This is a genomic window from Paenibacillus sp. UASWS1643, from assembly GCF_008693195.1.
Classification (GTDB): Bacteria; Bacillota; Bacilli; order Paenibacillales; family Paenibacillaceae; genus Paenibacillus; species Paenibacillus amylolyticus_B.
This window is the reverse complement of the sequence record NZ_VXKZ01000115.1, coordinates 922,742-980,412: the sequence shown is the minus strand read 5'-3', so window position 1 is coordinate 980,412 and position 57,671 is coordinate 922,742. Positions and strand designations below refer to the sequence as shown.

Genomic DNA, 57,671 nt, shown 5'->3' with positions numbered 1-57,671 from the left:
GAAACCGAATGGCATACTCATGGTTCTCCGCAAATTATTCTCGATAATCTGTACAACGATAACTTGCTTGAGCCTATGGTTATTGTTTTCCCCAACGGTCGCGCAATGTCGAATGACCGAGCTGAAGGAGACCTGTTTGAACCTGAGAAAATCAAAGCATTTAAACGGTTTGAATCCGATCTGCTCAACGATTTCATACCTTACATGGAATTGAACTACCCTTTGCATAAAAGCCGGGATAAAAGGGCGATTGCTGGTTTATCCATGGGTGGAGGTCAATCCTTAAATATCGGATTAAGTAATCTAGACCATTTTGCATGGATCGGTGCTTTCTCCGCAGCCCCAAACACCAGAAGTCCGGAGCTACTTGTCCCTGATCTTTCGAAAGCGCCTTCATTACTCTCGCTGTTATGGATCTCTTGCGGTGAACAGGACAATCTTATAGAGATTAGTCTTGGGGTTCACCAATATTTGGCGCAACACGGAGTACCTCACATTTGGCATGAGGAAAGTGGAGGACATGATTGGCCCGTATGGAAGAACGATCTGTATCTGTTTTCGCAACGACTTTTCAAGTGAATATGCTGAAGATCATTCATATCGGATTGTAGTATCAACCAAATCTATTAAAATATCGGGAGGTATCATTCTATGTTCAAATTCGGTAAAAAATTAATGACTGTTGTTCTTGCAGCTTCCATGAGTTTTGGTGTATTCGCAGCAACATCCAGTGCTGCAACAGATTATTGGCAAAATTGGACAGATGGTGGAGGAACGGTCAACGCCGTGAATGGATCGGGCGGGAATTACAGCGTGAATTGGCAAAATACCGGGAACTTTGTTGTCGGGAAAGGGTGGACATACGGTACACCTAATCGAGTAGTCAATTACAATGCCGGTGTGTTCGCTCCTTCAGGTAACGGCTATCTCACCTTCTATGGTTGGACAAGAAACGCTTTAATTGAATATTACGTGGTGGATAGCTGGGGAACATATCGTCCGACCGGAACGTATAAGGGCACGGTGACTAGTGATGGTGGCACATATGACATCTATACAACGATGAGATACAATGCACCTTCCATTGATGGTACGCAGACTTTCCCTCAGTATTGGAGTGTTAGACAGTCCAAGAGACCGACTGGTGTCAATTCTACCATTACGTTCAGCAATCATGTGAATGCGTGGGCGAGCAAAGGGATGTACCTTGGAAATAGTTGGTCCTATCAGGTGATGGCTACGGAGGGTTATCAAAGCAGCGGAAGCGCGAACGTGACGGTTTGGTAATAGTGATGTAATGCAATTCAACGTCTGCACTTGCATTTGAATTCAATTTTCCGGAAGCGTTGAGGAACCGTTATTCAGCAGATTAACGGACCTCGACGTTGCCGGATTCAAGCTTAGCAAAGGAGAATAATTGAATGAGAAAGCTGGTATGGTTAACCTTAATTGTCATGGTTGTTAGTCTGAGTGCTTGTTCAGCCGGTAATTCACAATTAAACGATGACTTGGTTTTCGTCGAAGGAGGGGCTTTCAAGAGCGGTAAGCCGAGTCAGATTAATAAAAATGAAACGCTGGCCTCCTTCTATATTGGCAAATATGAAGTGACTCAAAAAGAATGGATGGAAATTATGGGGGAAAACCCGTCTGGCTTCAAGGGAGATGACCTGCCCGTTGAAATGGTCAGCTGGTATGACGCAGTAGAATACTGTAATCAAAAAAGTATAAAAGAAAACCTGAAACCTTATTACAATATAGACAAGGATAACCTGGACACGAATAATCACAATGAGAACGACAATATCAAATGGAATGTAACGATCAACGAGGATGCCAACGGTTACCGTTTACCCACAGAGGCAGAATGGGAATACGCTGCAAGCGGGGGCCAAGAGAGCTTAAATTACACATACAGCGGAAGTAATAATCCTGATGAAGTTGCTTGGTACTGGGTAAATGCCGGCGACAACATTCTGACGGGTGACTGGAGCTGGCCCGCTATTGAGAGCAACCGTAATCAAACCAAAAAAGTCGGAACTCAGAAGGCGAATGAGTTAGGAATCTATGATATGTCTGGGAATGTGAGAGAATGGTGCTGGGACTGGTACAGCGATCCGGAGAGTCCACAACAATCCTGGCGAGTGGTGAAAGGCGGAGGCTGGATTGGTGGTGTAAATAACAATGAAATAGCATTCCGAGGCAAATTTGATGCAAATGGTTTTGGGCCTGATCAAGGATTCCGTATTGTGCGTGGAGAATAAAATCTCTTGCCTGTTAGTGGATTACTTCTGAGCTCGACCTATAATTTGTCGGGTGAAAACCTATAGTTTATCAGGTTGTTGCGCAAAAATGTAAGCGTTACACTTGTATTGTCATTCCCGGCGCTTCGTTATAATCGGAGCGTTCTTATAATACGTCTGATAGATACAATTCTAAGTTATCGATTAATGACGATTAGACTGGTGAGAATGTTATTTCTTATACAATTGCATATATCTTCAGATTCTGAAATTCTCCAAGTTGTGCGAGCAGACAACAATCCTGCTGTTGTTCTGCTGTTTAGCGTTTTCGGAACAAATGAAATCTACCCATAGATATAGATAAAATACATGCAGCTGATCACGGACAAAAGAGAGGTGAGCTAATGTACAAGGTCATTGTCGCAGATGATGAGCCGTTTATGCTAGAAGGATGGAGAACGATGATCGACTGGCGAGCTTGTGGATATGAACTCTGTGGAACGGCAACGGATGGGGAGGAAGCACTTGCTTTATTCAACTCGGTTGAACCCGATCTTGTCGTCACCGATATTCAAATGCCTGTTATGGATGGTCTCGGTTTGATTCACACCTTGCGAGAAGATCTCGCTTATACCTCCAAAATCGTTATCGTTACAGGATACTCCGATTTTAATTATGCCAAGCAAGCCATACGGTATCAGGTCGATCAGTATGTGCTTAAACCTCTTGTTCCAGAGGAAATTCATCAAATCCTTATGGAAATGATTGAACCTCTGGACAAACGTAGAAATGAGCAAAAACAGCAGCATGGAATCATGGTTACAGATGAAGCCCATGAAAATCATCTTAATGAATATCGAACAAGCGAAGAATATGATTTAGAGCAAATGATGAACATCTCCAAAGATATCTTGGCGTCGATTGAAGCCGGAGACACTTTTTTCATCGATAATGCAGTGAGTGCATTGCTAGAGAAGAGTGAGACAGCAGAAGTTTCATTGGAATGGATACATCATGTCATCCGATATATCCATGGGGAGTTGCTACGGAAATATGGAAAAAGAGAGGTTTGCAGAGAAATACTATGTAAGAAAGAATGGCATGAGGCTGCGAGTTGGACTTCTGGCACATTACAAGACCTGTGTGTTCGATTGTCCGAGCAACTTTCCCAGTCTGAATTGAAGCAAAAGTCGCGTACAGGAGGGCTTGTTGCAGAAGCAGTGAATGAATTGAAGCAACACTATCGAAGCAAAATTAAATTACAGGATGTAGCTAATCGTATTCACGTGAATTCTGCCTACCTGGGTCAACAGTTCAAGCGGGAGATGGGAGTCAGTTTCATTGACTATGTGCACCAGCTTCGAGTTGAGGAAGCCCGTAAACTCCTGCGACGCACCAATATGAAGATCACTGAAATTGCATTCAGTCTGGGATATCATGATGCTGAATATTTCACCCAAAAATTCAGAGCACATACAGGGGAGCTTCCATCCGTCTATAAAAACAAAAACCAAGGGTGATCATATGCGTCATAAATTCTGGATGTTCCGTAAGGTTAATGATATTCCTCTCCGATCCAAATTTCTGCTTATTTATGTACTTAGTATTCTCCTTCCTGTAATAACGATTAATATCTTCTTCTATCAACGAACCTCTGCGGACATCAAGATTAGAGAACAGGAAAATCTGCGCAAATCTATCGACAGGGCAGCGGGGGAACTGCTTGGCATGATTGATGAGAGCGTTGCTCTGAGCCGAATTATTGCAGCAGACGATTCGCTCTACGAGGCTTTGGACCGGACCTATCCTTCCCCCGTCGATTATTACAACGTGTACCATGCATTTCTGCGAGATAAATTAACAAGGTATATGTCAGCGAATATTCTGGAGGTGCGTATCTATACGGATAACGATACCATTCAGACGGGCAGTCACTATATCGTGATGAAAGACAAGAATGTACTTCCTGGATTGAAACAGCTGAAATCCACCAGTGGAGGCATTCTTGTCGTTGATTATGTTGAGCCGTCTGGATTTAACGCGGGAAGAAGGATCAGTGTGATTGGCAAAATGGATACCTATACTTCCTTTGCCAATTACAACAAGTATTCCAAGATTGATCTCGAACTTAGCCGGGTGTATAGCATTTTAAATCGTGAATCAGACAGTCTTCAGCTGCGTCTGGTCGATAGCAACAATCGAACTGTCGTTTCAAGTGGGGAATTCAGCGAAACCGACTTATCCAACCCGGATAACAATTCAACAGCCAAGGAATCTGGAAATTCTGCTTATACGCTCGAGAAATCATTGGGGAATCTAGCGTACCTTAAGGGTTGGAAATTGATTGGAGTTGCCGATACGCGTCACCTTGACCACCTGTTGCAAGAAGCCTTCAAATCAATTTTGGGGTTACTGGCAATAAGTATTGTAGTCCCCTCTGTGTTGATCTACATTATTTTGCGTTCCTATCACTATCGGATTCGCAAGCTATCCAGACATATGGAGAAGGTTCGCAATGAACGATTCGATCTGATTGAAATTCAGGAAGGCCGCGACGAAATCGGCGGGCTTATTCGTACATTTAACATCATGATTGGTAAAATTCATACGCTGATTAATGACGTATATAAACTGGAAATCCGTCAAAAAGATCTGGAGCTGGATCAAGTGAGGACTGAATTGTCCATGCTCCAGAGTCAGATGAATCCCCATTTTTTATTTAACACATTGAATGCCTTGCTGGTCGTCAGTACAAAGAATGGATATACGGAAGTAATTGAGATTATTAAAAGTCTGTCCAAACTGATGAGACAGTTGCTCAGTCATTCTGACAATCTGATTCCTTTGAAAGAAGAGCTGCAATTTACGAATCTTTATCTCCAGATTGAGAAGTTTCGCTTTGGAGAGCTGTTTGATTACACCTTCGAGGTCGATCCTGATGCAGCTTCGTTGCTCATTCCTCGCATGAGCATTCAACCGCTCGTCGAAAATGCCTGCAAACACGGCTTGCAGGCGCGAAAAAATGGAAGAGAGATCAAGATAACGGCGAGACGAAACGCTTCTGAACTGGTTATTCAGGTCATCGATAATGGAATCGGTATGGATGCAGGTAGACTAACCGAGCTCCTGCGAGATATTCGTTCTGAAAGACCCAGGAACGGCGAGCATGTAGGACTCCGCAATGTCTACCGCAGGTTGGAACTCTTTTACGAAGGAAATTCGATATTTGATCTAAGCAGTGTACCTGGAAAGGAAACCATTGCAGGGTACCGTATACCGATCTCTAAGCTGGAACAGAGGAAATAGGAGGTAAACTCTCATGTATAAAGTACTGTTAGTCGATGATGAACCGTATGCCATTGAAGGGTTACAGCTTCTGATCAATTGGGAAAAGTATGGTTTCGAAATCAGAGGTGTGTGCGCCAACGGTGAGGAAGCCATTCGGATGATGGAACAAGATCGACCTGATCTCGTGGTGACAGACATTCGTATGCCTGTGATGAATGGGCTGGAACTTGTAGAAGAAGCACGACGATTGGAACATGAGTCTGTGCTGTTTGTCATCACGAGTGGATACAGTGACTTTAATTATGCCAGACAAGCTATTCGATTAGGTGTCTCCAACTATCTAACCAAACCGGTTGACAGTACAGAAGCAGAGGATATGTTGGTCCGTCTCCGTACGCAATTGCAGGAGCGTGAAAACCAGGAGCGTATAAGGGAACATGCAAACGAGCAAAGGATCAAAGCGTTTTTGTCTGCACTGATTAAGGATAAGCAAAATATATCGGAGGAGGAGTTGTCAGAGATCCTTCCTCGTTTAAACAAGTCCCATTGGGCATACCTGCGGATAGCCTTTCAGGGAGATATTCAGGAAGTCTGTTCAGTAGTCGAACAAACGGCTGAAGAAACAACTCGCTGTTATGTGATAGACAGAACAAGAGACTCATTGGGACTTGTATGGGGGGAGGAAACGAATGATAGAAATGAGACATTTGAAGCAATTAAAGCTTTTACCCAGCGTTTGATGAACAATATGCTACATAACGGCTGCGAAGAAATTCATATCGCGGTTGGATTAACGGTCAACAAACTGGAGCATTTATCTGAATCCTTCCGCTCCGCTCAGGAAGTTGGGCGTTATTTGTTTTTTAACCAAGAGCGTCTTTTGTTTGCCGAAGATATTCAGCTGGAGAATTGGCAGTTTGATCCGGAAACGCTGTCAGAGGTGGACCATATTTGCGATTTGCTTGAAAACGGTTCTGTAGAGGAACTCTCGTCTGCGATTCGGAGTGCTTTTGAACTGTTTGTACAGATGAAGGCTGCGCCAGAGATTGTACATATTTTCTCTACCCATATTATATTCCGCGGATTGTCCCTGTGTAGAGAATTAGGAGGAGAACCTAATGCTCTAATGAACGAATTGGCGAGCGGAATTCTGGAGAAGGGTCATCGAAATATAGAAGAGGTTGCTAACAATCTGGAACATTTCTGTTTGCAATGCAAGTCAGAACTGGCAATTTTCCGGGAGAGGCAAATGGGTGGCATCCAGGCGACGGTTGCTGAATATGTTCAGATGCATTACAGAGAGACATTTACGATCCAGGAGCTCGCAGAACGTTTCTACGTGAATCCTGTCCATTTAGGGCAATCCTTTTTGCGAAAGTATGGTAAGGGTGTAATCGAGGTAGTACATGATCTAAGAATGGAAGAAGCGAAGCGTCTGCTCCAGCAGACGAATCAAACATCAAGTGCGATTGCAGAGCAGGTAGGGTACCGCAGTTACCAGCATTTTTTGAGACACTTCGAAAAACGAACCGCCATGAAACCTGTAGAATACAGGCAAAAGTATGCGAATTGATCCTATGAAAAAGAAGAACCCCTCCTGAATAAGACCTACAATTACAGGGGGGTAGACCTTAAATGTATATATTTTGTAACCGCATACATTTCTTCATACTAAAAACAGTAAGACATACCACTTCCAAGGAGGGCAAGTACATGGGGGGACTTAAGAAAAAGAAGCTTTGGGGTTCCGTATCACTCGTTCTGGCTTTGAGTTTGGCACTGGCAGGATGCAGCGGTGACAATGAGAAAGCGACTACAAAGGATGGAAAAGAGGTACTGAACATCACGGCCTTTATCGGAACGCCAAATCAGGCGCCAGCTAAAGATAACCGAATCTACAAGAAGATCCAGGATGAACTCGGCGTCAATCTTGAGATGGAGTTTCTTGTGGGTGATCTTCAACAGAAGCTCGGCGTTATGATTGCCGGTGGCGATTTCCCTGACTTGATCACAGCAGATACCAAATTGGTATCAGCCGGTGCGGTTATTCCGCTCGAAGATCTCATTGAAGAACATGCACCTAATCTGAAGAAACATTTCGGTAAAGACTGGAACCGGATGAAAGACTCTAGTGATGGACATATTTACTGGTTGCCTAACTATGGAGTGTATACAGGGGAGTTCATTAGTAACTATTATTCTGGTCCTGCATTCTGGATCCAAAAGTCCATACTGAAGGATGCCGGGTACCCGACTCCTAAAACGTTGGATGATTTCACAAAGTTGATCCGTGATTATGCAGCCAAGAATCCAACTATTGATGGTCAACCGACGATTGGTTTCACTACATTGGCTTCAGACTGGCGGACGTTCCCTTTGCTTAACCCACCTGAACATCTTACGGGTCACCCCAATGACGGGGGCGTAGTCGTAGATGATAGTGGAGTCGCAACCGTGTTTGCCGACAAAGATATCTCCAAACGGTATTATAAAGAACTAAACAATCTGTATAATGAGGGATTGCTGGATAAAGAAGCCTTTGTTCAGAACTATGATCAATATTTGGCCAAAATTTCTTCGGGACGTGTGCTTAGTATGTTTGACCAGCACTGGAATTTCCAAGCCGGCGAAGACCCACTCGTAGCACAGGGGAAAATTGGCCAGACATACGTAGGCTTCCCGCTTGTCTATGATACAAGTATCACAGATCATTATCTGGATCGTCCGGTCATTAACTTGAACAATGGTTTTGGTATCAGTAAAGATGCTGAAGACCCTGTCGCACTCATCAAATTCCTCGATAAACTTATGGACGAGAAGTATCAGAAACTCTTGTCATGGGGTGAAGAGGGTGTAGACTATCAAGTGAACGAAGAGGGAAGATTCTATCGTACACCAGAGCAACGGACAGAGCAGGATGATCCGGCATGGAGATTGGTTAACAAAGCAGAAGGTTTTTATGCTGCTGCACCAAAGCTCGAAGGAACATTTGAAGATGGCAATGCAATTGGAGCGATCAACCAACCTGAGGAATTCTATGACAACCTCAAACCGGAAGATAAAGAACTTTTGGATGCATATGGCTTCAAAACGTGGAGTGACTTCTTCTCTCCTGCACCAGAAAACCCAGTGTACTATCCAGCATGGCAGGTCGATCTGAAAGAAGGCTCTGATGCTGCGGTAGCGAACAAACAAATGACAGACACTTCATTGAAATTCTTGCCTAAAGCAATCATGTCAAAACCGAATGAGTTCGATAACATTTGGACTGAATATGTAGACGCTTACAAGAAGATCGATGTTAAATCCTATGAAGATCGAATTAATGACCAACTGAAATGGAGAATCGAGAACTGGTCTGTTAAATAAAAAAATGCGGCAATGATTCTCTCGGAAGGTATCAACCAAAGGATTACTCAGGCGAGTGCCTTCCGAGAATATCATGCTTAAAGTCGCTGCAAGCCAATAGGAGGAGTGAAAGATGGCGAACACGCCTGGAGCCATACCAGAGCAAACCACCCGTACAGTCGTTCCCAAAGCACCACTGTTAAAACGATTGCGCGGACAAAGACAACTCATGTTCATGTCATTGCCCATCGTTGCGTACATTCTCGTATTCTCGTATTATCCCATTTGGGGCTGGGTTATGGCCTTTCAGAATTACAGTCCTGCGAAGAGTTTCACTCAGCAGGAATGGGTCGGGCTCAAACACTTTAAGTTTTTGCTAACAGACGATGCATTTCTTAACGTGCTTCGTAATACCATTGCGATGAGCGTAATCAATATGGTGCTCGGATTTGCGACAGCAATTATATTTGCCATTTTACTTAATGAGATCAAACATAAGTTATATAAACGAACCATTCAAACAATATCGTATTTACCTCACTTTCTCTCATGGATTATTGTGACAGGAATCGTAGCAAGTTCACTATCTGTAGATGGTGGGATTGTGAATGTGGTGCTCATGAAGCTGCATATCATTCAAGAACCTATCATGTGGCTTAGCGTTCCGGAATACTTCTGGGGCATTGTAGGCGCATCCCATGTATGGAAAGAAGTTGGCTGGAATGCCATTATTTATTTGGCGGCCATCACGTCTATCGATCCTTCCCTCTATGAAGCGGCAGAGATTGATGGTGCGAACCGATATAAGAAAATGCTGTATGTGACCTTACCCGGAATCAAATCCATTGTTATCATTTTGCTGATCATGAATATGGGCTGGATTTTGGAAGCTGGATTCGAGGTTCAGTATCTGTTAGGTAATGGTGTGGTTGTCGACTGGTCACAGACGATAGATATATTTGTCCTGAAATATGGACTACAGATCGGGAATTATTCTTTGGCTACTGCGGCAGGTATCTTCAAAACAGTAGTTAGTATCACGCTGATCTTTGCGGCGAATTCAATTTCCAAACGGCTCGGGGAAGACCGATTAATATAAGGGGGACTAGAGATGGGAATCAATAAATCTCGGCTTGAACCGATTGTCTTCCATACGTTAAATGGTATACTGATGATCGCAATCGCGATTGTTACCCTGTATCCGTTTGTGAATACACTCGCCGTATCATTCAATGCCGGTAATGACACCATCCGGGGTGGGATTTATCTGTGGCCTCGGGTATGGACAGATCAAAACTACAGAGCAGTATTTGCAGGAGGGACCATCTTCAGCGCCTTTGGTATATCTGTGGCGAGAACGGTTTTGGGGACAGTTTTAAGTCTATTCTTAACCTCCATGCTGGCTTACACACTAAGCCGAAAAGATTATATATTACGAAAGCCTATTACCATTACAGTTGTTCTTACGATGTATTTTAGTGCAGGTCTTATACCAACTTACTTCCTAATGAAAGATTTGCATTTGTTAAACAACTTCCTGGTGTACATTATTCCTGGGCTGATCAGTGCCTTTAATATGATTGTTATTCGAACCTATATCCAGACACTACCCGAGGGATTGATCGAATCCGCCAAAATTGATGGTGCTGGAGATTTCAGAACATTCATTTCCATTATTCTACCGCTGTGCCAACCGGTTCTCGCTACTGTTGCACTGTTCATTGCAGTCGGTCAATGGAACTCTTGGTTTGATACGTTTCTGTATGCATCTTCCAAACAAAACTTGAGCACGCTGCAATATGAGTTGATGAAACTATTATCATCTTCTATGAATTCCAACAGCAGTGCAGCCGTTGCCAATGGCGCAGATCTTGGCGCTGCACGCAACATGGTCACACCTGTATCAATTCGGGCAGCGATTACGATTGTTGCCGCTTTACCCATCTTAGTCGTATATCCATTTTTGCAGAAGTATTTCGTTCATGGCTTGCAGCTTGGAGGGGTAAAAGAGTAAACTATAGAATTAATGTTGGCTCTATAACTTTGAAAAGTACCAAAATATGCCCAATGAAGAGCCGCTGATACAGCGGCTTTTTTTATTGCCAATCGCTATACTTCCTAGTCCAGAATAAAAAATCGTCAGTTTCGGAATTTACGATTACACCTCTAATGCTGGGATAAGATTGTGATAATTCAAGTTAATTTTGTTCATTTAGATGCTTATGAGATTACAGTACACTGAAAGAACATACAAATGGAACACACTAAACATAAAAAATGTGAGGAATTATAATTCGTTGGAGGTTTTAATGTGAAGACCAAAAATATCTGGTTTAATCAACCTGCTGGAACATGGGAAGAGGCATTGCCTATCGGAAATGGAACTCTTGGAGGCATGATTTTTGGGAAAACACAGATCGAGAGAATTCAGCTTAATGAAGATAGTCTGTGGTATGGTGGACCGATGCAGCGGAATAATCCTCAAGCATTTGAATCTTTATCTCAGATCAGAAGCCTGATTTTTGACGGTAAGATTAGGGAAGCAGAAGAACTCGCAGCAGATACTCTGGTAGGTGTTCCTGACGGGCAAAGGCATTATGAGCCATTAGGGGACTTCTATATCGCTATGGATCACAGTGAACATGAACCAAATGGATATCAAAGACATCTCGATCTGGAACAAGGCAAGGTAAACGTGAATTACACCGTAGATCAATCCATTTACAGCCGAGATTATTTTGCTAGCTACCCGGATCAAGTGCTCGTTGTTCATCTCAAATCTAGCGTGCCTGGAAAGTTATCTTTCTCCACTGTTTTTGGCAGGGGAACCGTTCTGGAATCAACATCCTATTCAGATATTCTTAAGCATCCTGTTGGTTTCCAATCCTATCTGGACCGGATCGAAAGGCGTGGAACGAATAACTTGATCATCCGGGGAAGAAGTGGGGGAGAAGAAGGAATCCGATTTTGTTGTGCGATTCGCCTTATATCTGAAGGAGGGCAGGTTCATTATTCAAGCGGTCAGCTTTCTCTGAAGGATGGTAATTCAGCGACTATTCTAATCACGGCGTGCACGGATTTCCGAGTACCCAAGGAACAACTCGAAGTGGAGTGCCTCCGAAGAATTGAGGCCGCTTCAGCAAAACCATATAGCGAACTGCTCGTTGATCATGTCTCGGACTATCAATCCTTATTCGAAAAGATGGATATACATCTAGAAGATGAAAATAAAGATGTTGTTTATTCCGATCTTTCAATCGATCAGCGCCTTGAGCGGCTTAGAGCTGGTAAGAATGATCCGGAACTCATGAGTCTATACTTTCAATTTGGTCGCTATCTGCTTATCTCAAGCAGTCGTCCAGGTTCTTTACCGGCAAACCTTCAAGGGATATGGAATAAAGACATGCTTCCTGTATGGGATAGCAAATATACGATTAATATTAATACACAGATGAACTACTGGCCTGCAGAAAGCTGCAATCTGTCTGAATGTCACATTCCATTGTTTGATTTTATAGATCGACTGCAAGTCCGGGGAAAGGAAACTGCTAGAACCATGTACGGATGCAAGGGATTCGTTGCTCATCACAATTCGGATATCTGGGCAGATGCTGCACCGCAGGATGTATGCATGACATCGACGTTTTGGACCATGGGAGGAGCATGGCTTTCATTACATCTATGGGACCACTACGAATACAATAAGGATGTTCAATTTCTCAAAAAGGTTTACTCCACGATGAAAGATGCGGCTATGTTTATTCTGGATTATCTAATAGAGGATCCTTCCGGCAATTGGGTGATATGTCCTTCGTCCTCACCGGAAAATCGCTATATATTAGATAATGGAGAGTCGGGGGCTTTATGTTTTGGTGCTTCAATGGACAATCAGATTATTAGAGAACTCTTTACGCGTTGCATTGAAAGTACCCGGATATTGCAAGAAGATCAGGAATTCGGAGAAGTACTCCGTAGTGCTTTAACCAAAATACCGGAGACCTCCATTGGCAAACATGGCCAGATCCAAGAGTGGAGTAAGGAATATGATGAAATGGAGCCTGGCCACAGACATATTTCCCATTTATTCGCTTTACATCCTGGAACGCAAATTACGTTGCAATCAACGCCTGATCTCGCCAAGGCAGCTCGCGTAACACTCGACAGAAGATTGGAACACGGTGGTGGACACACAGGATGGAGCAGGGCGTGGATTCTCAATATGTGGGCACGATTAGAGGAGTCGGAACTTGCACACGATAACATCGTAGAACTTCTACGTTCCTCCACGTTACCCAATCTGTTTTGTGACCATCCTCCATTTCAAATTGATGGGAACTTTGGAGGTACTGCAGGTATAGCAGAGATGCTTCTTCAGAGCCATAACAAAGTAATCAGATTGTTACCTGCCTTGCCGGCAGCGTGGCCAAAAGGATATATTCGTGGTATTCGGGCTCGTGGCGGATTTGAATTAGATCTGGAATGGGAAAATGGTCGTCTGTTGAATACCAGAATTCGTTCTATTGAAGAAACAAGAGTAACCTTGTCCTATCTGGACCAAAAGATAGAATTAACCTTTCCTGGCCCCAATGCAATAATTGAATTAAAAGGATATCATTGGAATTAATAGAATAATCATTAATAAGTTACTGATTTGCATGAGCGAATATCATCCGACAAAATTGCCGGATGAATTCGTTCTTTTTCTTTTGTGAGCTAAGATAAAGCCATTGATTCAAGCTGAATCAATGGCTTTTTGGTGTGAAATCGATATCTTTAATAGTCCTTTCGCGCAATAAATATAACGATCTATGCAATGAAATTACAGATCACAGCCTATAAAATGTAAGCATATTACATATTTGAGTATAAATAATGAAATCGCTTCCAGATAGGAGATGACTAGTTTCCGGCGGTACACTTCTTAACAAGAGCCTGCAGTAGAAAACATTTTAGATACCGCCGATAGGGAGACATGCTACCGGCGGTTTATTTTCGTTGGAGGAAAGGGGACACACGGATGTTAAAAGTATTACTGGTAGATGACGAGATGTATGTACGAAAGGGGCTGTATGAACTCATAAATTGGATGGATCTTAACATGGAAATTATCGGAGAGGCAGAGAACGGTGCAGAGGCATTAAATCTGATAGAATGCCTGCAACCAGAAGTGATTATAACAGATATCCGTATGCCAATCCTTGATGGACTGGAACTGATACGTGCTGTGGAGAAAATGCCACATCTGGAACCTGTGTTCATTATCATCAGTGGTTATCATGACTTCAAATATGCACAGCAGGCAATCAGGTACGGCGTTCATGACTATATCCTGAAGCCTATTGATGATGAAGAACTGACAGCGACGTTGCAGAAGTCGGCGAATCTGATTTGCAATAAAAGAAAACATATTCTTTTGGCTGAGGGGCAGGCGAGTAACATCATGCTGGAGGATGTGATCAAAGGCCATGTACAGAAGGAAGATGAACATCGATATGCCGAGATGCTTGGGATCAATCGTAACTCCAGTCTGCTCATGACTTTGATTGAACTTCAGACCGGATTAGATGAAATTAAAATTACCATTGAACAGCTGCGTGAAGCAGTACATTCTCTGGAGAGTAATTTATGCAAAATGTTCATCAGTGAGCAACAACGCGGCACGTTTGCTTTATTACTGTTGTGGCCTGATCATCATCAAGGGGGCTCGGCGTTACAGGATAAACTGCATAATATTCATATAACACTGAGCAAAGGGTTTAACCTGGATATGGGTCTTTACGCAGGAACACTCGTCAAAGAAATTGGTGATGTCCCACAATCCCTTATGGCGGCTGAAGAAGCAGCCAAGCATAAATATGCTGAAACTGGTGGTGTCGTACGTTATACGGAGATCAAGGACAAATCGCTGTTTGTTTTCAATGTATACCAGGACGAGGTGGATCACTTAATTTTGAGCCTGGAAGAGGGAAATAGGCCTGCTTACCACAAGATTGTAGAAGAGAAATTCAAATTGTTTCATATGAATCGGTTTTCTCCTCAGGCTGTAGCTGGTTCTCTTTTGCATTATATAACGGGTATTCTCGCTGTGGTCCACGAAATGGGTGGTAATGATGAAGGGTTGCAGCAGCTGAAGGAGCTGGCACAACAAAGTCATGAAGGTTGGAATTTACGACTATTGAAGAATGCTTTTCTCACTGCGCTGGAGGAAGCCGAGGATTATGTCTCTCAACTGCGGATGGAGCGATCCAAAGGGGATATCAGCAAGATCAAACGATATATTGATGCAAATTATACCGAGAACATCAATCTCAAAAGCATTGCTGCGCTCTTCTACATGAATCCCGTTTATCTCGGGCGGTTATTCCGCAAAAGTTACAATCAATATTTCAATGACTATCTGCTGAACCTGCGGATTCATGAGGCGAAGAAATTATTGCGCCAGACGGATCTGAGAATGTACGAGGTTGCTGCACGCGTAGGATTTCAGAATGCGGACTATTTTGTAACCCAGTTTGAGAAACTTGTTAAGTTATCGCCTACAGAGTATCGCAATCTCCTTATGGGAAATGAGCAGCGAGGTGCACAATGCCAAGATGGAACCTGAACTACATGAAGCTTAGAGATAAGCTACTGCTTATGTATGTCTTATCTGTGTTTATTCCCATCGTTGTCACCAATGTGGTGTTCTACAATGTCACATCCGCCAATATTCGTAGTCAGAAAACTCGTGATGCCGGCATGGCCTTGAACAATCTGAAGAACGACCTGCGGGTAACCATTGATCAGGGCGTCGGTCTCTCTTATTCGTTATATACGGACCCTGTATTCAACGACACCATCTCCCGTTCATTTCAAAGTCATTTTGAGTACATTGACGCTTATAATTCCTATCTAAAAGGGCAATTCTCCGGTCAAATGAATCAGGGAATTCGCTGGTATCAAGTGTATACCGATAATTCTACCATTTTATCTTCCGGTTATATTGATCGTTTAACTGACGATGTCCGCAACTCGGACTGGTACGTTCAATTTCAGGAATACTCCGCCCCTTATCCGGCGCTGATCTCATCGGATCAGATGTTAAGTCTGGTTCAACGACTCGACAATCTGGACACTGGGGGGAGAGAGCAGTTACTTAAAATTGACCTGAATATGGATATGATCAAGCAGTATTTCCACAACAGCGGATTTGATGGAAAAGTGTATCTTCTTGATCCGGGGGGACACATTCAATTTTCAAATGATCCTACAGCAGAAGAAGCTCAGATAGGGCAACGTTACAGCGAGATCCAGTTTCCGAACAAAATGATTCCCTTTGAACTTACGTATACAGGCATTAACTATCTGGAAGGGTGGTCCCTGCAAGGGGTGATGGATGAAGAAATTGTGTTGAAGGAGGTGCGGAAGTCTCGTTCCTTCGTCGTTTGGCTGGCTTGCATTAATTTTGTCCTGCCTTCTATTATCATCGCGGCTATGTCCAGAACCATCCATGTCAGGCTGGTGCGCATTCTGAAACATATGAAAAAAGTAAAAACACAGAATTTCCAGACGATTCCGCCTGAAGATGCAAGAGATGAAATAGGTCAACTTACGATGGAATTTAATCGAATGACCGAGACGATCCATAACCTGATTCATGAGGTATATCTCGCTGACATCCAAAAGAAAGACCTGGAGTTAAAGCAGCAGCAAGCACAGCTACATGCGCTCCATAGTCAGATCAACCCGCATTTTTTGTTTAATACGCTGGAGTCGGTACGTATGCGGAGCCTCATCAAAGGCGAGAGAGAGACTGCCAAAATCGTGCATAACATGGCCAAGATGTTTCGCAAGTCGATTAGTTGGAATCAGAATGATGTGACAGTGAAGGAAGAACTCGAACTCATCGGGAGTTTTTTGCAAATCCAGAAATATCGCTTTGGCGACAAACTCCAATACAGCATTGAAGCTGATCCTGCGGTACTGATGTACCGAATCCCCAAGATGGTAATTCTCCCCTTTGTGGAAAATGCAAGTATTCATGGTATTGAATCATCTCCGGGCGTAGGCATCATTCAACTCTTCGTTTCAACAGAAAATGACCAGCTCCTTATCCGACTAACGGATAACGGAATAGGGATGTCACAAGCTAGATTGGAAGAATTGCTGAGCTATCTGAATCAGAACACGGATATGGGAGAGCATGTTGGCATGAAAAATGCGTATAGTCGCTTAAAACTTTGTTATAAAAATCACTTTACATTCGACATCCAGACAGGGGAAGGAGAAGGAACACGTATCCAAATTAAGCTTCCACTTGATCCATCAGCCATGCCAGGGAACTAAATATGAGGGATATACTTTTCAAAGTAGGAGGTACACTTTCATGGGTAACTTTGAAAGCGCTATCTTGATATATTGAGAAGGCTTAAAGACACAAACAATACTTTAAGGGGGCATTTGCTACATGTTTAGAAAAAGAAACATTATAACAGGTCTGGCAATTTTACTGGCTGTAACGCTGGGAGGTTGCAATAAAGCCAGTCCGGAAGCCTCTTATCCTGACAGTAATGTCAACACCCCGGTCACCTTTAAATATTTCACGTTTGGCGGTGGCAAGAAGGATATTCTGGCAAGCAGCACGACCATTGGCAAGAAGTTACAGGAACAAACAGGTGTTGACTGGAAGATGGAATATCTGGTCGGCGACGGTGCAACCAAGGCAGGTGTAATGATTGCGAGTGGGGATTACCCCGACATCATCGACTCCAGTGGTGAAATGGCCAAATTGATGGATGCAGGATCTTTTATCCCGCTGGATGAACTGATCGATCAATACGGGCCTAACATCAAGCGGGTATACGGGCCTTATATGGACAAATTCAAACAGGAGGATGGAAAGATATATTTCTTGCCATACACTGCCAACATCGGTTATGTGTCAGAGCCTAATTTTCAGACCGGCTTTTATATTCAGCGTGCTGTGCTTAAAGAGTTTAACTACCCCAAGATCAAAACACTGGACGAATATTTTGACTTGATTGAGCAATACAAGCAAAAGCATCCGCAGATCGATGGAAAAGAAACCATCGGCTTCGCCACACTTGCGGGTGAATCGGGCAGCTTCTTCACCCTGCTAAATCCGGCGATGCATCTGGCAGGTTATCCGAACGATGGCAGTGTGATGGTGGATATGCAGAGCCATGAAGCCAAACTGGTAGCCGGATCTGATTATCAGAAACAATGGATTCAGAAGCTGAGCGAGGTTAACGCACAGGGGATGTTTGATCCCGAATCCTTCACAATGAACCAGGATCAGTATCTCGCCAAGTTGACGTCCGGTCGGGTGCTGGGATATTTCAGTTACTCCTGGCAGGTTGGAGACGCAACGAACAATCTCAAGAAGGCTGGTATTGACGATAAACGTTACGTATCACTACCGATCGTATTTGATGACAGTGTCAAAGACCAGTATGTGGACCCGCCAGGTTTTGTGAACAACTATGGTGTCGGAATTACCGTAAATGCCAAAGATCCTGTGCGAATTATTAAATATTTTGATAATTTGCTCAAGGAAGAAAACCAGATTCTGGTTCAATGGGGTATTGAGGACGAGACGTATAGTGTGAATGATGAGGGTCGCTTTTACTTTGAAAATGATGACCAACGCAAGGCACATGAAGATCCGGAATTAAGTCGTAAATTCGGCTTTGACTATTTTAATTACAGCTGGCCTCGTTACGGCAATAACTCCGTGCTGGAGGATGGCAACGCCTATGGACCAGGCAATCAACCAGAAGTGGCTACCTTTAGCTACACGGATGGAGACAAGCTGTTGTTAGAGAAATATGGTGTGGAGACATTCACAGAACTATTCAGCACACCGGATGAGCGTCCTTGGTCTCCTGCTTGGTCCATTGCATTGGAGCAGGGCTCTCCTGAACAGATTTTCATCACCAAGGCAGAAGATCTCCAGAAGAAATATTTACCCAAAATGATTATGGATTCACCTTCCACTTTCGAGAACACATGGAATGAATATATGAGTCAATTGAATCAACTCGACAAGAAAACATACGAAGCTACGATAACACAGGCAGTTAAGGATCGTGTAGCTGGCAAATGGTGAGTGTAATCCATAAGAGAACACACGGAACGGGGGAATATTCACATGTTAAAACCAAAATTTAGAACAGCAGGTTTAGCTGTATTACTGACAGTTTTGCTGGCTGGGTGCAGTCAGAACAACTCGTCATCATCACCTTCAGCCACAGGTGATGATGAGAACAGTCCAGTCACCTTCTCGTATTACATGTTCTCTCCAGGCAAGAAGGATGCTTTGGCAAGCGAAACAACAATCGGTAAAGCGTTGCAAGAGCAGACAGGTGTGGACTGGAAGATGGAATATCTGGTAGGTGATAGTGCTACAAAAGCCGGTGTCATGATTGCGAGTGGAGACTATCCTGATGTCATTAGCTCCAGTGGTGAGATGTCCAAGTTACTGGATGCCGGTGCCTATATTCCGCTGGATGATCTGATTGAGGAATACGGACCTAATATCAAAAGGGTGTATGGACCATATTTCGATAAAATGAAAAATGCTGAAGACGGAAAAATCTATGCTCTGCCTTATACGGCTAATCAGGGTGAGTATTCAGGTAGTCCAAATGTGGGCGGAGGAGCTTTCTGGATTCAACGATCTGTGCTCAAAGAGTTTGATTATCCCAAGATCACTACACTGGATGAATATTTTGATCTGATTCAGGATTACAAGGAAAAACATCCAACGGTTGATGGTGCAGAGACAATCGGATTTGTGTCACTTGCGGGTGTGGCTAATAACTTCTTCACACTGCAAAATCCAGCGATGCATCTTGCCGGTTATCCGAACGATGGCAGTGTCATGGTAGACATGACTACCCATGAGGCAAAAGTCGTCGCGGGAACAGATGCTCAGAAAAAATGGATTCAAAAGTTAAATGAAATCAATGCTCAAGGCATGCTTGATCCGGAATCCTTTACGATGAACAAAGACCAGTATTTGGCCAAGCTGACTTCGGGTCGTGTGTTAGGATACTTCAATTATGGCTGGCAGGTTGGAGACGCATCGAAAAACCTGCTCTCGGCAGGCATTGATGAGAAGCGCTATGCACCACTTCCGATTGTGTTTGATGAAGGAATTAAGGATCAGTATGTTGATCCTCCCGGCTTTGTCAACAACTATGCAACAGGTATCTCGGTGAATGCCAAAGACCCTGTTCGTATCATCAAATATTTCGATAATTTGCTGAAGGAAGAGAATCAGGTTCTGGTGCAATGGGGAATCAAGGACGAGACGTACAGTGTGGATGATAAGGGCAGATTTTATTTTGCAAATGAGGATCAACGCAAAGCCCATGATGATCTGGAGCTGAGCCGTAAATTCGGGTTCACCTACTTCGGATCAGACTGGCCGCGATATGGCGGTGAATCTACACTTACCGATGGTAACGCTTATAGCCCTGGCAACCAGCCAGAAGTAGCCGCTGCATCTTACACCGAGGGAGACAAGAAGTTCCTTGAAGCCTACGGTATCCAAACTTTCAGTGAATTATTTAATAAACCGGAAGAGCGGCCATGGTTTCCCGCATGGTCCATCGCCCTTGAGCAAGGATCACCTGAACAGATCTTCACCACCAAATCGGATGATCTGCAACGTAAATACTTACCGGAAATGATTTTGGGAGCACCATCGAATTTTGATAAGTTATGGGATGCCTACATTGCTGAATTGAACAAATTGGACAAAGCTGGTTATGAAGCGACGATTACCAAAGTTGTGAAGGATCGTGTCGCAGGAAAATGGTGATACAAACACTTTAAAACAAACTGTTACATGCGCAGGAGAAGACGAAAGAGCATAAACTCCGGTTTCTCCTTGCATGAATAACAGCACAGGAAAGGAGCAGGCTCACTGTGGAGAAACCTAATGTCTCCCTTAACTCGATGCCTCCAGCCTCGAGTCCGAAGGGAACCAGAGCACACTCGTTCTTTAAGCGACTTGTGCAGCAACGAACACTTGCCTGGATGTGTATTCCTTTTGTCATCTGGGCTTTTATCTTCAAGTACCTGCCGTTATGGGGATGGACCATGGCTTTTCAGAATTTCAAACCGGCGAGGTCCTTCTCGGATCAGCAGTGGGTAGGCTGGCAGCATTTTAGTACGTTATTTGAAGACAATACCTTCTACCGGGTGCTGCGCAATACGCTTGTCATGAGTTCCATTAAACTGGTGTTGGGATTTGTGACAGCAATTACACTGGCCCTTTTGTTGAATGAGCTGAAGAATGTCATATTTAAACGTTTTGTGCAAACCGTCAGTTATCTGCCTCACTTTATCTCGTGGGTTGTTGCTTCCAGCATTGTATTAACAGTCCTGTCACCAGACGGAATTATCAATCTGCTGCTGATGAAGCTTCACCTGATTGACAGTCCGGTACTCTGGATGGGGAAAGGAGAATACTTCTGGGGTATTCTGGGGGCAACTGAGGTCTGGAAAGATGTCGGTTGGAACACCATTATCTATCTGGCAGCGATTACGGCAATTGATCCGGCGCAATATGAGGCTGCCGAGATTGATGGAGCCAGTCGCTTCAAACGGATGTTATATATCACCCTGCCTGGCTTGAAACCGGTTATTGTGATTTTGTTGATCATGAACATGGGGAGTATTTTAGAATCCGGATTCGAACCACAATATCTGCTGGGTAACGGGATGAATATGGACTATTCAGAGAATCTGGACATCTTTGTACTGAAATATGGATTAGGGATGGGGAACTTTTCCTTAGGTACAGCAGCCGGCATATTCAAAACGGTGGTCAGCTTCATCTTCCTTTTCTCAGCGAACTATATAGCGAAAAAAATGGGAGAGAGCAGACTATTCTAAAAGGAGGCCTATGCCATGCGAAAAGGAAACACATCCCGCTTGCGGAATAACAGCACCGGGGATCGAGCGTTTGACACCATTAACATCATCTTCATGGTATGTCTGATGATTGTGACGATCTATCCCTTTGTTAATATGATTGCCGTATCTTTCAATAATGCAAATGATGCCATTCGGGGTGGAATATATCTATGGCCTCGTGTATGGACACTGGACAACTACAAATACATTTTTGGCGAATCCGATATTTATCACGCAACTCTGATCTCTGCGCTGCGTACGGTCATTGGAACCGTGGTGTCCGTCTTCTGTACAGCCATGCTCGCATATACGGTTAGTCGTCAGGAATTTGTGCTTCGCAAGTTTGTTACGATGTTTTTTGTATTCACCATGTACTTTAGCGGGGGGTTGATCCCCGGTTATCTGCTGATTCGAGATCTTGGATTGATCGGTTCCTTCTGGGTATATATCATTCCGGGTGTAATCGGTGTCTTTAATATGATTGTCATCCGTTCATTTATTGAAGGTCTTCCTGAAGGCATTCTGGAATCAGCCCGTATTGACGGGGCTGGGGAGTTCACGACATTTATCCGCGTTGTCCTGCCGCTAACGATTCCCGCAATGGCAACCGTATCACTCTTTGTAGCTGTGGGACAATGGAATTCCTGGTTCGATGTATTCCTTTACAACTCTTCCAATAAAGAATTAAGCACATTGCAATATGAGTTGATGAAGATTCTGCAAACTTCGACGACCTCAGCGACTTCATCAGCAAGTGATGCTTATCAGTCGGCTGAGAGCAATGCAACGGCGGTCACACCAACCTCGATTCGAGCGACCATGACCATTATTGCAAGTGTTCCTATTCTGATGGTGTATCCGTTCTTACAGAAATACTTTGTACAGGGCATGACAATTGGTGGAGTGAAGGGGTAGTCATGACCTGCATATAACTTCATTTAATTTATGAAAACGCAACAAACTATACCGTATTAGCGTCTATTCATCCATAGAATAACAACAGGAGTGAAACAAATGCATGTAAAATGGATGACGATGATTGGTGCTGTTGTCGGCTCTATGCTTATAGGGGTGGGAACGGCAGCTGCGGAAGAAACGTTTGTTGATCTAAAGTATTCAAAGTGGGCAGAGGATGGCATCACGTATATGGCGAAACGGGGAACAGTGGCCGGATATGGCAATGGGATCTTTAAGCCAGAGGCACTTGTGACAAGGGCACAAGCTGTCACTTTTATGGTGCGGGAGCTGTATCCAGATCAGCTTCAAAGAGCAGTGGAAGGCACAACTTATTCCGATGTTCCAACTACACACCCTTTCCATCGGGAAATCATGATAGCTGCTAAAAATGGACTTGCGAGTGGTTTTCCTAACGGAACCTTCCGTCCGGACGCACCGCTTAGCCGCGCAGAGACTGCTGCCTTCCTTACACGGGCATATTCACTCGCGGAAGGTAAGAGCCCCGCAGAATGGACAGATACGGACAGTCATTGGGCGGCAGCACCCATTCTTATTATGAGTTCAAACGGCTTGGTCGGCGGTTATTCAGATGCCACCTTCCGTCCGAATCAAGCTGTCACGCGCGCTGAATATGCCGTATTTATGGCGAGAGTGATTCGCTTCGAACGCGAAGCAGCCATTCTGGCGCAAGATTGGGATAAGCTGATATCCTATATGACGGTAAGCGAGCAAGTTGGTCAGATGCTTATGCCCGACATTAGGCAATGGAATGGTAAAGCGACAACGACCGTTAATGAGGGGCTGAAACGCACTATCCATGATCTGGACTTGGGCGGACTTATTCTTTTTGACAAAAATATTGTAGACGTGGCGCAGCTTACAACGTTCACACATGATATACAAAGAGAAGCAGGTGACATTCCTCTATTTCTTAGCATCGACCAAGAAGGAGGCGTTATTAAGCGAATACCAGGAGGCACGAACCTTCCCGGTCAGATGGCGCTTGGCGCAACTGGAGATGCAACGCTAGCCGAAGCAGCCGGACAGCTGACAGGGGAGGAGCTGAAGGCACTGGGATTGCAGATCAATTTTGCGCCAGTGCTGGACATCAACAGCAATCCAGATAACCCCATCATCGGTATAAGGTCGTTTGGCTCGGATGCGGATTTGGTGACACGGCTTGGTCTGGCAACGATAAAAGGGCTACAGCAATCAGGGGTGATGGCGGCAGTTAAGCATTTTCCAGGACATGGAGATACAACGGTAGATTCCCATCTTGGTATGCCTGTGCTTGCCCATAACCGAGAACGGCTTGATGCGGTAGAATTAAAACCGTTTCGGGCTGCAATTAAAAATGGTGTAGAGATGATTATGACCGCGCATATTGCTTTTCCTGCTATAGACAACGAACATGTCACTTCGCTCAAAGACGGTGAACGTGTGCCGATTCCTGCCACCTTATCGAAAAAGGTACTGACAGGACTTCTTCGCGGAGAGCTTGGATATGAAGGTCTCATCGTGTCGGATGCCTTTACCATGAATGCAATTGCGGAGCATTTTGGGGAGAATCAATCGGTAGAACGTGCCGTTTCCGCAGGTGTTGATATCATCCTTATGCCAAAAGATTCAGCAGCGGCCCAACAAACGCTGGTGAACGCGGTGAACAATGGAACGATCAAGGATGAAACCATACATGCATCTGTGAAACGAATCTTGGAGATGAAAGCGAAATATGGTTTATTTGAACGCAGTCAAACTCTTGCGCAAAAGCTAACTCAGCTTAACGGTATCATCGGATCGAAGGCGCACCGAGTAGTGGAGCAGACAATCGCAGAGCGAGCGGTCACTGTACTCAGCAGTCGCGAAGGTGTGCTTCCTGATCCAATTAAGCAAGGCGACCGGGTTGTTATTGTCGCAGCCGAGCTGGAACAGGCGAAACAGCTTGAGAAACAATTGTTGCAAGCCGCTAATAACCTGTCGTTAAAAACTGAAATATCACTTGTTGGTCAAGGCAAAATGAATGAAACGCTCCAGGCGATTGGCAAAGCCAATTATGTCATTCTTGCTTCTTACCAATTCCGTAATGTGGCCAGCCAGTTCGGTTGGAGTGAGTATCAAACCTTGATTAATGCGATGAACAAGAGTAATCAGCGATACACGCTGTTTTCACTCGGTAACCCTTACGAAACGATCTATTTGCAAAACGTGCGCTCAGGAGTTGCTGTGTATGGAAAGCAGGAGCCAAATACATCTGCCGGGATCAAAGTATTGCTTGGTCAACTAAAAGCTGGAGGACAGTTGCCCGTGCTAACGGATTAACGCTTTATTAATGAAGAAAAAAACGGTTTCCAATATACGGAAACCGTTTTTTATTTCAAACTTTTGTTTTATCGATCCATCTACCATGCCATCATTCGGATATTTCCTCGCTACAAACAAAATGAAGCAGCATCTTCACAAATTGCTCCGTCATTCGCATATCCAATGAATGATCATGAGCAGCACGAATAGTTACCATGCGCTGGAGCATGCCCATCATCGTTGTGAAGATAAACTGAGCCAGATCGAGCGGAGGGGACGGATTCTTAATACTACCGTCAACAACGCCTTGGGATAAAGCACCCATCAGGAAATGTTTTTCTTTTCCGTTCTGGTTGAACTTATCATACTCTTCTCTTAATTCAGCTATAAAGTCATACATCTCATAGTTGATATCAAACAATTGAATAAACCTGATGTAGTCTGGATGAACCTGGGCATAAACAACCCATGCATTCAACATGACCTTGAGTTGTTCTCGTCCATTCAAGTCCTTCGTTGATGCACGGCTAACCTCATCCGTTAAATGTTCGATCAGTTGCATCTGAATGGCTAGAAGAAGCTCATCCATAGACTGAAAATGTTTATAAAAGGTCACTCTACTCAGTTCAGCTTTTGTACAAACATCCTTAATTTTCACCTGGAGCAATCCATATTTCAAAAAAAGCTCCTTACCTGCTGTAATCAAATCATCACGATGTTTATTTCCCAATTGTTGATGCCAGTTTTCATTCACTTGTATACAATTGTCCTTTCTTCGAACGAAATGCGTTCAAGGTCAGTCCGAGTGAAGCGAGCAGCATAATTGCACCAAAAATATACGGGAAGTTTATGTTTTTGTCAAACAACAGTCCTGCGATCAGCGGCCCAATCACCGTTCCGAGACTGGAAAATGTCGTATTCAGACCGGATGCATAACCTTGCCGATCTCCTGCATTCTTGGATATTAACGTGCTGACCGAAGGTCGCAAAAACGAATTGAATGCAAAGAATAACGCAGAAGCGAACAACAGAAACACAAGGTTGACCTTAATTAACATTAACAATAAAGCTATGGGTGTGATTATTAAAGATAGACGGATCAACTTAACTTCACCGATTCTCTGTACGAACCAATCCAAAAGCCAGATCTGCACAACAATACCGATAATCGCGCCCAAGGTAATAATGATGGAGATTGTTGCAGCGTCGAATCCGTATTTTTGCTCTGCAAAAAGAGCGAATACGGTCTCATAACTCATGAGACCAAAGGTCATGACAAGCAGCACAATCAAGTATTTGAAATAGGGGACTTTAAATGAACTCCAGATTTTCTTGCCCAAGTGATCTCCGTTTTGAAGACGGATGGAGACCGTTCTTTTCTCGGGGGGAAGTGTCTCAGGCAATAGCAGCGTCATTAGGGCAGCAATCATTCCCAGACCCGCTGCGAAGAAATAGGGCATGCGAATGCCCATCTCGGCGATGATACCGCCCAGACCAGGTCCCAGAACCATCCCCAAGTTCATAGCTGCGCCGAAATAGCCCATGCCTTTTGCACGTGTCTCTGGTGTTGTAATATCAGCGACATATGCGAGGTTGGCAGGAACCATTAAACCAAGACTGATTCCACCGATAAACCGTGCGACATAGAGGAACGGCAATGACGTTGACAGCGCAAATATGATATCTGAAACAACAGACAGAAACATACCTGCAATGATCAACTTTTTGCGTCCAAATCGATCAGACAGTTGTCCCCCAAGAGGTGAAAAGAAGAATTGAGCAGCACCGAAGGCCGCAACTAAAAATCCTGCTACTGTGCCTCCCGCATGAAAAAGCTTCAAATACTCCGGCAATATGGGGATGAGCATCCCTTGCCCCAATAAAGCGATAAACAGATTTAACATCAGAATGAACAGTGGAAAGCGAACTGCTTTTGGTAATGTACTCATGTACGTCATTAACTCCTTAGTTTACAACTTGTTAACCTTTACATTGTGTAAACCATTTTAAATGATTTGAAGGAAATATGTAAATCTTTTTTTGTCACCAGATTGTCCATGACATTCAGCGGATGTTGAATGGCCGTACAGAGAAGTCTTCTATATCATATTTAAAAAAAGCATGAGAAAGAGAGGAATCAGAATGAGTGCTAGAACAGTAGTTTCATTGGAAGAATCATGGTTGTTTCAGGCAGATACCGAGAATCAGGGCATGGAACTACAATGGTATGAACAAGGTCCTCCCTCGGGCGAAATGGTTAAGATTCCCCACACGTGGAACGTGCAAAACGGGTTGGAGGATTTCCGTGGAACGGGATGGTACAGTCATGATTTTTATACTCCTTTGGAATGGAAAGGGAAATTACTGCGTTTACAGTTTGATGCAGTTTATCGAGATGCAGTGGTTTGGGTAAACGGAAAACGTGTAGGAGAACATACTCAATCAGGTTACACTCCATTTATTATAGAGATCTCCGACACAGTCACCTTTGATGCAATCAACCGAATTGTGGTATCAGTGAATAATGAAAATAGCCAGACGGCTCTTCCCATGGGCAATTGCTTTGATTGGGCAGACGACGGCGGAATCATTCGCGGCGTATCGCTGCTGGTTAGCGGTCGCACGGCAATTGACTATTCCAAACTTCAAGCTGTCCCTTATTTCACAGACGATATGGTTGGAACTCGAGCTCCATACGGCATATTATCTGGTGAGATTTGTTTGTGGGAGCAAGCACGAGAGTCTGAGTGTAAATCTATAAAACTGAAAGTGATGATTTCGTCTGAAAAAGATTTTTTGACTTCGAATGAATGGGAAATGTCTGGCGACGAAGGTGTTCTAAGCTTTCAAGACATCAAGGTGGAACACCTTAAGTTGTGGCATTTTGATCATCCCCATCTATATAATGTAACCATTGCTTTATACTCGGATGGTGTCCTTACAGATGAGGTATGCACAGCAGTAGGATTTAGAGAGATTCGCACAGAAGGTAATACATTGTTACTTAACCGTGAGCCGGTACGTCTTATGGGGGTTGAATGGATGCCCGGATCGAATCCTATGAGCGGTATGGCAGAATCGGTAGCACAGTTGAAAGAGATGCTTCATCATATGAAACACGCGAATTGTGTTATTACCCGCTTTCATTGGCAGCAGGATAGCAAGCTGCTGGAGTGGTGTGATCGTAACGGTTTACTGGTACAGGAGGAGATTCCACATTGGCAGACCCCACAAGATCCTGATGATGAATGGTTGAACATTTCAATGCAGCATGCCCAAGAAATGATCCACCGTCACTACAATCATCCTTGTATCTATGCATGGGGTATTGGCAACGAGGTGAACGGACAATCCACTGTTACGGTTCGGTATTTTGAGGAACTCAAATCTCTGGTACACGGACTGGATGACACGAGATTCATTAACTATGTGTCTAACACAGTGCATGAGAATCCCGCCCAAGATGCCACGGGTGTAGGTGACATGGTCATGTGGAACGATTATATTGGGACATGGCACGGGGAGTTGGACAGGCCGCAGGTTATTCAAAATATGACTAGGGGTTTACCAAATAAACCTCTCGTGGTAGCTGAATATGGACTATGTGAGCCTGCTTTTGAGGGCGGGGATGAACGTCGTACACAAATCTTGGTGGAAAACACAAGGGAATACCGGAAGCATCCTGCCATTGCAGCGCTCATATACTTCAGCCTAAACGATTATCGAACGCAAATGGGGGAAGAAGGCGAGGGAAGGCTTCGCCAACGGGTTCATGGTTCCATTAGTTTAGATGGCACGCCAAAGCCTTCTTACGAAGCTTTACGCCAACTAGCTTCACCAATTAACCTTAATGTGGAGTTGGAAAAGGAGAAGGCCCAAGTCGTAGTTATCGTGGAGAACCGGAATGACATTCCATGTTATCGGATATCTGGGTATATACTTAAACTGGTTGATCAACTCGGTGATTGTATTACTGAACACATCCCGGATTTATCACCTGGGGAGAAGCATGTATTTTACTTTACCGACATTCCTGAGAATCGATGGAACGAACTTGTTTTAGATATCATCAGACCCACCGGATTTTCGGTGAGTAGCGATTCGCTGATGTCATACACGTAAATAACTGGAGGTGGGAACACGTGAATGTAGAAGAATTATTTACGGTGCATGTGAACATTGAGAAATCATTTGATTTGCAGAATAGTGAAGATGATTCGGTTGTTATGATTACTTTTACAGGCAGCGTAACCGGAAAGTACTTTGAGGGAATTGTGCTAGGTGGAGGAGTGGATACGCAGATCATCGGGAAGAATGGTGACCCGCATACGCTATCGGCAAGATACATGCTCCAAGGGACCGATAACACAGGTCATTCCTGCAAAATTTATATCGAAAATAACGGAAATATTGATAAAACGCTGAAAACTGCTTTATTTCGTACTTCCCCCAAAATGATTACAGACAGCAAAGCCTTATCCTTCTTGAACCGTGAGACACTTGTTGGAGAAGGTCATCCGACGGAGTCAGGGATAGACATAAAAATATACAGGGCGCCATGATAATGCGAGACATGTGATAACTATTTTGTTCATGTGTCTCGGAGCAAGATAGCCTGTTATGCTGATTCAGAGTCGCTAAATAAGCGGCTCTTTTTGTCGTATGAGATTTTACGTCAATATTTATATGTATTCTTTTACAATTAATTAACATAGGATGGATACGGCGCAGACACTTCTCCCCTATAGTATGATGAGCGAAAATAAACCAATATCAGGCGGAATAAGGAGAAAACTATTCATTATGATGATCAAAAAAATCGGGATTTCAGTAGCATCACTCGCCATCTTAACGTCTGTAAGTGTGTTTGACGTATATGGCGCAGGCTCCAAACGCATGATCGAAGTGTCCGAACAATCAGCTAATGTGGTTGTGAACGGACAAAGGGTGGAAGGCGAATCATTTCTCTACAATGGGGTCACTTATGTACCTGCAAGAGCGATTGGTGAAGCCTTGGGGCAAGAGGTAGACTGGGATAAAAACACCCAATCGGTGTTTTTTGGACAAAAAATGAACGATGAGCAGGGATACCGCGGTACCAAAACACCATATCCCTTTAAGGAAACAAGTTATACAAAAGCTCCTATTGGATATGAACCCATATTTATTAACTACATAGGGAGACATGGTTCCAGGCATCTATCCAGTTCCAAGTACGACAAGACGTTATTTGAACTGCTCGACATCGCTGAAAAGGACGGGCAGATCACTAATCTGGGCAAAGAGCTGAAGAAGGAAATTGGCAATCTGATGAAGGTTGAAAAAGATCATTATGGATTGTTATCCACTACGGGTGGAGAAGAACTGAAAGGAATAGGGGCCAGAGTTGGGCAGAATTTCAAAGAACTATTTACATCGGATAAAAAAGTGATTGCACAAGCAACCTTCAAAGATCGAACGCCGCAGAGCAGAGATCAGTTTATTGACGGATTAGAGGAAAGCTTGGGAGATAACAAGGTGGACATTCTGGCTTCAGCCTTTGAAGAAGGGAAAGATCCCTATCTACGGCCCTACGACCTAGCGACAAAGTATAATGAGTACGTTGAAGATGGAGAATGGGTTAAGTTATACGAGGATTATGTCACTCAGAGCACTGGAACGCGTTATGCAAAAGAGGTCCTTTTGCAATTTTTCTCTAAAGACTTTTATCAGAGATTGAATTCTGGAGAGTTTGAATTGAAGGATGAGAAAGGAAAAGTGAAGCTCAGCAACCCAACCGAGGCTGCTTCTAATTTATACGAACTGTACATCATTTCTTCGAATATTAAAGGAGAAGGTGACTTCGAATTCGGGCGGTATTTCACGGCTAATCAGTTGAAATGGTACGAGAGTATTGACAATATCAATGATTTCTATGAAAAAGGTCCATCTTTAACGTCAACGGATCTGCCGCAGAATATCATTGCACCTCTGGTCAAAGAGTTGATCGTGTCTACCGAACAGTCCATTCAGCAGAAAGACACGGCTGGTATATTTCGTTTTGCTCACGCAGAAACCATCATTCCACTATCTTCATTCCTGGATATCGCTGGAGCTAATGTGAGTATCGACCGACCGCAAGATGTGACCCAAAACTGGAATGGCTCGGTTATCTCACCGATGGGAGCAAATATCCAATGGATTCTGTATTCCAATGGTAAGGATGTTCTCGTGAAAATGCTTAGAAATGAAGAAGAGATCGCGTTCCCGATTGAAACAAAGACCTATCCGTACTATAAATGGGAAGATGTGAAAACATATTACCAAAACAAACTGCAGAAGGTAGGCGTAGAGCTGGATAGCAGTTTGGAAGATAATATCGAGATTTTGCAGAAGAAATTCTAATCGATTGAACGATATGCATTTTATATGAAATAAAGACGAAGATGAAGAAAGCAACTCCTTTTCATGGGGCTACTTTCTTTTTTTGCATTTTGAATGAAATGGACCAGTAAAAAAATCCTAAAACAAAATGTGACCAAATGCCGTCCGTAAGAGTGTTAGAGGTATAAAGGAGGGCATAACAACCATGCAGCGATCAGTGCCCCAGCTGGGCGATCATGTGATGAAAGTCTATGAGACATACGCGGATACGCTGTTCCGGATTGCCATGGTGCACCTCGGCAGACGAGAAGACGCGGAGGAAGCCACTCAGGATACCTTCATCAAACTAATAGAAAAAGCCCCTACGTTCAACGATGCGGAGCATCAAAAAGCATGGTTGATTCGGGTCATCACCAATCATTGCAAATCCTTATTAGGCAGAGGCTGGCGCAAACGGGAGGTCAAGCTGGAGGGAGTCGATCCTCTTACAACAGACAACCCTGAAGATCACGCGCTGATCGAACTTGTGCTGTCACTGCCCGTCAAGTATAGATCGGTGGTTCATCTGTATTATTACGAAGATTATCCGATCCGAGAAATCAGCGAGATCCTGGAGATTAGCGAATCAGCAGTGAAAATGAGATTACAACGAGGAAGACAGCTGTTAAAACTGGAGCTGGAAGGAGAGGAACTGTAATGAACGAAGAACAATTCAAACAAAACTACAAGAAAGCGGTGGATCATATGAAAACAAATGAGCAAATGAAAAAACGGGTAGAGCAATCCTTAAACACGCAACATCAGGGACCAAAACGTCAACGTAAACCACTATATATTGCAGCAAGTGTTGTTATCGCTGCCAGTATTGGATTGGCTGCGCCAAGTGTATGGCAACAATTCAATGGGCCAGCCGCACCAACACCACAGGTGGCAGCAGTGAATCCAGGCGCGTCGGTTGACCCAATCGTGATTCCGAAGATGGAGTTGCCGAGTTCACAGGGCAAAGGCGCGATGGCTGATATGATGCAACTGGTTGTGTATGGAGGAAACGTATATACACAGTCCCCAACATTGCTTGAAGGCGTAAATGCACTCAATCTACGAGGTGAGAAGCTTGGCACTACAACTGGTGGCATCAATGAACTGAGCGGCCAGGATAAATATACGGAACTTGCTTCCAACATTGGCGAAGCAGACATCTATGCGGTCAATGGCTACGATAAGGACTTCCGCATCATGTCTTACACCGAGATCGATGGTCAGGTGTATGCTCAACTATTCGACAAGAACAACGGGATCAGCATCGGTAGCGGCGCCGACTTGATTGACAAGCTTCATATCGAAGGAAATATTGTTACAGGGCAATGGGAGACGTTTGACAGCTGGAACAACGGATTGCAACAGCTTCAACCGTTAGCAACGGATGAAGCAATGAACAGCTTTATCGCATCGCTAAATGCGGCCAAACCGATTGCAACGAGCCCGGAGTTGGAAGAGAACCTCTACGGCAAGGAAGATCGCAAGATCATCTATCTCACGCTGGAAGACAAAACGCAGGTCCCACTGGTTCTGTTTGGTGAAGGTCTGGTGCGTTACGGTAATGTTCCGGCATTCCTGGAAGTGGAGAAAGGCGCGTTCCAATCATTCTGGAACAGCTTGGGCGAGTAAGGCGAAGACAACAGTCTGGATGCACCAAGAAGAGCGAACAGAGCACGCAAGTGTTTTGTTCGCTTTTTTGATTATCGGTGAGATTAGATTAATTAGAATTCTTGTAATACACCAAATGATCGGTCCACTCATCATTTTCATGTATGAAACCTTTACGTACACATTCAAATTCCATACCAACACTCTCTGCTAGTTTCATGGAAGGGGTATTATCCACATTAATATGAGCTTCTATGCGGTGGAATTTCAGATGTTCGAATGCAATATGAAGTGCTTCATTCACTGCTTCTTTCCCAAAACCTTTTCGCCAATACTGATTATGGATCGTGTATCCGAAGCTTCCCCATTCAAAATGATCTCTTGCCAAGGTCGCAATATCAATCATACCCAGATGTGTACCATTATGCTTTCTAAACACACCAAATACATAAACCGCATCTGTACGCGCTAACTCCTGGTGTCGATCTACCAGATCATGAAACCAATCCAGCGTACATTCACTCATATCCATTTTCCCTTTATCATGGCGGTATTGGGAGGGATGACGGTTTTCAAATTCATATAACCAATTTTCATAGTCGTCTTTCTGTAATGGTCGGATGACTAGCCGTTCTGTCTCTGAAATATGATCAAATTTTTCTGCTTTTAATATCAAAATGACAACTCCTCTGGATTGAATTTATGCTCATGGCATAGCACTGAAATAGTCCATAACCACGCTGCGAAACTCTAAAGCGGCTTTGGAAATATACCTGTTTTTGTGCGAAAGCAGAGCGATCTCACGAACGAGTTGGTGTTCCTCTACCTGAAGATATCTAATGCGCTCATGCGGGTTTCTGGCTGTGCTAGGTATAAACGCGAGACCGATCTCCGCTTCAACAAGGGCTGTTAATCTTGCAGGCTCATCACCTTCATATACATATTTCGGTAGGAAACCAGCGGATTGACATACGGAATCTACCATATCACGAACCCCATACCCTTGTTTCACCCCAACAAACCACTCGTCCTTAAGCTCAGTTAACTGAATGCTGCTTCGGTCTGCATATCGATGCCCCGTAGGAACAGCGACTACGATCGGATCTTCATATAGTATCTGACATTCGATGTCGTCACCTTCAATCGGAGGGGAGGAGAGACAAAAGTCCACCTCGCCCCGATGTAGAAGTCTGGACATGTTTTCTAACGAAACCATTTGCACATGGAACTGAATATCCGGCTTGGTTTTCCGGAATTCCCGCAGTATACCTGGCAATGTGCTTGCCGTAGTCACCGCCAATTGCAGTGTACCCTGATCCGGATTGGAGAGGTCAGCGATTTCCCGCTTTCCTTGTTCCAATTCAAATAAGGCTTTTTCAGTTCGCTGAAGAAATGTTCTTCCAAAGTCGTTTAATCGCAGCTTTCTCCCGATTCGATCAAATAAAGGGACTCCAAGGTCGTCCTCTAATCGTTGTATCGTTTTGCTCAGGGAGGATTGCGTGACATGCAGCTTTCCCGCAGCTTCCGTAACATGTTCGCATCGGGCCACTGTCAGGAAATATTTTAGTTGAAGAAGCTCCATTTGCACCATTCCTTCATTCCTTCTAGTTCATCAAATCATAACATATAATGCGTTGGAATAAATGAATAAGTTCAAGTAAGATAACAACAGAAGAAGGAGTGATGCACCGATGAACGTTCGAAATAACGGATTGATGTTAGCTGTTGGACTCGGAATTATGTTGAACCCGTTGAATTCCTCCATGATTTCTGTGGCTATTTCAAGATTACAACAAGTGTATCAACTTAATTTTACAGCCATTTCGTGGATTATTTTATCATTTTATATTGCCAGTGCTGTCGCTCAACCCGTCATGGGCAAGTGTAGTGATTTGTTTGGCCGCAGGAAGATCTTCCTCATGGGTCTTGTTATTGTTTTTGTATCGTCCATGTTAGCTCCATGGTCTCCCAGCTTTTCATGGCTCATCGTATTCCGAATCGTTCAATCGATTGGCACAAGCATGATGGTGGCCGTCGGAATGGCCATTGTCAGAATTAACGTGACTGAAAAACAAGCCACCGCCTTGTCGACCTTGGCTATATTCCTTTCAGGAGCGGCTGCAGTTGGACCTTTTATTGGTGGAGTATTGATTCATTGGTGGGACTGGCACAGCATATTCTTCGTTAATATTCCATTTGTCTTGGCAAGTTTTTGGTTCGCCTGGAAAACAATCCCGAAGGACGAGCAATCTCCGTCTATCTCTGGTCACATGTCCATTCGGCAATGGCTTGCGTTAATTGACGCACCAGGTATCCTGATGTTTACGGTAGCTTTGGTGACTCTGCTCATCGGTTTACTATCAGTAAATTCCACAGGAGATATTTCAACATGGCATCTGCTGACAGGGGGGATCGGGTTAATCGCACTCGTCATGTTTATCCGACATGAATTAAAAGCAGCCACGCCTTTTATTCCTCTGCGAACGTTTGCCTCATATCCCGAGATGACTTGGGTGAATGTGCAATACATGCTGGTGAACATCCTGTTTTACGCACTTTTTTTTGGAGTTCCTACGTATTTGAAGCAGGTACGTCATCTCAACGAAGTTCATACAGGAATGAGTATGCTAGCTTTGGGGTTATGTTCAGTCATTATTGCTCCGATCGCAGGGCGCTGGATTGACAGATCAGGATCACGGCCAGCTCTGATCGTATCCGCTTCTTTAATGACATTTGGCTCTATATTGATCGTTGTTATGAATGAAACTTCTCCAATCTTCATAATCATTGTTGCCTTGGCTTTATTTGGAATAAGTAACGGCCTAAACGCGGTCGGCATGCAAGCTGCCCTGTTCAAAAGCACACCCAAAGAAATGATCGGAGTCGCATCGGGTATTTTTAATACATCACGCTACCTGGGGACCATCTTATCGTCGTTATTAATTGGGATTGTCATGGGAGATACATTTAATGTGACAGGATTTCAGATGCTTGGAATCATCCTTATGGTATTAGCTGCATCACTAATCATCATGAGCGTACGTCGCGAGGCAGGTGCGGTGAGTCCGGAGCAAGTAAGCAAGTAAAATAGAGAATCTTCCGTGCAATAGCACGTTTACACCCAATGAATCAATAGCTCCATTGGGTGTGTTTTTTATTTTTCACCAAGTTGTTAGAAAGAGTTGATCCTTTCTTGAACGTTTAGGGTAGAAGACGTGACTTTGATTGAATTAGGTAAAAATAAATATATAATAATTTTGATTAATAGGCTTGGTTAGTACTTTAAGTGCATCAATATCAGATTTTAATTGGCATCCAATGCTTGCTATTATCGGGGGCCTACAGGAGTAAACGCATTATAGGTGTGGCAAGATATCGTCATACCTAACTTTGTGAAATTTTTCGCAACTTTGCATTGAGTTTAGCCAAAGCTGATATTGAATGTTTCTAAATTGAACAGAGTTTGAAAGGAGACAACACAAAGAATGGCTATTGATACGGTGTTATGGAGCAGGCTGGTGACAGGTTTGACACTCGGATTCCATGTGATTTTTGCAACGCTTGGTGTTGGTGTGCCTTTGATGATTGCTATTGCAGAGTTCATCGGCATTCGGAAGAAAGATCACCATTACATACTTATGGCAAAGAGGTGGTCCAGAGGATTTGTCATATCTGTGGCGGTTGGTGTTGTCACAGGTACAGCGATATCGCTGCAATTGGCCCTGGTGTGGCCGAATTTTATGAAATTGGCCGGGAATGTTATTGCACTGCCACTATTTATGGAAGTATTCGCGTTCTTTTTTGAAGCCATCTTCCTTGGCATTTATCTGTACACGTGGGATCGGTTCAAAAATCCGTATATCCACTGGTTGCTGACCATTCCGATTGTCGCCGGGGCAGGCATGTCTGCTGTTTTTATTACAACAGTGAACGGATTCATGAACCAGCCTGAAGGCTTTGTCATGGAAGCAGGTCAATTCTTGGCAGTGAATCCTGTACAAGCGATGCTGAATACGGCGACGTTCTCCAAAGTATTTCATGTATTAAGCTCGGCTTATCTGACAGGAGCTGCTCTGTTAGCGGGAATTGCAGCTTTTGCGATGTTGAGAAAAGGGGTGTCTGCCTACCACAAAAAAGGCCTGAACCTCATGATGGCCGTTGTTCTGGTATTCAGTTTATTAAATTCCTTAGCTGGGGATGTATCTGCCAAGTTTTTGGCTGAACATCAGCCGGAGAAGCTCGCAGCTGCCGAGTGGCATTTCGAGACGGAAAGCGGCGCAGATCTTATTTTATTAGGATGGCTGAATGCTGAACATGAAATCATAGGCGCACTTCATTTGCCGAAAGTGCTTAGCTTTCTTGCCTTTGGAGACTTTAACGCCGAGGTAACCGGGCTGAATGAATTTCCATCTAATGAGCATCCACCCTTACTTGTGCATTACTTGTTCGATCTAATGGCTGGAATAGGTTTCGCTCTACTCGCTATATCCAGTCTGTACTTCCTGTTTGTGTTCTGGAAGAGACGAAATCAGTTTAACAAGTGGATGCTTCGTATGGTTGCGCTCAGTGCACCGCTCGCTTTTCTGGCCGTTGAGATGGGTTGGTTCTATGCAGAGATCGGTCGGCAGCCATGGATCATCCGAGGTTATATGCGAGTGGAAGAGGCCGCTACTTCTTCACCGAGTGTAAGAATTTTGTTTTTCGTCTTCTTGCTTCTATACATCGTGCTCGGCGTCATCTGTGTTCTCGTATTGAGACGTCTGTTCAATAATAATCCCGCTGAGCTTGAGATGGAGAAATGGTTGAAAGAGAAGCATGATCAATCAGCCAAGAAAGGGGATCAGGCCTGATGAGTTATGAATTGATTGGTATATCCGTTCTCTGGCTGTTCTTGTACGGCTATCTTATTGTAGCTTCCATTGATTTTGGAGCAGGTTTCTTCGCCTTTTATGCACGCCTGACAAAGCAGGATCACCTGATTAATCGTCTGATCTCCCGTTATCTATCACCGGTCTGGGAGATCACCAATGTATTTTTTGTCTTTTTCTATATTGGCATCGTTGGATTCTTTCCGGATACTGCTTACTATTATGGCTCCGCGCTGCTTGTTCCGGGAAGTATAGCCGTCATTTTGCTTGCCATTCGTGGGTCATTCTACGCCTTTGAGAATTATGGTTCCAAAAATAACATCGTATATCTGTTTTTATACGGAGCTACCGGGTTGCTTATTCCAGCGTCATTGTCAGTGGCACTGACCCTGTCTGAAGGTGGCTTTATTCTGAAGCATGGGGAGACGGTTTCCCTGGATTATTGGGCGCTGTTCACCAATCCGTTATCGTGGAGCATCGTTGGTCTAGCCATCGTGTCGGTATTGTTCATTAGCGGGTCATTTCTGACATTTTATGCATCTCGGGCAGAGGATCATTCGGCATTGAAGCTAATGCGCAATTATGCTTTGTTCTGGAGTACACCGACCATTATTCTCGCGCTGACTGCATTTATATATTTGGGTCAACACAATGAGCGTCATTTTCAAAACATGATGGATTTATGGTGGCTGCTGGCGCTATCCGTTGCATTTTTCATGATTGCCATGTGGCTGTTATATAACGGTCGTCGTTACGGATTAGCTTTTATATGTATCATGCTGCAATTTTTCACAGCCTTTTTCGCTTACGGCATTGGGCAGTATCCTTATATTCTTGATCCATTCATCACGATTCAGAGCAGTGCCACACCGCCAGCAATGGGTTTTGCGCTAGTGGTTGTGTTTATCGGTGGGCTGTGCCTGTTAATTCCTTCTCTTATTCTGGTCTTCAAACTGTTCCTGTTTGATGCGGATTATGTGAAAGGGAAAAAATAAAGGAGGAGCGTTCAATGAAGAGGAGAGCCAAATCCAATCTGATCTCGCAGCAAATGTCTTTACAACGAAAAAACAGACTTCTCCTTGCGATCATTTCGCTGGCCCTTGGTGTAGCTATTATAAGCCAGGCCACCTTGGTGGCTGAAGCAGTCCAGCGAATCTTTGTAGAGAAAGCTTCCTTTTCATCAGTGATGCTGTTGCTTGTCCTATTACTGGTTGTTATGGCTGCACGCTCATTGTTGTCGTATGGTAATGGGAAAGTGGGCTTGCATATGGCAGCACGCGCCAAGACGAATATGCGAGCATCTGTGTTGCAGAACCTGACCCGCGCTTCCATGCCTTCAACCCTGAGTGGGCAGACGGGAGGAAAGGTCAGCGTTGCTTTGGATGCTGTGGATGAGGCTGACAGTTATTTCAGTCAATATATGCCTCGAATGATGGAAGCCGCGATGATCCCGATTCTGATTCTGGTTGTTACATTTACGCAGCACGCCAACACAGGCTGGATTATGCTGTTTACGGCACCGTTTATCCCGCTCTTCATGATCTTGGTTGGTCTCCAGACGAAGAACAAATCAGAAGAAAAATACGCGCAACTGGCTGAGTTTTCCGGTACGTTTCTGGATTCGCTTCAAGGGCTGGTTACGTTGAAAATATTTGGTCGGGCTAAACGTCAGCAGCAGGAAATTAAACGCAGCAGTCTGGGGTATCGCGATGCCACCATGGGCATTTTGAAGATTGCATTTACAAATACGTTTATGCTGGAATCGATCGTGATGTTAAGCATTGGTATTGTTGCGCTTGAACTGGCTATTCAGTTACTGGTTTTCAAATCGATGAGCTTCCACACGGCCTTTCTCGTGTTGTTACTCGTCCCTGAGTTTTACAGTCTGTTGAAGAATACGGGAACGGCTTTTCACAGCGGGCGAACCAGTATGGGGGCGATTCGCAAGGTGGAACAGATGCTTGAGGAAACAAGTATCAAGAGCACAAAAACGAAGCCTGAAGAAGGATCGGATCAAAGCGATATAAACGATGTCGATGCAATGGCAAGGACGAAAGAACTCCGTACAACTCGCGCCGAGTTGATTTCAATGCCACCAACCATTGAACTAAACGATATCCGTTTCGAGTACACACCTGATTCCTTTGGACTTGAGACAGGACAGATCTCGATTGGACCGGGAAAACAGTTTGCTATTGTAGGCAAAAGTGGCTCAGGTAAAACCACGCTGCTTCATCTCATTGCCGGTTTACTGAAACCAGATTCGGGAGCGGTTTTGGTTAACGGAAGCCAGCTTTCGCAACATGATGAGGCTGCATGGTTTGAACGTGTTAGCTACATTACACAGCATCCGTATATTTTTGCAGGTACATTTGCCGAAAATATCGCGATTGGTGCTGGTCGGAACGTCTCCAGAGCCGAAATTGAGCAGGCGGCAGAGAAAGCAGGGCTTGCTGGCGTTGTCGCACAATTGGAGCAGGGCTTGGATACGTTTGTTGGTGAAGGTGGCCGGGGGCTGTCTGGTGGGGAAAAACAAAGACTTGCTTTGGCACGTGCTTTTCTGAAGAGTCCAGCTGTTATTTTATTCGACGAACCCACCGTTGGTCTGGATCTGCACACCGAGCGGGTATTGCAACAATCCATTGCGGCATTAGCCCAAACGGCAACGATGATTACGGTGGCACACCGTTTATATACCATTCAACATGCGGACAACATTTTGTTTATGGACAATGGGGTATTGGTGGATTCAGGACATCATGAAGCGCTTCTGGCGCGCCTGCCTCAATATGCGGAGATGGTGGATGTACAACGGAAAGGAGGGTTAGCATGAATGAGCTGACGATTCTGTCAAAAGCGATGATTCAGGAGCGCAAGGATATCTTACTTTCGATATTGGGCGGATTTATCGCCGGCATAGCAGGTGTAGCACTCTTTTCCGCGAGTGGCTATATGATATCGCAAACGGTATTTGCGCCACCGCTGTATACCTTAATTGTACTCACTTCCATGGTCAAACTGCTCGGTTTCCTTCGAGCGGCAAGTCGCTACGGAGAACGCTTGTATTCGCACAGGGCAACATTCTCCATGCTGAGCCGCTTGCGGACGTCCTTTTTTGCCAAACTGATCCCGGTAACGCCAGGTATATTAAACAAAAACCGAAGCGGGGATCTGCTTGCGCGGATCGTGGGTGATGTGGAAAGCTTGCAAAATTACTTTTTGCGGGTCGCGTATCCACCCATCATGGTCGTTATGGTGTTTTTGGCTACCATGCTGTTCACTTCGGCCTTTTCAATCTGGATTGCGTGTTTGTTAGTACTAGGTATGCTGATCACGGCTTTTGTCGTACCAGGTGTTGTCTTGTTAGGTCAGCGAAAAATACACGGCCGTGTCCGCCAGCAACGGGCCTTGCTGTCCACGGAAGTAACCGAAGTGTTGTATGGTTTCCGGGATTTGAAAGTATACGGCCAATTGGAACAGCGTGAGCAACAGCTTCAGCAGGCTTCCGCTGCATTGGCAACGGAACAGAAGCAAGCCGCTTCGCACCTGCTGCGCGGGCAATCCATGCACGTTTTTGTGACATATCTCGTTACATGGGGAGTGCTAGCACTCAGCGCCTTCTTAATTGTGAATGGAGCGTTTGCCGGTGTGTTTCTCGCCATGCTGATCCTGGCCACGCAGACCGTGTTCGAAGAAGCTGCGGCAATGGCTATATTACCTCTATACAAGCAGGACAGTGAACACGCCGCTCAGCGACTGGCGGAAACGGTGCCAACCTCCGATGTGCAACCTGTACAGCCAAGCGGTGAAGTGTCAGCCGATCAGGCGGTGTCGATTGAACTATCCGGTGTTAGCTTTCAATACGAAGGGGAATGGAGACCGGCGCTGAAGGAACTCTCCCTGCAGCTTGCAGCAGGCTCCAAAACAGCGATTGTCGGGCCGAGCGGGTCAGGAAAGTCAACGATTATCGATTTGTTACTCAAGCTGCGTACACCAACGTCTGGTGATATACGGTTAAACGATATTCCGGTGCAGGAACTGAATGAAGAGAGCATATGGCAAAGGGCAAATGTTGTGTTGCAGCAAAGTCATTTTTTTCGAGGAACCATCCGGGACAACCTGTTGCTGAATGGAGAAGAACATTCAGATGAACAACTGTCGGCTATGCTGGATAAAGTGCAACTGCCCAATAAATCATTGACCGACATGGTATATGAAAAGGGAGAGAACCTCTCAGATGGCGAGAAGCAGCGGCTGGCTTTGGCACGAGCCATGCTGCGCAAAGGACGGTTATGGCTTTTGGACGAACCGACTTCTTCTCTGGATTACGTCACAGAGCAACGGGTGTTGCAGCATCTTCTGGCACAGGCGGCCGAAGATACACTTCTCCTGATCTGCCATCGGCTGACGGGATTGGAAGAGATGGATCGGATTGTGGTCATTGACCAAGGCAAGATCGTGGAATCGGGTTCCTTCTCCGAGCTTATAGAGCAAAAAGGGTATTTTTATGAAATGAAACAAATTGAACGACAAATGATTGGAGACGCCGGGGCGTGAAAGGAATTTCAGTCTAGTCAAGGTGTCGATAGTACTTTCATAAAAGACTAAAGAACGTTACTGATGTTATCATCAATTCGTCGTTCTTTAGTCTTTTTGTCTATCTATTGAGAAGACTCGTTAAGCAGCAATGTTAATTTACCTTTACATCACAGCAGAGGATCCAGCCGTTTTATTTTTCATCGCAAGCGGCTTTTTCCTAAGTGTCCTATCATACAAATATGGCTTTCCGTGATATTCCCGTGCATGCTTTTGTTTCTGCTTTTTATGTATATCAACCTTGATCTCTAGATTGGCAACGTTACTCTGGAATTCAGTAGCAATTCGTTTGCACCATTTCAGGCCACTTTCTTCAGATGCACTGAAATGAGCGCGTAATAGATATCCGTTCACCGTTAATTCAAACTTGTATAAATTCATGATATGTATCCTTTCCAGGCGGGCATGTTATGTTACACCATATACGATAATCTGATTATAACAGGAACGTATGTTCTGTAAAAGTGTTATTTATGATACCCGCAATGCAATAAGGTTCGCTAGACATCTTTGCAAGAGTTCGTTTAATGGTAAAATATCTAAAAATGGTTCATGTTGGGGGATATCATGTATAAACTGATGATCGTAGATGATGAATTGCTCATGCGGGTTGGAATTCGTTCCATGCTGAATTGGGAAGAGTATAATTTCTATGTTGTTGGTGAGGCGGGAAATGGAAAAGAGGCATTAAGCCTTGCACTTGAAGTGATGCCTGATCTAATCATTACAGATATTAAGATGCCGATTATGGATGGGCTACAGCTTATACAAGAGGCCTCCTGCGTACTGAAAACCTGTAAGTATGTCATCCTGAGTAACTTTGACGAATTTCATTATGTAAAAGAGGCACTAAAACTTGGCGCTTCAGATTACTTGATTAAAAGTGAGATTACAGAAACTGCCCTTATTGACCTCCTGAGCACTGTTGGACAGAAACTGCAAAGTGAACATGTTCACCCAACCAACACACCCTCTATAACACAGGACTATTCCAAGAGCCTAAGATATCTAAAGGATAGTTTCTTCCAAGATATTGTAAGCGGATTCATTAGTGAGGAAGATATCGTCATCAAAGCGGAAGAACTGCATTTTCGTATACGTTCGGACCAGTTGGTTGTCATTAAGTTCATCGTGAATTATTACGAGGATGCAAAGCGGAAATATGTAGAGAAGGGGGAGAAGCTGCTACGATTTTCGATTCTTAATATTATGGAAGAGATTATTCCTTCGAAATGGGAGAAAGAGATTTTTGTTGAAAGTTCCTCAGAATATTGGGTGATCGTTAATGTACTTCCCGAGAGCCAATCTGTACACGCCGACTTGAATAAACTATGTAATAAATTGCTGTCTTCGATCAAGGATTTTATGAATCTATCGCTCACGGCTGGGGTAAGTAGAATGACTTCCGGTTTCCCTCACATCAGGAAGGCCTGCCAAGAGGCAGAAACGGCTCTACAACAGGGTTTCTTCACAGGAAGCAACCAGGTGTTGTATTACGATGATCTGGTTCAATCCCCAGATCGACATGAAGTTAAGGGAGCTTTAAGCCCGCAACAAGAACGAGATTTGTTGAAGTTGTGGGTAAGCAAAGACAACAAAAAGGCGGAAGAGTTCCTTGAAGGAATCCGATCCAATCTCGAGCAGCTGCGAGCAGATGAGAATAGCATTCGCAAGCAATATATCATGGTAATGGAAACGATACATTCCCATCTATCCCGAGCTACGGAAAGAGGTGCACCTTCTTTAACAGAGAAATCACCCTATGAAATCGTTCTAAAGGGGGAGTATTGGGAGGATATCCACCAAGATATGCTTGCTCATATTGCGTATTACTTCCAAACCGATTCCCAAATCAAACAGGAAAGCACTTACACCGATCTCGCCACTGAATTGATCGACAAGTATTATGCGGAAGATATCTCACTGCAAAGTATCGCTAGCCAAATCAGTGTGAATCCGTCGTATCTCAGCCGTGTGTTCAAACAGGAACGAGGAGAGAACTTTATTACGTACTTGACCCGAGTTCGAATTGAACATGCGAAGGCGTATCTATTGAGCAGAGGAATGAGAGTGTATGAAATCGCAGAAAAGGTGGGCTACCATAATTACACGTACTTCAGTAAGATTTTCAAAAAATCGGTAGGTGTCACTCCTGAGGAATATCGAGAATTACAGCAAGGATGAATGTAATCGGTGAATAGAGGTGCAGCATATGAAGCATGTTCGGCCCTTCCGAATCAAGTACAAAATTATGGTGATCTGTATGACGGTCATTATCCTTCCGGTATTGGTGATGACAATCAATTCGTATTACTCCTCAGAGCGGTTGTTGGCACAGAACTATACAACGTTGCTAAACGATCTGGCCAAACAGACGAATATTCGCATTGACGAGTTCCTCAAGGAGATTGAGAAAATTTCGCTGCTAGCCAGTAATGGGCTTAGTGACAATCTGTCTGCGACTCATGAAGGGAGTTTTCCGATCCAGGATTTTCTGCGAGAGGGTGATGAACAACATGAGATTGCCGCATACAATATTCTTATGAATTACATCATGATGAAAGATCGCGTATTCTCCATTTACCTCTACAATATGAACGGGGGTCAAGACCTTTTTGTAAGTCCACATCAACCCATTGATCCAAACTTCAAAGTAGCAAACGAATTGTGGTTTAAAAAGTTCATGCATGATAACGATCGAACCATTACCCTCACAACACGAATCGATGAGCAATTGGAGAATAAAATTCTGGCAGTATCACACGCTCGCAAAATTCATGATGTGACTAGTGGGAAACTGCTTGGCGTTATCGTTGTCAGCATTGATATCAAATTCATTGAAATCGTCAACCGAAACTTGCAGGAAGGACTACGCTCCAGATTCATGATCGTTGATGAGGATGACAAGATCGTATATAACGTGAACGAACGATTAATCGGGACACTGTTCCGGGACAACGTTCGTCCGCCTGAATCACTAAATGTCGTGGTGACCAGTCCCCTTAGTCAGCAAAAATGGACAACTTACTTATATATGCCTTTGGATGAGCTGACTGCTGATGGCAAAATATTGGGCCGTAATCTGGTGACGCTTGCCATAGTCATTGTTCTTTTTGCTGCCGTCATATCTATCTTTTTATCTCACGTGATCACAACTCCCATTAAAAAACTGCTACGGAATATCGCTCTGGTTGAGAAAGGTCAGTTTGAACAAGTTGAACCTATTGGCTCCAGAGATGAGATTGGACATTTGTCCATTCGATTCAACAGAATGTCACACGAATTGAAGCGAATGGTCGAACGGATGCAGCAGGAAGAAATAGAGAAAGCCAAGGCCGAGATGCGTGCGCTCCATGACCAGATCAAGCCTCATTTTCTGTATAACACCCTTGGGTCGGTGAAATGGATTGCCTCGATGCAGCAGGCTGATAAAATCGTGGAAATGACCGATGCTTTAATCTCGATGCTCCGCTATGCAACAAAATCCGATGGAACCCTCGTAACCATTCGTGAGGAGCTTCATAATATAACGAATTACGTAACGATCCAGAATGTCAGGTACTATGATTGTATTCAGATGAGGTATGAGATTGAGGATAAAGTGTTGGATTATCACATGCCCAAAATGATCCTGCAACCCATTGTAGAGAACGCTATTTTTCATGGTCTGGCCGAGCTTGAGGAAGACGGAATCATTACCATTCGGATTCAACTGCGGGTGGATACAGTTGTAATCGAAATCTGCGATAATGGCGTTGGTATAGATCATCATACGATGCAGAATCTCTTGGAAGAAAAGTCCGGTGCAAGTACGGGAACCAATGGGATTGGATTGCATAATGTGCAGCGGCGGATTCAACTTCATTTTGGGAAACCCTATGGAATACAGGTGGAGAGTAAAATGGGTGAAGGCACCATCTTCTCCATTCTGCTGCCTGCCATCATTGAAGCCAAATAGTCTTTCATGCTTTCATTCATGCATCTCATAATGCGGTACAACGATCATAAAAATAAGTTTAGATATAAACAAAGGGCTCGCAGTATGAACTGCAAGCCCTTTTGTTCACCCTTTGACGCTACCTAGCACCAAACCTTTGGTGAAATATTTCTGTAAAAACGGATACACGAGTAAAATCGGAATGGCACCCAAGAACATCTGAGCGGCGCGCCCCGTTCTGGCGTTCATCATGGACAACAGCTGCGTATAATCTGACCCAGATTTCAGCATGATTTGCTCAAAACTTTGCAGGAGGGTCTGGAGGTAGCTTTGTAATGGATAATTAGCTGGATTGTTCATATAGATAATGCCATCGAACCACGAATTCCAGTGGGCAACGATACTGAACAAACCAACCGTAGCGAGAGCGGGCTTGAGAAGTGGGAGTAGAATACGAAGCAATACCTGTACAGGCCCAGCACCATCGATAATTGCTGATTCTTCAATCTCCTCGGGCAGCCCCCGAATGAAATTCATGAGGATAATCATACTGAATACGGGGAGGGCCCCAGGCAGGATCAGAGACCATATGGAATCGATCAGTCCCATTTTGACAACCACGAGATAGGTTGGAATTAGACCTCCACTGAATAACATGGTTATTATGAAAAATCCCATATAGATATTACGCCCCATCAATTTTTGTTTGGATTTGGAGAGGGGATAAGCCGTGAGTACGATCAGAACCAGATTCACCAAGGTTCCGATAACGGTTCGTTGAATGGCTACCCAGAGAGAGGAGAAAAATGATCCTCCAGTTAATGCAAATTCATAGGCTTTTGTCGTAAATTCCACAGGCCAGAACGTAACACTCCCCGCAGATACAGCCGCGCTGCTGCTGAATGAAACAGCCAGCAGGTTGATAAACGGCAGGATACATAGGAGAGAGATTAGAAGCAGTATGGTGTAGTTTATGATAAGAAATACACGTCTGCTCATACTTTTATCATAGATCATAATGTAAGTTCCTCCTTCTTAGAAGATACGATAGCCAGCCACTCTGTAAGCCAGGATGTACGATACAGCAACGAGAACACTGGAAATGATCGATTTGAATAACCCAACAGCGGTACCAATCGAATACTGTGCCTGTTGGATTCCCAACCGATATACATAGGTATCAATAATATCACCGGTCTGATAGACAACAGGGGAGTAGAGATTATAGATCTGGTCAAAGCCAGCATTGAGTACGTTTCCAAGTGAAAGTACGGTCATTAAAACAATGGTTGGCATGAGGAGAGGCAACGTAATGTAGATGGTCTGCTTCCACCGTTTCGCTCCGTCGATCACTGCAGCCTCATAAAGTCCCGGATCAATACTGGTCAGAGCTGCCAAATAAACAACCGTGCCAAATCCGAAACCTTTCCATATGTCACTCACAATCATCGTCCAAGGGAAAATAGAGGGTGTGCCAAGAAAGGAGATCGGTGCAATACCAAATACACTTAGAAATGTATTAATAATGCCGTCGGAACTAAGGATATCCAGCATGATGCCGGCCATAATGACCCAAGAGAGGAAGTTCGGAATGTAGACCAGTGTTTGAAATGTACGTTTGATTCCACTGTGCAGTACCTCGTTAAGCAGTAATGCGAAAATTACCGGTACGATTATGCCACCGATAATCTTAAAGACAGACATGTACAATGTATTCCAGATCGTTCTTACAAAGTTCGGCTGATTAAAGATGTGGCTAAAATTATCCCATCCTACCCATGGCGAGTTGAATCCAAGGCCCGGATTGTACTTCTGAAACGCAATAATAAGTCCGTAGAAAGGGATATAACTAAAGATGAAGACCAAGACCAGGCTTGGAATCAACATGAGATGGTAAGGACTCTGCTGCTTCCATTTTCTCAACATACATATTCCTCCGTTCATCGTACGCCAAATGTAATCGCTATCAAATAAAGGGGAGAGATGACCCTCATCCCCTCTTTGTGACAAACGAAATTATTTCTTTCCGTAGGCTTCATTAACTGCCTGGGTTGCGTTATCGCCCCCGGCTGCACGCCAATTCTGGACAATAACATCGAAATAATCGATACTTTCGCTACCCATAATGATCTTGGTGAAGCCTTCGGTCAGGATATCATCCAAGGTTGTGCCGTAGCTTGAAAGTATTTCTGGCGTAACACCCCATAAGGCCGTCTTTGTGTAGTTCTCGCTGTCCAGTACTTTCTTGGCAAGTCCATAAGCATTTTTTGGAGCCCCTTGTTGCAAATAATCACCAACTGCTCCTGGGGTTGCATTCTCCATGAATTCAACACTGTTATTATATTTTTGCCACATACCCGAAGTCGTAAGTCCACTGGTATCCTTGGATTGAAGGGCAGCCGAGACCGCCTCAAATTGCTCGTAATCGGAATTCGGATTAAGTACACGGAACGCTCCAACAACATGGGCAATATCGTTGTCCAGCAAGGCGGATAACGTTTCTGTGGATTCCTTGCCATTGCCTTCATCCACAATATAAGCATAGTCGTTCAAAATTTTGATCACTTCTTCAGGGTTCTTAAATCCCTTTTTCATAACGATATAATTGTTGTTGGCGAAGAAAATGGATTGTTTGGCTTCTTTCCCATCAACGGTAGGGATGATATAAGGGTAGAAGATGGCGTCCTTACCCAGATTAGATACCGTATCGACACCCGGATTATAACCCCACCACTGGTAATAAGGCTGCATGCCCACTTTACCGGCTACAATATCCGCGTTCATCGCATTAAAGTCTTTGATTGCAAATTCCGGATCAATGATGCCTCGCTTGTACCATTCTGACCACTCAGCCAGCGCATTTTTCATCTCTGGCTGCACTGAACCGTACACGAGTTTTCCATTGCTATCCTCCATCCACATATCCGGATGCGCATTCCATGCAATGGCGAGCAGGTTGAGGTAATCCAACGATTGGTCTACCGCTATACCATAACCACCGTGCTTTTCCATGAATTTTAGTGCGATATTCTTGATGTCTTCCACCGATTTCGGATCTTGGAGTCCCAATTCTTCTTTCCAGTCGTTCCGGATCCAGATGAAATCCGGTTGTTCAATTAATCCCCAGTGCATCTGTGGTATCCCGTACAGCTTACCGTCCTTCTTTCCAGATTCGTAGCTGTCCGCATCTGCTTCCATGTAACCTTTGAGGCGATCTGAAGCGTGTTGATCAAAGACCTCGGAAAGGTCCATGACCATATCTGCTTCGACCAACTGTCTTAGTTGTGATGGATTAACTCTGAATACGTCAGGAAGATCGTTCGATGCGATAGCCAAATTGAGTTTTGTATCATACTCATCGCTAACCCAGTCTGTTTTGACGTTGATATTAAACTTCTCTTTGTATCGCTTAATCCATACATTGTTGGTGATATCGTCGCCCTTTGGATATTTTGCAGAAGAGTATTCTGATGTTACGGTATGAATGGTTGTCGTTCCAGCCTCGTTGGAATCCGTGTCCATCGTTGAACCTTTATCAGCACCGCTACCATTGCTACAGGCTGCGAGTAATAAGGTTGACATGCACACAGACAAGACTAAAGCTTTCGTTTTCTTGTTCATTTCTTTTCCCCCTTATCAGTCGTATTTCAATAGCGCTTTCTTGAAAATATTCTAAACGAGAAAGGGGGAATGTGATATAAAGGTTATTGACGAGAACCGGTGTCTTTTTTTACTTTTGAGTTGTAGCGGAGAAAAGATAAATGAGCTTTGTGCACTTTTTTTACTTTGTACTCCTTCTTTTTTTACTCATGTCTCCAAAAATTGCTTTAGATGACGATCGATAACGAGTGAATCCTCTTCGTTTGCTCCAATTCCAAAGCAGTGTCCCCACTTGGACTGTATAGGTTGATACACAGCGTTTGGCATATGTTGAACATCATACGCACTGTCTTCTGGTGTGAAGAACAAGTCACTTGATCCTGGCATAACGAGTGCAGGAGAGGTGATCTTGCTTAACGCCTGTTCGAAGTTGCCGATATCTACGGGATTATCGCTAATGTCTCCATATATTCCTGTACGCAGCATGGTAATCAAGTCGTTAGCATCGAAGGGAAGAAATACCTGATCCCAGTAATCTTCTACATAAGATTTCAAGGAGTCGTAACCCTCAGATTGATACAATTTCTCCAAATAGTACGCCTGCGAAAACCCCCATGGAGCATACGCTCTTCCCATCGCTGCGAGACCGGCAACCGGAGGGCGTTCATATCTACCATTTTTATAATTCGAATCTGCCTGTAACGCCGCGATCATTGCTTCGAATACCAACTGTGTATGGGGTCTGCTCTTTGCCGTTCCGCCAAACGGGGCAATACGCTCGACCATCTCAGGATAACTGGTTCCCCATTGATAAACCTGCATGGCTCCCAGAGACCAGCCCACAACGAGTTTAATTTTGGAGATACCGAATTTTTGAGTGATGAGTTGATGTTGGGCACGCACATTGTCATACATGGAGATGAGGGGAAAGTTGTCCTTATCGTATGGGGCAGGGGTATTACTTGGAGAGGAAGATAAACCGTTCCCCAACATATTGGGCACCACGATAAAATAACGACTGGGGTCCAGTGCCATGTCTGTTCCAATTAACCATTCATTATCTGTGTGAATTCCAGCAAACCATGTAGGGACAACAATAACATTGTCCTTTGCCGCATTTAAGTTTCCATAAGTCTTGTAAGCGATTAAGGCTTGAGGGAGCTGTTGTCCCGATTGAAGTAATGTATCTCCAAGGTTATATGTTTCATAATCGTTCATAGATTGATTCTCCTTATAAAATAGTAATAACTTGATTTCACTCTACAATACGTCTATTATCAATTCAACGAAACGTTATCGAACATATCATTCATTTATTTTGAACTTAGGAGGTGCCTGACTCATGGAAATACGCCAGCTAAAAACCTTTTGGACACTTGCATCGACCTGCAGTTTTAGTCAAACTGCTGAATTATTGAGCTATGTACCGTCTACCATAACCATGCAAATCAAATCGCTGGAAGAAGAGCTCGGTGTGAAATTGCTGGATCGACTAGGAAAAAAGGTCGTGTTAACGGATGCTGGTCAACAGTTTCTGCCGTACGCCACTAAGATATTAAACGATGTAGAGGAAGCGAAGTGCATATCCAGTCAGCATGGAGAATTGGCGGGGACGGTTGTGATCGGAGCAGACGAAGTGCTGTGTGCATATCTTCTTCCAGCCTTGTTCAAACGCTTCCGAGCGGACTATCCTGGTGTGCGGTTATTGTTCCGCCCCTTGTCTGGGCAAGAGCTTAAATCGAGTCTGAGAGAAGGGCATGCCGATGTCGTTTTTGTATTGGATGAGCCTATGAATTCCAAAGACCTTCATTCAGAGTTTTTAAAGGATGAGACCTTTCAAATGGTGGTTTCTCCCGATCATATGTTAGCATCGCGTTCCGCGTTAGTTGTTGATGACTTCCACAAACAGCATTTTTTAGTGACCGAAAAGAACTGTTCGTATCGCACTCATTTTGACCAATCCATAACAAAGAAAGGTGCGGATGCTCTGACAGAGCTGGAGTTTCATAGTGTAGAAGCCATTAAACAATGTGTTGTGGCTGGTCTGGGGATCGCTTTATTGCCTGAGATGGCGTTGAAGAAAGAGTTGAGCGAAGGGGAAGTGGTTGTTCTGCCGTGGGATTTATCAGATGTATCCTTTTCTGCGCAAATGCTCTGGCATCGGGAAAAATGGATCTCTCCGTCCATGGCTGCTTTCATGGAGGTCGCCAAAAGTGAGTTCATTTGATTGTTCAGAATTTGTTTAGAGGTATGTGTTAAAATATTCTTCATGGAAATCGTGATGTTAAATGGAATCAACCTTCAACAACATGAGACAGATATATATGGGGGATTAGCAATGGAGAGAAAGATTAGAAATTCTGCAAAAGCATTGATCATTAAAGACGGAAGAATGATTGCAATGAAGCAGGATGATAATGATGAAGTCATCTACATCCTGCCTGGTGGGAGCCAGAATGCAGGTGAAACCCTGACGGATGCTGTGAAGCGTGAAGTTGCGGAAGAAATCGGAATCGATGTAGAACCGTTATCACTGGAATTTGTCATTGAAGGGGTATACGGTGAAGCTCTTCATCGTGTAGATTTTGTTTTTTTATGCGAGTACATAGGTTTGGTGGACCAAGATAGTTCTATTCTGCCAAGTGACGAAAATCAAGTGGAATATGAATGGCTCGAAATTAAAAATATAAACGAGCTACCTTTATTTCCTTCAAAATTACGAAAGCAGATCATTAGATTGGTTGAGGGAGAAAAAACGGTTATGTATTTAGGAAATGAGGAAGATGACGACCTGAATAGTTAGATGTGTACATGTCGTAAACAAGCGGCTGTCTTGTATTTATAAAGGAAAGGCTATTTCAAAGGACGTGATGGTCCATTGTAATAGCCTTTTTGCCGTTGAACAAAGTGTACAGAACGATTAGAAAATGAACATCTATGCTGAGGTCTTACAGTAGGCCAGATGTTATATTTCTTGTTCCTTCACGCCTGTTGTCATATTTTTCTGACCCCACATTACCATGGATTCAATTAAAGGAACCAATTCCTTGCCTGATTCTGTGAGCGAATACTCCACTCTCGGTGGCACCTCGTTATATTGCTCCCGATGCACGATGCCGGAATGAATCAAATCCTTCAAACAGTTCGTTAGCATCGTTCCGGTAATGCCAGGCAGTCTTCTTTTTAATTCATTGTAACGTATACAGTCATTTTCACTGAGGATTGCCAGGATCGGAAGATTCCACTTGCCTCCAATGACCTGAAATGCATAAGTCGCTGGACATAACTGATCGAAATTAAACTCGTATTTCACTTGATACCCTCCAATAGTATACTTTTTGATACTAAGTCAGAAAAAGAATCGTACTTGTTCAGAAGATTGTAAACATTATAATCAAACTAACACAAAGAAATCAATTCATAAGACAATATAAAGGCGGGATAAACGTGAGTAACGAATCAATGATGTGTGATCTGGAAACAGGCGTATGTGGTGCGAATGAGGAAGAGGCGATGCAAGAAATCAATCTGAATCACGTTGAGAAAAGGATAACTATTTATTACGCAACAGATCCGATCTGCTCTCACTGCTGGGCGCTTGAGCCTGTACTTCATCGGTTTATTGAGGAATACGGCCATTATTTTACGCTGCAAATTAAAATGGGAGGGCTACTGGCTAACTGGAATGGTTTCTCGGATGGTGCTAACGGGATTCAGAAACCTTCGGACGTTGCAGAGCATTGGAAGGAAGTGGGTGAGCATTCACGCATGCCCATCGACGGTTCCTTATGGCACGATAATCCAATACTTTCTTCTTATCCGCCATCTCGCGTATTTAAGGTCATTCAGAGTACACACCCTGGGAAAGAGCATGACTTCTTAAGACGTGCGCGTGAAGCCGTGTTTGCATTTAATCGAAATATTGGAGAAGATGATGTACTGAGGGATATCGTCAATCAACTGGGCTTGAATGGTAAAGAAGTGGTTGAGGCGGCTGCACAGCAATCTGCACAAGAGTTATTAGAGGAAGACTTTGAGAGTGTCGCTAGTTTGGGAGTTAGAGGTTTCCCATCCATTATCATTGTGAATGAAGAGAACCATGGTATGAAAATTGTCGGAGCGCGCTCTCTTGAGACATATGTGCAAGCACTTCAGCAGGTGCTTGGTGGCGATCTGAAACCAAAACAGATAACCTCATTGGAGCAGAAAATCAATGAGGGACACCTTCTTTTCTCTAGAGAAATGGAGGTCATGTACAATATCGAAAAGACTGATGTTGAATCATATGTGAAATCTGAATTGGCAGAGCACACATATCGTGTGGGTTATATTTTGAATGAGATGTATGTTGAGCATATCTGAGACAGGAAATGCAAGAAATTGAATTAGCACATTTTTTACGGAAAGAGTATTATCAATATTGAATGGAGTGAACCTAACGGGCAGGTCACATATGTGGCTTGCCCGTTTTGTGTATCTTTGAGTAATAAATAAGTGGTGTTCTTTCTATCGCTATATACTTGCTTATCATGAAATTTCTGGCATGTCAGCGCAACGTTGAAGGGATACATAGAAAAAGGGCAGGAACCGAGACCATTTTTGGTGCGTTTGTTGGACTGATTTTTATTGGGGTTTCTATCGGTATGCCCCCCAATAAGATGATTACATTCATTGTAATACAGCCTCGAAAATAGAAATCAAATCCAAAGCAGGTCAGCGATATGACTTGCTTTTTTTGTACATCTGCAAAAAAACTGATTTGAATTGAAAACGAGGCTTGACCTTAGGTCGGACCTAAGGTTTATGCTATGTACAGGAAGAACAGCGAAGGTGGAGATGACAGTGAATGCTGAAATTACAATTAGCGAATTGGCCAAGCTGATGCACGTATCGGTACATCAAATTCGTTATTTTGAGGAAAAGGGAGTGTTGCATCCGGCTTACACAGGTGATAATCAGTACCGAATGTATGGCATGGATGAAGTGTACAGGCTTGCCCATATTTTATTGCTGCGTAAGATGGGGCTGTCCGTTCAAGTGATCAAAGAATGTCTTACACGTCTGACTCCCCAAGAGATCACACTGCTCTTTCATCAGGCACTGACCGATACCGAAGCCGAGATTAAGAAACTTCAGGAGACCAAGCATTTTATGGAGAAGTTATTGGAGGAAAAAGCACATCTTGCAGATCCGGTGGAGACAGCATGTAAAATCATTCAGCGCGAAGCCACGCCGCTATCGCTATGGTTTGAAATGGAGGCTACTGCCACGCTGAATGCGCAGACACTTGTACAGCACAAAGACAAGATCACCAATCTGTTTGAAGCAGATATCCATTATGTCTACGATTCGTCCGGTATTGTAGGCCTGTACACTCCCGCCATCGAGGGAACGGATCATCTGGTGCTGCCAGCGGGAACATATCTGTCCTGTCATCTTTTTGTGGAAAATGAAGAACAACTGGCTGCTCACATTCAGCATTTTTATGCTAACACCGAAGAGGTGGGATATGTCTGTCAGGGGCCACTACTCATGGTGGAAAAATCGTATTTATCGTTGTTCACTCCCGACAAGCTTCATTATGAATTACTGTCACAGATCATAATAGAACAGGAGGTTGCCTTATGACACATCTCGTTCAGATTGAACGCATCCAGCCTGATCGTTACAAAATAGCCAGCGAACTGATGGCTTATGGATTTGGACATAAATTTCAGAGATCCACTTCAATGTCTTTGTCAGATCTGGCTACAGCCTTTGAGCAGATGCTGCATCATGTTCCCCAAGATATTGGAAATCTGCGCGTGGTCGCACGAGAAGACGATGTCATTGTGGGCACGATGTCGTTGAAGTGGAAGCCGTGCTCTCATGAACAGATCGCTGGAAAGGTGAGAGGTTCCCAGGTGTGGGACGCTTGCAATCACATCGGCGCTTGGAGACGCCTTCTGATGTTAACGGGAATTCATTTGCTGAAACACGAACCTGTGACGCAGGAATGTTACATCGAGGATATCGTTGTGCATCCACAACATCAGAGCAAGGGAATTGGCAGACAATTACTCGCCTGGGCGCAGCAATACATGCTGCAATCCCCGCAGATGTCGTATCTCAGTCTGCATGTGGCAAGTCACAACCTGAAAGCCATTCGGATGTACGAACGTCTGCAGTTTCACACACAAAACAGTACAAAAAGCTGGATGACCGGCATGCTTCTCGGTGAACAACAATGGAATTATATGACTCGCAAAGGAGAATATCATGCTTCAACGTAAAAGAATCTGGATTTCACTACTCGTCTTCATTTTATTAATTGTTGGTACAGGAACGTACATTGTTGTGCAACAGGACTACAGTATGGTCGAACAACACATCGAAATTCAAACCCCACAAGGCAAACTGACAGGTACACTGTCTCTGCCTGAGAACGAATCTGGCAAGCTGGGACTCGTGCTTTTCATCCATGGTGATGGTCCGATTGATTCGACACATAGTGATGGATATAAGCCATTGTGGGAGCTTCTTGCTTCCATAGGATACGCTTCGTTGTCGCTGGACAAACGCGGCATAGGTGGTTCCGAAGGCAACTGGCTGAATCAAAGCATCGATGATCGCGTAGTTGAAGCTGAGCAAGCTATCGCTTGGGCGAAAGAGCAACCGATGATTGATGGTTCTAAAATTGGTGTATGGGGAGCAAGTCAGGCAGGGTGGGTCATTCCCAAGCTTGCAGGCAAGGAAAATCTCGCATTTAGTATTCTCGTTTCTCCAGCGATCAATTGGCTGAGACAGGGAGAATACAACACACGGAGTCAAATGGCCAAGGATGGATTTTCGGCCACTGAGATACAAGCACAGGTGGATTACGATAACAAGATCAATGATGTGTTGAAACGTCATGGTTCTTATGAGGAATACATTAGGCTTGCGCGTCAAGGTGAGGAACAGATGATCAAGGATCGTTGGAACTTTGTGAGTAAAAACTTCACAGTGGATGCAACGGAGGATTTGCACAATTTCAAAACACCAGTCCTGCTATTGCTTGGAGAAGATGACGTCAACGTCGATATCAAGGATACTGAGCGTGCATATCGTCAGGAAGTCAAGCCGTCATATTTGCTTCACAAAAAGATTTTTCAAAACACGGAGCATTCGATGCTTCCTACATCCATTGCAGGCTCGGAATGGAGAATAGGGCTGAGATTCCTGTTTGCTCCAAGAAGTATTACCACCGCTGGGTATATGGACGAGATTGAACAATTCCTGACCAAATTGGCGTTATAATGAGAACAGGTTGAGCACCGATTTTATATTGAATCGTAGTAGCAGGTATAATTAAATTCTGGAGGCGAACGAGATGCTGGAATTAGAGTTTACTACTATAGAGGAGTGGGATGAAGCAATGTGGGCACGGATGGAGCGGATCTATCATGAGGCCTTTCAAAGCGGTGCGAAGACAAAAGTGATTCTGCGAAGTATGCTGGACCGAGGGGTTGGTTATTTACACACGGGCGTGCATCAGGGAAAAGTGGTTGCGATGGCTGTTACTGGACTGGAGGGGAAGGCTGTGGACCGCATTCTGATCATTGACTACCTCGCAGTTGA

The 57,671-nt window shown here is 44.1% G+C and carries 46 protein-coding genes (2 of these 46 running past the window's edge); 36 read left to right on the top strand and 10 right to left on the bottom strand.

Going from position 1 to position 57,671, the window contains the following annotated elements; genetic code table 11:
* The 17 genes from FE296_RS28615 to FE296_RS28535 form a co-directional block, all read left to right on the top strand.
* Window positions 1-579, top strand: the 3' portion of a protein-coding gene (locus FE296_RS28615) for an alpha/beta hydrolase (protein WP_150367238.1). Its footprint begins 195 nt before the window's first position; only the last 579 of its 774 coding nucleotides appear in the window; its start codon lies beyond the left edge, outside the window; its stop codon occupies window positions 577-579.
* Window positions 580-651: 72 nt separating this feature from the next.
* A complete protein-coding gene (locus FE296_RS28610; RefSeq protein WP_124114710.1) occupies window positions 652-1,287 on the top strand; it encodes a glycoside hydrolase family 11 protein in 636 nt (211 codons plus the stop codon).
* Window positions 1,288-1,421: 134 nt separating this feature from the next.
* Window positions 1,422-2,261, top strand: a complete 840-nt coding sequence (locus FE296_RS28605; RefSeq protein ID WP_150367237.1) for a formylglycine-generating enzyme family protein — start codon at window positions 1,422-1,424, stop codon at window positions 2,259-2,261.
* Window positions 2,262-2,644: 383 nt separating this feature from the next.
* Window positions 2,645-3,760 carry a response regulator gene (locus tag FE296_RS28600; RefSeq protein WP_124114712.1) on the top strand — a complete coding sequence of 372 codons (1,116 nt, stop codon included), beginning with the start codon at window positions 2,645-2,647 and terminating at the stop codon, window positions 3,758-3,760.
* A gap of 4 nt (window positions 3,761-3,764) precedes the next feature.
* Entirely contained in the window at window positions 3,765-5,546 is a 1,782-nt protein-coding gene (locus FE296_RS28595; RefSeq protein WP_150367236.1) for a sensor histidine kinase, read from the top strand.
* Between the two features lie 13 nt (window positions 5,547-5,559).
* A complete protein-coding gene (locus FE296_RS28590) occupies window positions 5,560-7,101 on the top strand; it encodes a response regulator (protein WP_150367235.1) in 1,542 nt (513 codons plus the stop codon).
* Between the two features lie 140 nt (window positions 7,102-7,241).
* Window positions 7,242-8,897, top strand: coding sequence for a type 2 periplasmic-binding domain-containing protein (locus FE296_RS28585; protein ID WP_124114715.1), 1,656 nt, complete (start codon window positions 7,242-7,244; stop codon window positions 8,895-8,897).
* Between the two features lie 112 nt (window positions 8,898-9,009).
* Window positions 9,010-9,975, top strand: a complete 966-nt coding sequence (locus FE296_RS28580) for an ABC transporter permease (RefSeq protein ID WP_017688458.1) — start codon at window positions 9,010-9,012, stop codon at window positions 9,973-9,975.
* Window positions 9,976-9,987: 12 nt separating this feature from the next.
* Window positions 9,988-10,890 carry a carbohydrate ABC transporter permease gene (locus FE296_RS28575; RefSeq protein ID WP_017688457.1) on the top strand — a complete coding sequence of 301 codons (903 nt, stop codon included), beginning with the start codon at window positions 9,988-9,990 and terminating at the stop codon, window positions 10,888-10,890.
* 297 nt (window positions 10,891-11,187) lie between these two features.
* Window positions 11,188-13,500 carry a glycoside hydrolase family 95 protein gene (locus tag FE296_RS28570; RefSeq protein ID WP_150367234.1) on the top strand — a complete coding sequence of 771 codons (2,313 nt, stop codon included), beginning with the start codon at window positions 11,188-11,190 and terminating at the stop codon, window positions 13,498-13,500.
* A 393-nt stretch (window positions 13,501-13,893) separates the two neighbouring features.
* Window positions 13,894-15,480: a response regulator gene (locus FE296_RS28565; RefSeq protein WP_190945620.1), complete on the top strand. Its 1,587-nt coding sequence runs from the start codon at window positions 13,894-13,896 to the stop codon at window positions 15,478-15,480.
* A complete protein-coding gene (locus FE296_RS28560; RefSeq protein WP_150367232.1) occupies window positions 15,462-17,201 on the top strand; it encodes a sensor histidine kinase in 1,740 nt (579 codons plus the stop codon). The genes FE296_RS28565 and FE296_RS28560 overlap by 19 nt, the downstream gene beginning before the upstream one ends.
* A 121-nt stretch (window positions 17,202-17,322) precedes the next feature.
* The gene (locus FE296_RS28555) at window positions 17,323-18,984 is read left to right on the top strand and encodes an ABC transporter substrate-binding protein (RefSeq protein WP_150367231.1); all 1,662 of its coding nucleotides are present in this window, start codon (window positions 17,323-17,325) and stop codon (window positions 18,982-18,984) included.
* Window positions 18,985-19,026: 42 nt separating this feature from the next.
* Window positions 19,027-20,703: an ABC transporter substrate-binding protein gene (locus tag FE296_RS28550; RefSeq protein ID WP_150367230.1), complete on the top strand. Its 1,677-nt coding sequence runs from the start codon at window positions 19,027-19,029 to the stop codon at window positions 20,701-20,703.
* A 137-nt stretch (window positions 20,704-20,840) separates the two neighbouring features.
* The gene (locus FE296_RS28545) at window positions 20,841-21,782 is read left to right on the top strand and encodes an ABC transporter permease (RefSeq protein WP_047844314.1); all 942 of its coding nucleotides are present in this window, start codon (window positions 20,841-20,843) and stop codon (window positions 21,780-21,782) included.
* 15 nt (window positions 21,783-21,797) lie between these two features.
* Window positions 21,798-22,718 carry a carbohydrate ABC transporter permease gene (locus FE296_RS28540; protein WP_124114723.1) on the top strand — a complete coding sequence of 307 codons (921 nt, stop codon included), beginning with the start codon at window positions 21,798-21,800 and terminating at the stop codon, window positions 22,716-22,718.
* Between the two features lie 99 nt (window positions 22,719-22,817).
* Window positions 22,818-25,079, top strand: coding sequence for a glycoside hydrolase family 3 N-terminal domain-containing protein (locus FE296_RS28535; RefSeq protein ID WP_150367229.1), 2,262 nt, complete (start codon window positions 22,818-22,820; stop codon window positions 25,077-25,079).
* 91 nt (window positions 25,080-25,170) lie between these two features.
* Here FE296_RS28535 and FE296_RS28530 read toward each other — a convergent pair whose 3' ends face one another.
* Together FE296_RS28530 and FE296_RS28525 are read right to left on the bottom strand one after the other, a co-directional pair.
* On the bottom strand, window positions 25,171-25,791 hold the full coding sequence (locus FE296_RS28530) for a TetR/AcrR family transcriptional regulator (RefSeq protein ID WP_223869078.1): 621 nt from the start codon (window positions 25,789-25,791) through the stop codon (window positions 25,171-25,173).
* Window positions 25,792-25,807: 16 nt separating this feature from the next.
* Complete coding sequence (locus FE296_RS28525) at window positions 25,808-27,010, bottom strand: MFS transporter (RefSeq protein WP_150367227.1); 1,203 nt, start codon at window positions 27,008-27,010, stop codon at window positions 25,808-25,810.
* Window positions 27,011-27,203: 193 nt separating this feature from the next.
* On the opposite strand from FE296_RS28525, the gene FE296_RS28520 reads away from it, so the two are divergent.
* The 5 genes from FE296_RS28520 (at window position 27,204) to FE296_RS28500 (ending at window position 33,092) form a co-directional block, all read left to right on the top strand.
* A complete protein-coding gene (locus FE296_RS28520; RefSeq protein WP_190945618.1) occupies window positions 27,204-29,183 on the top strand; it encodes a glycoside hydrolase family 2 protein in 1,980 nt (659 codons plus the stop codon).
* A gap of 20 nt (window positions 29,184-29,203) precedes the next feature.
* On the top strand, window positions 29,204-29,623 hold the full coding sequence (locus FE296_RS28515) for a DUF3237 family protein (RefSeq protein ID WP_124114728.1): 420 nt from the start codon (window positions 29,204-29,206) through the stop codon (window positions 29,621-29,623).
* A 241-nt stretch (window positions 29,624-29,864) separates the two neighbouring features.
* Complete coding sequence (locus tag FE296_RS28510) at window positions 29,865-31,445, top strand: histidine-type phosphatase (protein ID WP_150367225.1); 1,581 nt, start codon at window positions 29,865-29,867, stop codon at window positions 31,443-31,445.
* A 184-nt stretch (window positions 31,446-31,629) separates the two neighbouring features.
* The gene (locus FE296_RS28505) at window positions 31,630-32,121 is read left to right on the top strand and encodes an RNA polymerase sigma factor (protein ID WP_124114730.1); all 492 of its coding nucleotides are present in this window, start codon (window positions 31,630-31,632) and stop codon (window positions 32,119-32,121) included.
* Complete coding sequence (locus FE296_RS28500; protein ID WP_150367224.1) at window positions 32,121-33,092, top strand: hypothetical protein; 972 nt, start codon at window positions 32,121-32,123, stop codon at window positions 33,090-33,092. Before FE296_RS28505 ends, FE296_RS28500 begins: the two co-directional genes overlap by 1 nt.
* Window positions 33,093-33,180: 88 nt before the next feature.
* Here the strand turns inward: FE296_RS28500 and FE296_RS28495 are convergent, their stop codons facing one another.
* A complete protein-coding gene (locus FE296_RS28495; RefSeq protein WP_150367223.1) occupies window positions 33,181-33,747 on the bottom strand; it encodes a GNAT family N-acetyltransferase in 567 nt (188 codons plus the stop codon).
* A 30-nt stretch (window positions 33,748-33,777) separates the two neighbouring features.
* Window positions 33,778-34,653: a LysR family transcriptional regulator gene (locus FE296_RS28490; protein WP_124115553.1), complete on the bottom strand. Its 876-nt coding sequence runs from the start codon at window positions 34,651-34,653 to the stop codon at window positions 33,778-33,780.
* A 109-nt stretch (window positions 34,654-34,762) separates the two neighbouring features.
* Here FE296_RS28490 and FE296_RS28485 point away from each other — a divergent pair, with 109 nt between their 5' ends.
* The 5 genes from FE296_RS28485 (at window position 34,763) to cydC (ending at window position 42,496) form a co-directional block, all read left to right on the top strand.
* Window positions 34,763-36,157, top strand: a complete 1,395-nt coding sequence (locus FE296_RS28485; protein WP_150367222.1) for an MFS transporter — start codon at window positions 34,763-34,765, stop codon at window positions 36,155-36,157.
* A gap of 399 nt (window positions 36,158-36,556) precedes the next feature.
* Window positions 36,557-37,921, top strand: a complete 1,365-nt coding sequence (locus FE296_RS28480; RefSeq protein ID WP_150367221.1) for a cytochrome ubiquinol oxidase subunit I — start codon at window positions 36,557-36,559, stop codon at window positions 37,919-37,921.
* Window positions 37,921-38,934, top strand: a complete 1,014-nt coding sequence (locus FE296_RS28475; RefSeq protein WP_190945616.1) for a cytochrome d ubiquinol oxidase subunit II — start codon at window positions 37,921-37,923, stop codon at window positions 38,932-38,934. The genes FE296_RS28480 and FE296_RS28475 overlap by 1 nt, the downstream gene beginning before the upstream one ends.
* Before the next feature lie 14 nt (window positions 38,935-38,948).
* Window positions 38,949-40,772, top strand: coding sequence for a thiol reductant ABC exporter subunit CydD (gene cydD, locus FE296_RS28470; RefSeq protein ID WP_124114735.1), 1,824 nt, complete (start codon window positions 38,949-38,951; stop codon window positions 40,770-40,772).
* The gene (cydC, locus tag FE296_RS28465; protein WP_150367219.1) at window positions 40,769-42,496 is read left to right on the top strand and encodes a thiol reductant ABC exporter subunit CydC; all 1,728 of its coding nucleotides are present in this window, start codon (window positions 40,769-40,771) and stop codon (window positions 42,494-42,496) included. The genes cydD and cydC overlap by 4 nt, the downstream gene beginning before the upstream one ends.
* A 144-nt stretch (window positions 42,497-42,640) precedes the next feature.
* On the opposite strand, the gene FE296_RS28460 is transcribed toward cydC, so the two are convergent.
* On the bottom strand, window positions 42,641-42,916 hold the full coding sequence (locus FE296_RS28460) for a hypothetical protein (RefSeq protein ID WP_150367218.1): 276 nt from the start codon (window positions 42,914-42,916) through the stop codon (window positions 42,641-42,643).
* A gap of 186 nt (window positions 42,917-43,102) precedes the next feature.
* Here FE296_RS28460 and FE296_RS28455 point away from each other — a divergent pair, with 186 nt between their 5' ends.
* On the top strand, window positions 43,103-44,719 hold the full coding sequence (locus tag FE296_RS28455) for a helix-turn-helix domain-containing protein (RefSeq protein WP_190945614.1): 1,617 nt from the start codon (window positions 43,103-43,105) through the stop codon (window positions 44,717-44,719).
* A gap of 28 nt (window positions 44,720-44,747) precedes the next feature.
* The gene (locus tag FE296_RS28450) at window positions 44,748-46,493 is read left to right on the top strand and encodes a cache domain-containing sensor histidine kinase (protein ID WP_150367216.1); all 1,746 of its coding nucleotides are present in this window, start codon (window positions 44,748-44,750) and stop codon (window positions 46,491-46,493) included.
* 105 nt (window positions 46,494-46,598) lie between these two features.
* On the opposite strand, the gene FE296_RS28445 is transcribed toward FE296_RS28450, so the two are convergent.
* The 4 genes from FE296_RS28445 to FE296_RS28430 form a co-directional block, all read right to left on the bottom strand.
* On the bottom strand, window positions 46,599-47,489 hold the full coding sequence (locus FE296_RS28445; RefSeq protein WP_124114740.1) for a carbohydrate ABC transporter permease: 891 nt from the start codon (window positions 47,487-47,489) through the stop codon (window positions 46,599-46,601).
* An 18-nt stretch (window positions 47,490-47,507) separates the two neighbouring features.
* Window positions 47,508-48,398: an ABC transporter permease gene (locus tag FE296_RS28440; RefSeq protein ID WP_124114741.1), complete on the bottom strand. Its 891-nt coding sequence runs from the start codon at window positions 48,396-48,398 to the stop codon at window positions 47,508-47,510.
* 90 nt (window positions 48,399-48,488) lie between these two features.
* On the bottom strand, window positions 48,489-50,093 hold the full coding sequence (locus FE296_RS28435) for a type 2 periplasmic-binding domain-containing protein (protein WP_150367215.1): 1,605 nt from the start codon (window positions 50,091-50,093) through the stop codon (window positions 48,489-48,491).
* A 186-nt stretch (window positions 50,094-50,279) separates the two neighbouring features.
* On the bottom strand, window positions 50,280-51,290 hold the full coding sequence (locus tag FE296_RS28430) for an alpha/beta fold hydrolase (protein WP_150367214.1): 1,011 nt from the start codon (window positions 51,288-51,290) through the stop codon (window positions 50,280-50,282).
* 124 nt (window positions 51,291-51,414) lie between these two features.
* On the opposite strand from FE296_RS28430, the gene FE296_RS28425 reads away from it, so the two are divergent.
* Together FE296_RS28425 and FE296_RS28420 are read left to right on the top strand one after the other, a co-directional pair.
* Window positions 51,415-52,299, top strand: coding sequence for a LysR family transcriptional regulator (locus tag FE296_RS28425; protein WP_150367213.1), 885 nt, complete (start codon window positions 51,415-51,417; stop codon window positions 52,297-52,299).
* A 42-nt stretch (window positions 52,300-52,341) separates the two neighbouring features.
* Window positions 52,342-52,875 (top strand): NUDIX domain-containing protein, encoded by a 534-nt coding sequence (locus FE296_RS28420; RefSeq protein ID WP_223869077.1) that lies wholly within the window; start codon window positions 52,342-52,344, stop codon window positions 52,873-52,875.
* 162 nt (window positions 52,876-53,037) lie between these two features.
* Here the strand turns inward: FE296_RS28420 and FE296_RS28415 are convergent, their stop codons facing one another.
* Window positions 53,038-53,385 (bottom strand): winged helix-turn-helix transcriptional regulator, encoded by a 348-nt coding sequence (locus FE296_RS28415; protein WP_124114746.1) that lies wholly within the window; start codon window positions 53,383-53,385, stop codon window positions 53,038-53,040.
* 134 nt (window positions 53,386-53,519) lie between these two features.
* Between FE296_RS28415 and FE296_RS28410 the strand changes: the two genes are divergently transcribed.
* The 5 genes from FE296_RS28410 to FE296_RS28390 form a co-directional block, all read left to right on the top strand.
* Entirely contained in the window at window positions 53,520-54,434 is a 915-nt protein-coding gene (locus tag FE296_RS28410) for a DsbA family oxidoreductase (RefSeq protein WP_150367212.1), read from the top strand.
* A 480-nt stretch (window positions 54,435-54,914) separates the two neighbouring features.
* A complete protein-coding gene (locus FE296_RS28405; protein ID WP_150367705.1) occupies window positions 54,915-55,700 on the top strand; it encodes a helix-turn-helix domain-containing protein in 786 nt (261 codons plus the stop codon).
* Window positions 55,697-56,344, top strand: coding sequence for a GNAT family N-acetyltransferase (locus tag FE296_RS28400; RefSeq protein WP_150367211.1), 648 nt, complete (start codon window positions 55,697-55,699; stop codon window positions 56,342-56,344). The genes FE296_RS28405 and FE296_RS28400 overlap by 4 nt, the downstream gene beginning before the upstream one ends.
* Window positions 56,331-57,350: an alpha/beta hydrolase family protein gene (locus FE296_RS28395; RefSeq protein WP_150367210.1), complete on the top strand. Its 1,020-nt coding sequence runs from the start codon at window positions 56,331-56,333 to the stop codon at window positions 57,348-57,350. Before FE296_RS28400 ends, FE296_RS28395 begins: the two co-directional genes overlap by 14 nt.
* Before the next feature lie 73 nt (window positions 57,351-57,423).
* On the top strand, window positions 57,424-57,671 hold the 5' end (the start) of the coding sequence (locus FE296_RS28390; RefSeq protein ID WP_124114751.1) for a GNAT family N-acetyltransferase. The gene runs 316 nt beyond the window's last position; 248 of the gene's 564 nt are visible here — the first part of the coding sequence; its start codon is at window positions 57,424-57,426; the stop codon falls past the right edge of the window.

Excerpts from the sequence above, each read along its gene's own strand:
- FE296_RS28595 (WP_150367236.1), top strand. The coding sequence starts at position 3,765 with ATGCGTCATAAATTCTGGATGTTCCGTAAGGTTAATGATATTCCTCTC.
- FE296_RS28440 (WP_124114741.1), bottom strand. The coding sequence starts at position 48,398 with ATGTTGAGAAAATGGAAGCAGCAGAGTCCTTACCATCTCATGTTGATT.
- FE296_RS28460 (WP_150367218.1), bottom strand. The coding sequence starts at position 42,916 with ATGAATTTATACAAGTTTGAATTAACGGTGAACGGATATCTATTACGC.
- cydD (WP_124114735.1), top strand. The coding sequence starts at position 38,949 with ATGAAGAGGAGAGCCAAATCCAATCTGATCTCGCAGCAAATGTCTTTA.
- FE296_RS28435 (WP_150367215.1), bottom strand. The coding sequence starts at position 50,093 with ATGAACAAGAAAACGAAAGCTTTAGTCTTGTCTGTGTGCATGTCAACC.
- FE296_RS28455 (WP_190945614.1), top strand. The coding sequence starts at position 43,103 with ATGTATAAACTGATGATCGTAGATGATGAATTGCTCATGCGGGTTGGA.
- FE296_RS28590 (WP_150367235.1), top strand. The coding sequence starts at position 5,560 with ATGTATAAAGTACTGTTAGTCGATGATGAACCGTATGCCATTGAAGGG.
- FE296_RS28575 (WP_017688457.1), top strand. The coding sequence starts at position 9,988 with ATGGGAATCAATAAATCTCGGCTTGAACCGATTGTCTTCCATACGTTA.
- FE296_RS28560 (WP_150367232.1), top strand. The coding sequence starts at position 15,462 with ATGCCAAGATGGAACCTGAACTACATGAAGCTTAGAGATAAGCTACTG.
- FE296_RS28580 (WP_017688458.1), top strand. The coding sequence starts at position 9,010 with ATGGCGAACACGCCTGGAGCCATACCAGAGCAAACCACCCGTACAGTC.
- FE296_RS28450 (WP_150367216.1), top strand. The coding sequence starts at position 44,748 with ATGAAGCATGTTCGGCCCTTCCGAATCAAGTACAAAATTATGGTGATC.
- FE296_RS28430 (WP_150367214.1), bottom strand. The coding sequence starts at position 51,290 with ATGAACGATTATGAAACATATAACCTTGGAGATACATTACTTCAATCG.
- FE296_RS28485 (WP_150367222.1), top strand. The coding sequence starts at position 34,763 with ATGAACGTTCGAAATAACGGATTGATGTTAGCTGTTGGACTCGGAATT.
- FE296_RS28500 (WP_150367224.1), top strand. The coding sequence starts at position 32,121 with ATGAACGAAGAACAATTCAAACAAAACTACAAGAAAGCGGTGGATCAT.
- FE296_RS28555 (WP_150367231.1), top strand. The coding sequence starts at position 17,323 with ATGTTTAGAAAAAGAAACATTATAACAGGTCTGGCAATTTTACTGGCT.
- FE296_RS28610 (WP_124114710.1), top strand. The coding sequence starts at position 652 with ATGTTCAAATTCGGTAAAAAATTAATGACTGTTGTTCTTGCAGCTTCC.
- FE296_RS28445 (WP_124114740.1), bottom strand. The coding sequence starts at position 47,489 with ATGATCTATGATAAAAGTATGAGCAGACGTGTATTTCTTATCATAAAC.
- FE296_RS28400 (WP_150367211.1), top strand. The coding sequence starts at position 55,697 with ATGACACATCTCGTTCAGATTGAACGCATCCAGCCTGATCGTTACAAA.
- FE296_RS28505 (WP_124114730.1), top strand. The coding sequence starts at position 31,630 with ATGCAGCGATCAGTGCCCCAGCTGGGCGATCATGTGATGAAAGTCTAT.
- FE296_RS28520 (WP_190945618.1), top strand. The coding sequence starts at position 27,204 with ATGAGTGCTAGAACAGTAGTTTCATTGGAAGAATCATGGTTGTTTCAG.
- FE296_RS28480 (WP_150367221.1), top strand. The coding sequence starts at position 36,557 with ATGGCTATTGATACGGTGTTATGGAGCAGGCTGGTGACAGGTTTGACA.
- FE296_RS28475 (WP_190945616.1), top strand. The coding sequence starts at position 37,921 with ATGAGTTATGAATTGATTGGTATATCCGTTCTCTGGCTGTTCTTGTAC.
- FE296_RS28395 (WP_150367210.1), top strand. The coding sequence starts at position 56,331 with ATGCTTCAACGTAAAAGAATCTGGATTTCACTACTCGTCTTCATTTTA.
- FE296_RS28540 (WP_124114723.1), top strand. The coding sequence starts at position 21,798 with ATGCGAAAAGGAAACACATCCCGCTTGCGGAATAACAGCACCGGGGAT.
- cydC (WP_150367219.1), top strand. The coding sequence starts at position 40,769 with ATGAATGAGCTGACGATTCTGTCAAAAGCGATGATTCAGGAGCGCAAG.
- FE296_RS28510 (WP_150367225.1), top strand. The coding sequence starts at position 29,865 with ATGATGATCAAAAAAATCGGGATTTCAGTAGCATCACTCGCCATCTTA.
- FE296_RS28535 (WP_150367229.1), top strand. The coding sequence starts at position 22,818 with ATGCATGTAAAATGGATGACGATGATTGGTGCTGTTGTCGGCTCTATG.
- FE296_RS28420 (WP_223869077.1), top strand. The coding sequence starts at position 52,342 with ATGGAAATCGTGATGTTAAATGGAATCAACCTTCAACAACATGAGACA.
- FE296_RS28585 (WP_124114715.1), top strand. The coding sequence starts at position 7,242 with ATGGGGGGACTTAAGAAAAAGAAGCTTTGGGGTTCCGTATCACTCGTT.
- FE296_RS28425 (WP_150367213.1), top strand. The coding sequence starts at position 51,415 with ATGGAAATACGCCAGCTAAAAACCTTTTGGACACTTGCATCGACCTGC.
- FE296_RS28605 (WP_150367237.1), top strand. The coding sequence starts at position 1,422 with ATGAGAAAGCTGGTATGGTTAACCTTAATTGTCATGGTTGTTAGTCTG.
- FE296_RS28565 (WP_190945620.1), top strand. The coding sequence starts at position 13,894 with ATGTTAAAAGTATTACTGGTAGATGACGAGATGTATGTACGAAAGGGG.
- FE296_RS28490 (WP_124115553.1), bottom strand. The coding sequence starts at position 34,653 with ATGGAGCTTCTTCAACTAAAATATTTCCTGACAGTGGCCCGATGCGAA.
- FE296_RS28550 (WP_150367230.1), top strand. The coding sequence starts at position 19,027 with ATGTTAAAACCAAAATTTAGAACAGCAGGTTTAGCTGTATTACTGACA.
- FE296_RS28545 (WP_047844314.1), top strand. The coding sequence starts at position 20,841 with ATGCCTCCAGCCTCGAGTCCGAAGGGAACCAGAGCACACTCGTTCTTT.
- FE296_RS28600 (WP_124114712.1), top strand. The coding sequence starts at position 2,645 with ATGTACAAGGTCATTGTCGCAGATGATGAGCCGTTTATGCTAGAAGGA.
- FE296_RS28525 (WP_150367227.1), bottom strand. The coding sequence starts at position 27,010 with ATGAGTACATTACCAAAAGCAGTTCGCTTTCCACTGTTCATTCTGATG.